32 protein-coding genes and 1 pseudogene are annotated in these 44730 nt (G+C 35.4%); 12 read left to right on the plus strand and 21 right to left on the minus strand.

Features of this window, described 5'->3' with window-relative positions; all coding sequences use genetic code 11:
• Positions 1–120 precede the first annotated feature (120 nt).
• Genes JF259_RS14845 through JF259_RS14855 form a run of 3 tightly spaced genes read left to right on the plus strand, consistent with a single transcriptional unit; the run spans position 121 to position 4326 of the window.
• Positions 121–1455, plus strand: coding sequence for a T9SS type B sorting domain-containing protein (locus JF259_RS14845; RefSeq protein ID WP_449618958.1), 1335 nt, complete (start codon positions 121–123; stop codon positions 1453–1455).
• Positions 1456–1467: 12 nt separating this feature from the next.
• Entirely contained in the window at positions 1468–2394 is a 927-nt protein-coding gene (locus JF259_RS14850; RefSeq protein WP_199116414.1) for a PorP/SprF family type IX secretion system membrane protein, read from the plus strand.
• Between the two features lie 15 nt (positions 2395–2409).
• The gene (locus tag JF259_RS14855; protein ID WP_233164319.1) at positions 2410–4326 is read left to right on the plus strand and encodes an OmpA family protein; all 1917 of its coding nucleotides are present in this window, start codon (positions 2410–2412) and stop codon (positions 4324–4326) included.
• A gap of 300 nt (positions 4327–4626) precedes the next feature.
• Here the strand turns inward: JF259_RS14855 and JF259_RS14860 are convergent, their stop codons facing one another.
• Positions 4627–6963 carry an ATP-dependent helicase gene (locus JF259_RS14860; RefSeq protein ID WP_199116416.1) on the minus strand — a complete coding sequence of 779 codons (2337 nt, stop codon included), beginning with the start codon at positions 6961–6963 and terminating at the stop codon, positions 4627–4629.
• A 147-nt stretch (positions 6964–7110) separates the two neighbouring features.
• Here JF259_RS14860 and JF259_RS14865 point away from each other — a divergent pair, with 147 nt between their 5' ends.
• The 3 genes from JF259_RS14865 (at position 7111) to JF259_RS14875 (ending at position 10872) form a co-directional block, all read left to right on the plus strand.
• On the plus strand, positions 7111–8469 hold the full coding sequence (locus JF259_RS14865; protein ID WP_199116418.1) for a LuxR C-terminal-related transcriptional regulator: 1359 nt from the start codon (positions 7111–7113) through the stop codon (positions 8467–8469).
• A 297-nt stretch (positions 8470–8766) separates the two neighbouring features.
• Positions 8767–10338 carry an FMN-binding glutamate synthase family protein gene (locus tag JF259_RS14870; RefSeq protein WP_199116420.1) on the plus strand — a complete coding sequence of 524 codons (1572 nt, stop codon included), beginning with the start codon at positions 8767–8769 and terminating at the stop codon, positions 10336–10338.
• A 12-nt stretch (positions 10339–10350) separates the two neighbouring features.
• Positions 10351–10872, plus strand: coding sequence for a DUF7935 family protein (locus JF259_RS14875; protein WP_199116422.1), 522 nt, complete (start codon positions 10351–10353; stop codon positions 10870–10872).
• Positions 10873–10875: 3 nt separating this feature from the next.
• Here the strand turns inward: JF259_RS14875 and JF259_RS14880 are convergent, their stop codons facing one another.
• The 4 genes from JF259_RS14880 to JF259_RS14895 form a co-directional block, all read right to left on the minus strand.
• Complete coding sequence (locus JF259_RS14880; RefSeq protein WP_199116424.1) at positions 10876–11787, minus strand: patatin-like phospholipase family protein; 912 nt, start codon at positions 11785–11787, stop codon at positions 10876–10878.
• Positions 11784–12692 carry a patatin-like phospholipase family protein gene (locus JF259_RS14885; RefSeq protein WP_199116426.1) on the minus strand — a complete coding sequence of 303 codons (909 nt, stop codon included), beginning with the start codon at positions 12690–12692 and terminating at the stop codon, positions 11784–11786. Before JF259_RS14885 ends, JF259_RS14880 begins: the two co-directional genes overlap by 4 nt.
• A 24-nt stretch (positions 12693–12716) precedes the next feature.
• Positions 12717–14690 (minus strand): M1 family metallopeptidase, encoded by a 1974-nt coding sequence (locus tag JF259_RS14890; RefSeq protein ID WP_199116427.1) that lies wholly within the window; start codon positions 14688–14690, stop codon positions 12717–12719.
• An 84-nt stretch (positions 14691–14774) separates the two neighbouring features.
• Complete coding sequence (locus tag JF259_RS14895) at positions 14775–15371, minus strand: Crp/Fnr family transcriptional regulator (RefSeq protein WP_199116429.1); 597 nt, start codon at positions 15369–15371, stop codon at positions 14775–14777.
• Positions 15372–15566: 195 nt separating this feature from the next.
• On the opposite strand from JF259_RS14895, the gene recG reads away from it, so the two are divergent.
• Positions 15567–17669 (plus strand): ATP-dependent DNA helicase RecG, encoded by a 2103-nt coding sequence (recG, locus tag JF259_RS14900; RefSeq protein ID WP_199116431.1) that lies wholly within the window; start codon positions 15567–15569, stop codon positions 17667–17669.
• A gap of 245 nt (positions 17670–17914) precedes the next feature.
• Here recG and JF259_RS14905 read toward each other — a convergent pair whose 3' ends face one another.
• Both JF259_RS14905 and JF259_RS14910 read right to left on the minus strand, forming a co-directional pair.
• Positions 17915–18481, minus strand: coding sequence for a hypothetical protein (locus tag JF259_RS14905; RefSeq protein ID WP_199116433.1), 567 nt, complete (start codon positions 18479–18481; stop codon positions 17915–17917).
• Between the two features lie 13 nt (positions 18482–18494).
• Positions 18495–18698 carry a hypothetical protein gene (locus tag JF259_RS14910; RefSeq protein WP_199116435.1) on the minus strand — a complete coding sequence of 68 codons (204 nt, stop codon included), beginning with the start codon at positions 18696–18698 and terminating at the stop codon, positions 18495–18497.
• Between the two features lie 108 nt (positions 18699–18806).
• Between JF259_RS14910 and pheT the strand changes: the two genes are divergently transcribed.
• Entirely contained in the window at positions 18807–21233 is a 2427-nt protein-coding gene (gene pheT, locus JF259_RS14915; RefSeq protein ID WP_199116436.1) for a phenylalanine--tRNA ligase subunit beta, read from the plus strand.
• Between the two features lie 99 nt (positions 21234–21332).
• A complete protein-coding gene (locus tag JF259_RS14920; protein WP_199116438.1) occupies positions 21333–21572 on the plus strand; it encodes a putative signal transducing protein in 240 nt (79 codons plus the stop codon).
• Between the two features lie 101 nt (positions 21573–21673).
• On the opposite strand, the gene JF259_RS14925 is transcribed toward JF259_RS14920, so the two are convergent.
• A complete protein-coding gene (locus JF259_RS14925) occupies positions 21674–23365 on the minus strand; it encodes a histidinol-phosphatase HisJ family protein (protein WP_199116440.1) in 1692 nt (563 codons plus the stop codon).
• 634 nt (positions 23366–23999) lie between these two features.
• On the opposite strand from JF259_RS14925, the gene JF259_RS14930 reads away from it, so the two are divergent.
• Positions 24000–25043 carry a Gfo/Idh/MocA family oxidoreductase gene (locus JF259_RS14930; protein WP_199116448.1) on the plus strand — a complete coding sequence of 348 codons (1044 nt, stop codon included), beginning with the start codon at positions 24000–24002 and terminating at the stop codon, positions 25041–25043.
• On the opposite strand, the gene JF259_RS14935 is transcribed toward JF259_RS14930, so the two are convergent.
• The 7 genes from JF259_RS14935 to JF259_RS14965 form a co-directional block, all read right to left on the minus strand.
• Positions 25038–26354: a voltage-gated chloride channel family protein gene (locus JF259_RS14935; RefSeq protein ID WP_199116450.1), complete on the minus strand. Its 1317-nt coding sequence runs from the start codon at positions 26352–26354 to the stop codon at positions 25038–25040. The genes JF259_RS14930 and JF259_RS14935 overlap by 6 nt on opposite strands.
• Positions 26355–26712: 358 nt before the next feature.
• Positions 26713–27141, minus strand: a complete 429-nt coding sequence (locus JF259_RS14940; protein WP_199116452.1) for an FKBP-type peptidyl-prolyl cis-trans isomerase — start codon at positions 27139–27141, stop codon at positions 26713–26715.
• Positions 27142–27547: 406 nt separating this feature from the next.
• Positions 27548–29086 carry a sulfatase-like hydrolase/transferase gene (locus JF259_RS14945; RefSeq protein ID WP_199116453.1) on the minus strand — a complete coding sequence of 513 codons (1539 nt, stop codon included), beginning with the start codon at positions 29084–29086 and terminating at the stop codon, positions 27548–27550.
• 31 nt (positions 29087–29117) lie between these two features.
• A complete protein-coding gene (locus JF259_RS14950; RefSeq protein WP_199116454.1) occupies positions 29118–32327 on the minus strand; it encodes a VCBS repeat-containing protein in 3210 nt (1069 codons plus the stop codon).
• A gap of 300 nt (positions 32328–32627) precedes the next feature.
• Positions 32628–34100, minus strand: a complete 1473-nt coding sequence (locus JF259_RS14955; RefSeq protein WP_199116455.1) for a RagB/SusD family nutrient uptake outer membrane protein — start codon at positions 34098–34100, stop codon at positions 32628–32630.
• Positions 34101–34113: 13 nt separating this feature from the next.
• A complete protein-coding gene (locus tag JF259_RS14960; protein WP_199116456.1) occupies positions 34114–37452 on the minus strand; it encodes a SusC/RagA family TonB-linked outer membrane protein in 3339 nt (1112 codons plus the stop codon).
• A gap of 160 nt (positions 37453–37612) precedes the next feature.
• Positions 37613–38773 (minus strand): FecR family protein, encoded by a 1161-nt coding sequence (locus tag JF259_RS14965; RefSeq protein ID WP_199116457.1) that lies wholly within the window; start codon positions 38771–38773, stop codon positions 37613–37615.
• Positions 38774–38911: 138 nt separating this feature from the next.
• Here JF259_RS14965 and JF259_RS14970 point away from each other — a divergent pair, with 138 nt between their 5' ends.
• Positions 38912–39502, plus strand: a complete 591-nt coding sequence (locus JF259_RS14970; protein WP_199116458.1) for an RNA polymerase sigma factor — start codon at positions 38912–38914, stop codon at positions 39500–39502.
• A 125-nt stretch (positions 39503–39627) separates the two neighbouring features.
• Here JF259_RS14970 and JF259_RS17650 read toward each other — a convergent pair.
• From JF259_RS17650 to bcp, 4 genes and pseudogenes are all read right to left on the minus strand, one after another.
• Positions 39628–40050 (minus strand): annotated as a pseudogene (locus JF259_RS17650) (integrase core domain-containing protein); the annotation flags it as partial.
• Positions 40041–41438: a tRNA uridine-5-carboxymethylaminomethyl(34) synthesis GTPase MnmE gene (gene mnmE, locus JF259_RS14985; RefSeq protein ID WP_199116462.1), complete on the minus strand. Its 1398-nt coding sequence runs from the start codon at positions 41436–41438 to the stop codon at positions 40041–40043. The gene mnmE and the pseudogene JF259_RS17650, both read right to left, overlap by 10 nt.
• A 64-nt stretch (positions 41439–41502) precedes the next feature.
• Positions 41503–42333, minus strand: a complete 831-nt coding sequence (locus JF259_RS14990; protein WP_199116464.1) for a CvfB family protein — start codon at positions 42331–42333, stop codon at positions 41503–41505.
• A gap of 117 nt (positions 42334–42450) precedes the next feature.
• Positions 42451–42903 (minus strand): thioredoxin-dependent thiol peroxidase, encoded by a 453-nt coding sequence (bcp, locus tag JF259_RS14995; protein ID WP_199116466.1) that lies wholly within the window; start codon positions 42901–42903, stop codon positions 42451–42453.
• A 35-nt stretch (positions 42904–42938) separates the two neighbouring features.
• Here bcp and JF259_RS15000 point away from each other — a divergent pair, with 35 nt between their 5' ends.
• Positions 42939–43598 carry an endonuclease III domain-containing protein gene (locus JF259_RS15000; protein WP_199116468.1) on the plus strand — a complete coding sequence of 220 codons (660 nt, stop codon included), beginning with the start codon at positions 42939–42941 and terminating at the stop codon, positions 43596–43598.
• Between the two features lie 23 nt (positions 43599–43621).
• Here the strand turns inward: JF259_RS15000 and JF259_RS15005 are convergent, their stop codons facing one another.
• The gene (locus JF259_RS15005) at positions 43622–43768 is read right to left on the minus strand and encodes a hypothetical protein (RefSeq protein WP_199116470.1); all 147 of its coding nucleotides are present in this window, start codon (positions 43766–43768) and stop codon (positions 43622–43624) included.
• 69 nt (positions 43769–43837) lie between these two features.
• A complete protein-coding gene (locus tag JF259_RS15010) occupies positions 43838–44422 on the minus strand; it encodes an RNA polymerase sigma factor (protein ID WP_199116472.1) in 585 nt (194 codons plus the stop codon).
• Between the last annotated feature and the right edge of the window lie 308 nt (positions 44423–44730).

Raw genomic sequence — 44730 nt, forward strand, 5'->3', positions numbered from 1 at the left:
TTGAGCCCGAAGCATTATAGAACATGCCATTACCAGACATGTACGCAACACCACAACAATGTCAGTAGTCAATTTCTGGTACATGCACATTAGCATGTACAGACCATTACCGTACAAGATATTACGAAGCCCGAGTTTACAGCTCCTGCCGATGTAACCATCAACTGTGAGGACGATGCCACCGATTTAACACTTACCGGTGATGTAACCGATGAGTCCGATAACTGTTCGTCTGGGTTGGATGCCACTTATACCGATGCCGTTGCCGCCGGTAACTGTGCCAATGAATCGGTTATCACGCGTACGTGGTCATTGACTGATGACTGTAACAACACCACAACGCATGTACAGACCATTACCGTACAAGATATTACGAAGCCCGAGTTTACAGCTCCTGCCGATGTAACCATCAACTGTGAGGACGATGCCACCGATTTAACACTTACCGGTGATGTAACCGACGAAATGGACAACTGTTCGTCTGGGCTGGATGCCACTTATACCGATGCCGTTGCCACCGGTAACTGTGCCAATGAATCGGTTATCACACGTACTTGGTCCTTGAATGATGGATGTGACAATATCACCTCCCATGTACAGATTATCACGATTGTTGATGATAAAGCTCCTGAATTGGTAACTAACTTTTCAACAGAAGTAACTGCAAGTTGTGCGGATATACCAGATGCACCAGAACCAAGCTTTATTGATAATTGTTCAACAAATGTTACCGTTAACTTTACTGAAACAACCTCATATACCACAAACACATCTGAGGATTATGAAATCATTAGAAAATGGGAAGTAAAAGATGCATGTGAAAATGTTGCTGTTTTCGAACAGGTAGTAACAGTTACTGTTGATGAATTTGTAACCCAAGCTTCTGATGAAAGGTGTTATGATGATGGTATTATTGATCTAAACGATTATGTAGATAACACCAATGAAGGTTCAAATTGGACATTTGTTTCAGGTGTTACTACCCCTAATTTAGATGGCAGTAATTTTGACCCAAGTAATCTGGAAGATCAGTATGGCGACTATGTATTTAGCTATACCTATACAAGCGATACGGGTTGTTTAGAAACGACTGAAGTAACTATTAACATTAATGATGATTGTATTATCTATCCATGTACCTCTGGAGATGTTGTAATCTCCAAAGCGGTAACACCTAACGGTGATTCTTACAATGAAAGCTTTGACATTACAGGAATAACAGCTGACTGTAACTTCACTATTGGTGTTAAAATCTTTAATAGATGGGGAGCGCTTATTTTTGAAGACAGTAGCTATACAGTTGGAGAAAACAAGGGAGAATGGAGAGGTCAAGCCCACAAATCAGCTATAGGTAGTGCCAGCACGGTACCAAACGGGACATATTATTACATCATAACATTAAAAGATAGTGGATTGGCTCCATTTACTGGACCAGTTTACGTAGGAACCAAATAAAAACTTTAACCTATGAAACTTATTAAACATTATATAATCGCAATTGCGTTGTTTAGTTGTACAGTGGGCGTTGCGCAACAGTTACCGCAATTTACACAGTACATGTACAATACCATTTCTGTGAACCCTGCCTATGCAGGAAGTCGTGAAGCACTTAGTATTGTTGGATTGCACCGAAGCCAATGGGTTGGCTTCGATGGTGGCCCAATAACACAAACATTGTCCATTCACACACCGCTTAGAAATGACCGTATTGGTTTGGGTTTATCGTTTATACAAGACGATTTGGGACCTGAGAACTTCTCCTATCTATATGGTGATTTTTCATACTCCATCCCTACCGGTACTACTGGAAAATTAGCATTTGGTTTAAAAGCCGGTTTTACGCAATACAGTTTGGACTCTGACTTTCGTATGGATCCTGCTATTGTCAACGATGATCTTATCTATGGCATTGAAGACAGGTGGACACCTAATATTGGGTTGGGTATGTTTTGGCACACCGACAAATGGTATCTTGGCTTATCTGCGCCACGCGTTTTAAATACAAACCGTAGTACAGATGATGAATTTGAAGCCTTAGAACGCTTGAGCTATTACTTTACTGGTGGTTATGTATTTAACCTAAGTAAGATGGTTAAATTTAAACCAGCCTATTTAATTAAGGCCACCAACGGCGCCCCCATATCGTATGATATTACAGCTAATTTCTTATTTAATGAAAAGATCTGGTTGGGCGCTTCTTATAGAATAAACGAATCTACCGGAGCTTTTGGCGGTATTGTCGATTTTCAAGTATCACGACAGTTACGTGTTGGCTATGCATACGAAAAGCCACTATCAGACATAAACAACTATACCAACGGCACACACGAAGTGTTATTGATGTACGAGTTTAAGTTTATAAGCAATAAATTAAAATCACCTAGATATTTCTAATAAAAAAAGTCACCCATGAAAATAAAAAATTACATATTAGTTTGTATCGTATTGATGGTGAGTTTTACTGCCTCTGCGCAATACGGAAAACAGAAAAAAGCAGATACCTTATTCAACAAGTTTTCTTTTGTAAAAGCTGCCGAGGTATATAAAGAGCTTATTGAGAATAAGTATAACGAAGATTACGCTGTAAGACGTTTAGCCGATTGTTATGCCTTATTAAGAGACGTGAAAAATGCTGCTAAGTATTATAAAAAAGCGGTAAAGCAAGACAATGTACCTATTGAGTATTATTATAACTATGCGCAAGCATTACGAGGTGTAGAAGATTATAAAGGCTCTAGGGAATGGATGCGCCGTTATAAGGATTCCGGAGGAGTTACCTCTACCAAAAATTTTGGTAAGGACGGCAACTTTATCACCAGTATCTTTAATGCCAAACAGCAATATTTTCTATCTAAAGTGAACTTCAACTCCAAGCTAAGTGATTTTGGAGCTTACGAACACAATGGCAAAGTCTATTTTGCCTCTACACGGGACGAAGGCGTTTCCGTAAAACGTCTTTATGGCTGGAACGAACAACCATTTTTGGATGTATACGTCACCGAAAAAGGCAGTAAAGACCCCGTAGACCATAAAGCCAAATTAAAAGGCGATGTAAATTCTATTTATCACGACGGCCCTGTTGCCATTACCAAAGATGGCACAACCATGTACTTTACAAGAAACGACTTCTTTAAAAACGTACAAGAAAAAGATAAAAAAGGCATCAATAACATTAAAATTTACCGAGCCACTTTAAAGGACAGCGTTTGGACAGATGTTGAGGATTTACCGATTAACAATTCGGAATACACAACGCAGCACCCCGCATTAAGTAGTGATGGTAAAAAACTTTATTTTGCATCAGACAGACCTGGTGGTTTTGGAGGTTCCGATATTTACGCAGTAGACATCAATGAAGATGGTAGTTTAGGAACACCTGAGAACTTGGGTGACGTAATTAACACACCTGGGGCCGAGGGCATGCCTTTTATAAACAATGAAGGCACCCTGTTCTTCTCTTCCGATGGACACGTTGGACTTGGTATGTTGGATATTTTTGCGACCGTTGCCGATAAAGACAATAAGATTATTGATGTTATTAATTTAGGAGTTCCCGTAAACTCCAGCAAAGACGATTTCTCTTTCTTTATGGGAGAGGATGGGCTTACTGGATACATTGCCTCTAACCGTAGTGGTGGTATGGGAGACGACGATATATATGCCTATAACAGAGTACCGCTTTTAAATGTTGAAGGTGTTGTTACCGATGCTATTAACAAAAAGCCTATTGCCAATGCTATTATCACCTTGTTAGATGGTAACAACAGGCAAATAGCTTATATGGAGACCGATGAAGAAGGTTACTACGAAATCAATATTGACAGGGATGTAGATTATAATATCACTGCCAGTCAGAAAAAGTATGAAGACGACTCTGAATCGTTCACTACTAAAAACATTGAAACTAAAGTAACAACAATTACTAAAAACTTAGAACTAAACCCTGTTCAAGATGTTGTAATATTAGCTGAATTAAATACGATTTACTTTGATTTCGACAAGCACAACATCCGTCCCGATGCTGCATTGGAACTTGATAAGATTGTTAACTTAATGCTTAATGAATACCCTGGAATGGTTATTAGAATTGAGTCGCATACCGATTCGAGAGGTGATTTAACGTACAATGACAAATTATCAATTGATCGTGCAAACTCAACTTACGAGTACTTAATTTCTAAAGGTATCGATCCTGCAAGAATCACAGAACACCAAGGCTTTGGTGAACGCCGATTAACCAATGGATGTGACGGTAGCGTAAATTGCGAAGAAAGCAATCACCAATTAAACAGACGTACCGAATTTATAGTCATAAAAATGAAGTAGTTTATAAATCATATAAGCATAAAAAAGGCGATCGAAAATATTCCGATCGCCTTTTTTATTATCTGTTTAATTAATAAAATTAATAGTTACACCCTGCACAAATTAATATTCCAACTCCTAGCTTCTAATTTACAATTGATTATTGTCTATTGATTATTAATAATATCCATCATATCAAAAACAACTTCACCAAAATCCACTACCTAAGACCTAAGACCCAAGAAAAAAGATGCTAAAATCTTCTAACTTTTCACCTTCAACTTTAAACTTTTCACTTTCAACTTTAAACTTTAAACAAACCTACCCTATCACCTCCAGTTTAGCGAATCGTAATAGTAGCTTTTTTACACCGCCATGCTGAAAATCGATCTCAGCTTTAACATCTGCGCCAGTGCCTTCTATTTTTAAAACTTCTCCTGTTCCAAAACGAATATGCTTTACTTTATTACCAACTGCCAAATTTCCATCAAATGAACTAACGGAACTGTTTCCTGACTTAGATACTGGTTTTAAGTTTTTAGGTGTTGTAACCTGAAATTTTGTCGCTTCCTGCTTTGCTGGCCCTTTCTTTTTCACTACCGCCTGCTTTGCAGGCTTATATCGTATTTTAGTAGGCGGAACGTCTCCAAAAATATCGGCATCCAACATGGGGTTTCTTCTAAGCTCTTCCTTAGGTGTTAAAACTTCCAAATACTGCTCGTCAATTTCCTCAATAAATCGACTCGGATCAGAATCAACTAATTTACCCCATCGATAACGGGACAGTGCATAGGTTAAATACGCTTGCTTTTCTGCCCTTGTCAATGCTACATAAAACAACCGTCGCTCCTCTTCTAACTCACTTCGCATATTCATACTCATAGCACTAGGGAACAAGTCTTCCTCTAAGCCTACTATATATACATAAGGAAACTCCAAACCTTTAGCCAAGTGTATGGTCATCAAAGCCACATGGTCGGCATCTCCTTTATCTGCATCCAAATCGGTAGCCAAGGCAACATCTTCCAAAAATTCTGCAAGAGACCCTGTGGAATCGGCTAGCTCTTTTTGTCCTTCCACAAAATCCTTCATACCGTTTAAGAGTTCCTCAATATTTTCCATTCGGGTAACGCCCTCTGGTGTTGTATCCTTATTAAACTCTTTTATTAAACCACTGGATTTCGTAACATGCTCGGCCAATTCAAAAACGTCGGCTGTTTGATTTAAAACCTGAAAGCTTTCAATCATAGTCGCAAAATCCTGCAATTTTGTTTTTGTTCCTGAATTTACCTTAACATTAGCTTTATCTATATTCTTAATAACTTCAAAAATACTACGCTTATAGCTATTAGCAGCTACGGTAAGCTTATCCATAGTGGTTTGACCAATACCGCGAGGCGGAAAGTTAATAACACGTTTTAAAGCCTCCTCGTCTGCCGGGTTAATAATAAGCCTTAAATACGATAACACATCTTTTATTTCCTTACGCTGATAAAACGACAAACCGCCATAGATTCTATAAGGTATTTCGCGTTTTCGTAAGGCATCCTCTATTGCTCTAGATTGAGCATTGGTTCTATATAAAATAGCAAAATCGCTGTTAGGCAACTGATTTTGCATTTTGGTTTCAAAAATGGTACTGGCTACATAGCGTCCCTCATCGGCATCGGTTAGAGAACGATGGACAATTATCTTTTCGCCCTCGTCGTTCGCTGTCCAAACGATCTTGTCCAGCTTCGTTTGGTTCTTATCTATAATCGAATTGGCTGCATTTACTATATTCTTCGTAGAACGGTAATTTTGCTCTAAACGATATACATTAACCCCTTCGTAATCCTTTTGGAAGTTTAAAATATTATTAATATTTGCCCCACGAAACGCATAGATACTTTGCGCATCGTCACCCACAACACAAATATTTTGAAACTTATCGGATAAAGCCCTAACAATCAAGTATTGAGAATGGTTTGTATCTTGGTACTCATCTACTAAAATATACTTAAAGCGGTTTTGATATTTCATTAAAACTTCAGGGAATCGCGTTAGCAATTCATTTGTTTTCAATAACAGGTCATCAAAATCCATTGCTCCTGCTTTAAAACAACGGTCCACATAAGCCTTATAAATATCTCCCATTCGTGGACGCCTTGCCATGGTATCGGCCTCAATAAGTTCGGGGTTCTTAAAATAAGCATGAACAGTTATTAAACTATTTTTATACGATGAAATTCTGGATTGTACCTGCTTATATTTGTAAATATCCTTGTCAAGATTCATCTCTTTAATGATTGAAGCGATAAGCCTCCCTGAATCCTGAGTGTCATATATTGTAAAATTGCTTGGGAAGCCCAATTTATCGGCTTCTACACGTAATATCTTGGCAAATACAGAGTGAAAAGTCCCCATCCATAAATTCTTCGCTTCACTACTACCAACAATAGTTGCAATACGTTCCTTCATTTCACGTGCTGCCTTGTTAGTAAATGTTAATGACAATATATTAAATGGGTCGACTCCTTGATGCATTAAATAAGCAATACGATAGGTTAGCACACGTGTTTTCCCCGATCCTGCTCCTGCAATGATTATCATTGGACCATCTTTTTGTAAAGTAGGCGCCAACTGTGCTTCGTTTAACTGACTTAAATATTTTTCCAAACTACATTATTTTACGGTGTGAAATTAACTATTGTTGTGCTTTTAATTAAAAGGATTTATGAATAATTATAAACAATTATAAGCTTTTAAAGTTTATCATTTTTTAAGTATATTTATCCCTAAGCTATTAACCATCCCTCAATTACAATGTTTCTAAAACTACTTAACAAGTATTTTTGTTTAGGCTTCTTATTTATTTCCCTAAGCGGAATCTCTCAAGATGTTTTTATACACCATGATCTTAACAAAATCCATACGTATAAAACCATTACAGCTACAACATTTACTCCACTAACTTCAACCATAAATGATGGTTTTAACAATGGCTTATATTGGTTAAAGATCAACAACTTAAAACATAACGACTACACCGTCCAAATTCCCAATTCGCACATTACAAAAGTTAAAGCTTACCAAGAAGATTCTTTATTAAAGATATCCGATCATGAAAAGTTTATAACATTTAGAACACAAAACACCTCGCCTGTTTATGTTAGAATTGATACAGATAAAGAAGCCTATATACCATTAAATATAAAACCTACCACCCTATTTAATTTCGAAGAAAAGAAGACAGATATCTTTAACGGTATTTATTATGGCTTTGCCTTGGTTATTGCCATAACAAATTTATTTTACTTTCTAAATTTTAAAGATACTACTTTTTTATTCTACGCCCTATTTCATGTGGCCATAACCATATCGTTTGTTTATAGTGACGGCATCTTTAAATTACTAGGGATGTCTAGAGAGGTTTCAGATATTTTATTAGCTGTAGATCATACCTTGGCCGCAATTTTTGGAGCGCTCTTTGCGACTAACTACTTGCAAATTAAAAATTACAAATCCAAGTTGGCAATCTTCACTTTTGGCTATACCATGCTCCTTATTGCCATATTACTATCTTATATAGGTACTTCCAATTTTTATTTATTTATTGTTTTAGAAACCATGGCATTCTCGTTGGTTTCTATCTATTGGATAAAAGGCGTGTTATTATTTAAAAAAAATATGTTTATCAAGCTTTTTGTAATAGCCTACGTTTTTATTTTGCTTTTGGGAATAGACTTTTATCTTTTAAAATTATATGGTATTTCCTTTATAAATATTAACGCATCCCATGTAAAAATTGCTGGGTACTTAGAAATGTTACTATTATCCTATGCCGTAATTTACAGAATGAAAATATTACGCCATGAAAACGAAGCCATGCGGAATTCCCTAAACGGCTACATCCAAGAATTAGAATTACTTTCCCAAGAACTCAAACAGGAGAAAAGTGAAAACAAAAATCATTTTGAAGATCCATTGCTGAGTTTTCGTGAAAATGAAATCCTACAATTAATAGGTGAAGGAAAGAGTAATAAGGAAATTGCAGAAACCTTACACATTTCAATTAATACTGTTAAGTTTCATATTAAAAATCTATATGAAAAGCTGGGTATTAATAGCAGAAAGGAAGTTTTAACAATTGCCACTCCTCTCAAAAAACAGTTAATCAATTAAAAAGCAACCAATTGACTCGCTTGTTTTTATTTTCAAACTACCTATAAACTACCCCTGATAAACTAGTCACATCCTAATATTTAACTTAGTTTTATCATGCTATTAATCAATTATGATTTGAAGGCCGACGATGGTAAAACTGAGTTGGCCTTCTTTTTGTTTTAAACTGTTTCTAAATCTATTTGATCGCGCATAATTTTTTACAACATTCCTTTTTTATGTCGTTAACAAATAAGCAATCCAAGATCAATCAAATAGTATATATTGCTTATTTTTGATAAAACCGAATTTACATTTATGGATACCGTTTTAAACATTCTTTCCAGTATTCCTTGGTGGGGCTGGGTATTAATCGTTCTATTTATAATTGCAATACGCGATATATTTTTTCAAAAACAACACACGATTAGTCACAATTACCCTATTGTAGGACACTTGCGGTATATGCTAGAAAAAATTGGCCCGGAATTAAGACAATATTTAGTGGCCAATAACAGGGAAGAGTTACCGTTTAACAGGATAGAACGGGGATGGATATATGCCTCGGCAAAAAAAGAAAATAATTATGAAGGTTTTGGCACCGACAGGGATATCTATGCACATCAGCATATATTTATAAACAACGCCATGATACCTTATAAAATTGAAGAGGATCATCCCAATGCCATAGATAATTCTTTTATACCTTGTGCTAAGGTTATGGGAGCATTTAATAAAAGAGAAAAGCCTTATAGACCTGCATCCGTTATCAATGTTTCTGCCATGAGTTTTGGTTCCTTATCGGCCAAGGCTATAGAATCTCTTAACAAAGGGGTGAAAATAGCAAATGCTTATCATAATACTGGTGAAGGAGGATTATCACCATACCATCGTTACGGTGGTGATGTTGTCTTTCACTTTGGAACCGGATATTTTGGTGTACGCAATGATGATGGCAGCTTTTCTATGGAAAAACTAGTAAAACTTGTTGAAACCAATCCGTTTATTCGGGCTATTGAAATTAAGCTATCCCAAGGTGCCAAACCTGGCAAAGGAGGCGTACTTCCTGGGGCAAAAATAACAAAGGAAATTGCTAATATTCGTGGTGTTGAAGTTGGTAAGGATGTATTGTCACCACCAAACCACAGTGCTTTTTCCAACGTTACAGAAATGGTAGATTTTATTGAAGCGATAGCTGAAGCAACAGGGCTACCCGTAGGTATTAAAGCTGCTATTGGGAAACTAGAGCAATGGGAGGAACTTGCGAACATTATGAAAAGCACTAATAAAGGTCCCGATTTTATTACTGTTGACGGAGGTGAAGGCGGAACTGGAGCCGCTCCGCCAAGCTTTGCCGATCACGTATCCCTTCCGTGGGTATATGGATTTAGCGACCTTTACAAGCTCTTTAAAAACAAAGACCTAACAGAACGCATCGTATTTATTGGCAGCGGCAAACTTGGATTTCCTGCCAAAGCAGCAATGGCTTTTGCCATGGGGGCCGACTGTATTAATGTGGCTAGGGAAGCCATGATGAGCATTGGCTGTATACAAGCACAGATATGCCACACCAATCGCTGCCCTAGTGGGGTTGCAACGCAAAGTAAGTGGCTTCAAAATGGTATTGATCCCACATTGAAATCTGTACGCTTAGCACAGTATTTTAAAACTTTTAGGAAAGAGTTAATAGAAATCACCCATTCTGCCGGTTATGAACATCCGTGCCAGTTTAAGATGCGGGATATTGAGATAAATGTTGATGACCATAACCTATCCAAAGCGTTAGCCAGAACCTATATGTACAATAAAACCCCTGTTCCATTTACAAGTATGCAGGATTTAAAAGAATGTGTATATTTGGGCGGACATTACAACAAACTTAACCGTTAAACAGTTAAACTTATGGATTCCGAACGCGTTATTGATCTATTTTTATTTGCAATTCCAGCATTGATAACTGGACTTATTGCCTATTACTTTTTTAGGGAACATACCAAAAATGAAGATGGACGTAGACGGTTTCTTTTAAAAAAAGATTTACAAGTTAGCGCCCTTCCACTTCGATTGCAAGCTTATGAACGGATGGCCTTATTTTTAGAACGTATAAAGCCAAGTCAATTACTTACCAGAGTAGCTCCAATATCTTCGGACAAAGACAGCTACGAATCCTTGCTCATTCAGAATATAGAACAAGAATTCGAACACAATCTGTCACAGCAAATATACATAAGCGACAAATGCTGGAGCATCATTAATGCTGCAAAAAATGCAACTATTCAACTCATTAGAAAAGCAAGTTTACTTGAAAAAACGGACACTGCAAACAAACTCCGCGAAGTTGTTTTGACTGAAATGATGGAACGCCGTTCTCCCAGCGATGCCGCACTATCTTATATTAAAGAAGAAGTTAGCGAATTGTGGTAGAAATCACCCTACTTTTAATTTGTTGGATTTTGATTTAGCAAATCTGGACTTTGCATAATTAAAGCCTTGCTCCCACCAGGACACCATTAGCTTTCTACTAAAAATCAAAGAGTTCTCGGTAAGCTTTGAGGGCGTATAATACAGATTAAGTGTAACCCCTTTATTTTTAGCTGCCAACTTACCAATAGTGATATCACTGCGCTCTACTTGATCCAATAAATGCCCAAATAAATTAAGCATTAAGGAGAACGGATTCTTACCTAACACCTTATTGTATTCCATATTCTCCGATTCCAAGATAATGGCATCTATTTCGGTAGCCCCCCGAAGTATGGCTTCTCGAATGGGAACCACACAAGTAAACGCACCATCGGCATACTCAAATCCATCAATCTTGGCCAATGACATAAAAGGAATATAGTTACAGGATATCCATATCCAATTACAAAATTCTTCATATGAACAATCCTTAATAGACTTATACTCTACCCTGTTTTTTGACAAATTCGAAACCGTTACCACAACATCCTCTTTAGTTGCCTTAATTTTATTGTATTCATCCTCGGTGAAATGACGTTTTAAATAACGCTTTAAAGCTTTGCTTTCTCCAAAAGTGCGTTTCATTTTAATAAACTGCCATAAAGAATTGATAAAATTAATAGATACATACTCCCTGTCCCCCTTTTTTCTCTGTACAAAAGGGTTAACACTAAATATGTTGCTTTGTTTTACATTAGTGAAAACTTTATAAATTTTATCAATGTCCCCTATGGCCAAATGAGGTACCAACAAGCTTCCGGTTGATGTCCCCAAAAACATATCGTACTGCCTACCTTCTTCTTGAATTAAATACTGGGCTACACCTCCGGCATAGGCTCCTTTACTACCGCCTCCTGATATTACTAGTGCTTTCATTGTTTTTCTTCTAAAGGACTTACTTTTGTGTTTTTATGTTTAGCATAATCAAACCCGCTTTGCCACCACTTGGTCATTTTCTCTTTATTAAAAATCAACGCGTTTGTTGTTAAGACCGTTGGAGTGTAATAAAAATCAATAATGGCATTTTGATTGGATGCCACGAACTTTCCAATTCTAATGTTTTGTCCTTCTATTCTATCTAACATAAAGGAAAACATATTGGTTAATAACGAAAAGGCATTAAGAGAAGGCATCCTGTTAAATTGGGATACTTCTGTTTGCAAAATGATAACATCAATACCGGTTGCTCCTCTTTTTATTGCTTCCTCAATAGGCACCATAGACCCCAAACCACCATCGGCATACTCACAACCATTTTTTTTAACCAATGTCATAAAGGGCGTATAATTACATGAAACCCAAATCCATTCACAAAATTCCTCATAATTAAAATCTTTAATTGACTTGTATTCGACTTGATTTAGCGACAAATTAGCAACCGTAACAACAACGTCCTTTCCGGTCTCTTTTAAAATATCAAACTCCTTTTCTGTTAGTGTTTGCTTGATAAGCTCTTTTAAATGGTAACTTTCTCCAAAGGTTTTACTACCTCTTAAAATATTCCTTAGTACATTAAAGTGATTTATTTTTATAGTTACTATACCCTTTTTTCTTTTAATTAAAAACGGACAACTACTAAAAATAGAATCTTGTGTAACATTGGTATATACCGCCTTTATTTTACTTACTTTTTTTAATGCTAAATGAGACACTAATAAACTACCGGTTGAAGTTCCAATAAAAATATCGTAATCACGTTTTTTATTTTCAATAAGGTATTGAGCCACACCACCTGCAAATGCGCCTTTACTACCGCCACCAGAAATCACCAATGCTTTCATTCTTAACTGTATATAACACAAACTTTAACGATCCTCTTTCAACAAGTGCTTTGCAAACTTTGAAAAATGCCACACATGATGTGTCATTGCCTGATTTAGATTTTTATGGCACCTATCATCACAAGCATTAATCCATTTTAAATATTGAAAGGCATGCTTTCGTATTTCAAAACTATATTCCGGACTAGTATAATCGATTAAAGTATTGTAATAATCCTGTTTCCTTTCCATTTGGTAATCTTCTGTAAGCAAGGCTAACGTTAACCACAAAATTCTAATATTATAATCGTTAAAACCTAAAACATTCTTAGTTATATTCAAATAACGACGTCTCTCCTTTGGAAAATTAGTCCACAAATTAATTAAAGCTACCTCTATAGTAATATACGAATTATCTTCCAAAAAAGATTCGTAATCCGCCTTAAATTCTAAGGGAATTTCACTTACTGATTGTGCAATGGCTTGACGCACTTTTAGTCCGTTATTAAAATCTTCTTTTTTAATTATAATAGGGTGTTGCAATATAATTTTAGCTTTTGCTTCATCGGAAACATCAGAAGTTAAATAATCATAACATTTAGAAGTTAACACTTCGCAATCAACCATTAAGTACTCTTGGATAAAATGTGATTTCTTGAGGCTTTCCATTGCATCGTTGTAAGGAAAGGCTAAAGACTCAAGCCATATGGACACAAATTCACTTAAATCATTCCCACTAACCGCCTCTACTTCTTCTATAAAATCACTGGTTTCTACATTTTTAAACTTATGGGTTTTCAAATAATTGCTCACGGCCAATTTAAACGCTTTGACTCCTATTTGTTCACACAACATATGTAATACCCAAGCTCCTTTTTTGTAAAACGTCGTACTGCTTGATTTAGGATCTAACAACGATGTGTTTTGTCCACTATTATCTTGTTGTAATAGTTCTTGTGCATACTCGTATAAACGCCAATAGTAATAATCATCACCAAAGATACTACGCTCAGCCAATAAGGCATAATAAGTTGCAAAACCTTCTTGCAACCAATGGTGGGTTCCAGAAACTTCAGTTACCAAATTCCCAAACCATTGATGGGCTAATTCATGAGCATTTACATTAACATAGTTCTTATCTATAAAACCAATGGAATCTACCACAAAGGCATCTGAAAAAATGGTAAGACTGGTATTTTCCATACCAGCATACAAAAAATCTTTTACCGGTACTTGTTTATAATTTTGCCAGGGATATGGAACCCCTATCTCAGCCTCCAAAAAATCAAATATGTCCTTGGTATAGCGATAAGTAGGCTCCATTTTCAAAGAATCTTCCGGATAATAATACATTTCTAATGGAACGCCACTTTTAGAAACGGCCGAATATTTATCGTACTTACCTATTGCCAATGCCAGAAGATAACTGGACATGTGCTCTTGCATATCATAATGCCAAGTAGTCGTAGAGTCGTTAATTTGTTGGTTTATTAAATTTCCATTGGCAATAACCTCATAATTTTTATCAAAAGTGATCGATAAATCGAACTCAACCTTTTCATTCATGTCATCAAAACTAGGCAACCAATTACTGGTATACTTGCCTTGACCCTGGGTCCAAACTTGTTTCTTAACTATATGGGAAGCAACATCCGCATCGGAGTTCCATCCAATAAAATACATGGCCTTTTTAGGAACTGCTTTATAATTGAAAGAGACATGATATGTTGAATCTTTTTTTAATGCTTGCTTTAACCATAACTTTTTGCCATCATTATAAAATTGAAGTTTCGATTTCCCCAGTAAAACCTGTTCAAATTGCATATCAATGGCATCAATATAAACAGAGTCCGCGTCCCTAAGCATTACAAAATCATACGCCACGAAACCATTTACCGTTCTGGTTTCTGGCAAAACACTAACTTTTACAGTTGCCTTCTTAAAATCAACAGTACTGGTCTGTTGAGCTACAGATAGTTGACAAATTATAATATATAAAATATAAAAATGATATCTCATGAATAGACTAACACCAATTCAACTTTAAATTTAAACACATAAAATACGGCTTTTTGCTCTATACGGCACCACAAATCCCAAAACTTAATGAGGATTAAAGTTTTCCTTTGCCAGTGCTTTACGGACACGACTTAAACTTTCTGGTGTAATGCCAAGGTACGAAGCTATCATCCACTGTGGTACACGTAGCATAATATCTGGATACATTTTTATAAAATCCAAATAGCGTACCCTTGCCGATGCCCCCAACAACAAACTTATACGCTTATATAGATGACGAATATGGTTTTGTAATAAGCGTTCATTGCGCTGCCTAAAGTCAAGACTTATTTTAGAAACCTCGCTAATAAACGCTTCATCCATAAGTACCACAACGGTATCCTCAAACGCATCAATATAGTAAGTTGAAGGTTCTTTAAAATAAACACTGCCGCGATCACTTACAATCCAATGCTCTGTAGCAAACTGCAAAATATTTTCTTTCCCTTCTTCATTTAAGGCATAAAATCGCAACAAGCCTTCCTCTACAAAAAAAGAATGTGCACACACACTACCTTGCTTTAGCAAAAATTCTCCTTTGGCCACTTGCCTCACCTTAATATGCGGTTCAACTTGCATATAAGCTTCAACTGTAAGACCCGTTTTTTCAATTAAATGCTTTTTAAAATTAGGTAAATCCATGCGTATTTTTAAATATGAAATTTACGATATATTATGAATAAAAATAAACGGTTTACGATATAAAACCATTTCAATTTAAAATTTGCACATTATAGAATGAACTCATCTTGACTTTTTCCAATTGGTTAAAAAATTGGTATAATTTGCAAGCTATTACTGTTTTTCTGTTTAAACGAAAACACTTAAATTCGCTTTATGAGTATTAACCTGCAAACTCCTATAGATTATTTAAAAGGCGTAGGCTCCAATCGCGCCGACTTACTACGTAAGGAGTTAGGCATACATACGTATCAAGATTTAATTAATTTATTCCCCAATCGTTATATAGACCGTACACAGTATTACAAAATCAACCAACTACAGCGTAACAATGCGGAAGTCCAAATAATTGGTAAACTTACCAGTTTTAAAGAGATTTCGCAAAAACGCGGCAAACGCCTCGTTGCCAATTTTATGGACGAAACTGGCGCTATGGAATTGGTCTGGTTTAGAGGTCAGAAATGGATCAAGGAAAGCCTAAAATTAAACAAACCTTATGTTATTTTTGGTAAAACAAATTGGTTTAATGGCAAGTTTAGTATGCCCCACCCCGAAGTAGAAGCTTTGGAGGCACATGAAAAAAATCTCCGTTCGGCCATGCAACCTGTATATCCATCGACCGAAAAACTATCGAACAAAGGCATTTCTAATCGAGTAATTAGTAAAATCGTACAACAACTTTTTATTGAATCTAACGGTAAATTCACAGAAACGCTATCCAATAATTTAATTGACGAACTAAACTTAATAAGTAAACGGGAGGCACTTTTCAATATTCATTTTCCCAAAAGTCAAGCGCTATTAGCACGTGCACAGTTTAGATTAAAATTTGAGGAATTGTTCTATATACAACTACAATTAATTATAAAAAACCAAGTTCACAAATCTAAAATTAAAGGGTTTCCTTTTGAAAAGGTAGGCCATTATTTCAACACCTTTTTTAAAGAGCATTTACCTTTTGAATTAACGCATGCACAAAAGAGAGTACTAAAGGAAATACGTGCAGATTTAGGGAGTAACGCCCAAATGAATCGCTTACTGCAGGGTGATGTTGGCTCAGGTAAGACCATAGTAGCCTTTATGTCAATGTTAATCGCAATTGACAACGGTTTTCAGGCCTGTTTAATGGCTCCGACTGAAATTTTGTCAGTTCAGCATTACAACGGATTAAATTTACTATGTAAACCACTTAATATCAGCATAAAAATACTAACTGGTTCAACTAAAACTTCAACTAGAAAAAAAATTCACGAATCTTTAGAAAACGGTGAGCTACATATTCTAATTGGCACACATGCACTACTTGAAGACAAGGTGAAATTTAAAAATTTAGGACTTGCTATTATTGACGAACAACATCGTTTTGGTGTTGAGCAGAGAAGTAAATTATGGAGAAAAAACACCTCACCTCCCCATGTTTTGGTCATGACAGCGACTCCAATCCCAAGAACTTTGGCCATGTCGGTTTACGGCGATTTAGATGTGTCCGTCATTGACGAATTACCCCCAGGAAGAAAAGCTATAAAGACAGTACATCGCTACGATAAAAACCGCTTAAATGTTTTTAAGTTCATTCGGGACGAAATTGCAAAAGGGAGACAAGTTTACATCGTCTATCCATTAATTCAAGAAAGCGAAAGCATGGATTATAAAGATTTAATGGATGGCTACGAAAGCATTGTTAGGGATTTCCCCCCTCCAGACTACCAAATATCCATAGTTCATGGTAAAATGAAACCAGCCGACAAAGAATACGAAATGCAACGCTTTATAAAAGGCGAAACCCAAATTATGGTAGCAACCACGGTTATTGAAGTAGGCGTTAATGTACCCAATGCATCCGTAATGATTATTGAAAGTGCCGAACGCTTTGGACTCTCCCAATTACACCAGTTGAGAGGACGCGTAGGACGAGGTGCCGAACAAAGCTACTGTATTCTAATGACCAGTCATAAGCTAAGTAATGACAGTAAAACACGTTTAGAAACTATGGTTAAAAGCAATGACGGTTTTGAAATTGCCGAAGTTGACTTACGTTTACGCGGCCCTGGAGACCTTATGGGCACACAACAAAGCGGCGTTTTAAACCTCAAAATTGCAGACATCATTAAAGATAACGATATTTTACATAGCGCCAGATATTATGCAAAAAAAACACTTCAAAACGACCCTAAACTTTTACTTACAGAAAACCAAGCTATCATAAACACTTACAAGGAATTAGTGAGATATAAGAATATTTGGAATTATATTAGCTAACCTATAATAGCACTATTTTTTAGCGTACAATCCAAGTTAAAAGCCCGACCAAACAGGACGAGCTCATAAGAACTGAATGTAATTTGATTGATGGTTTGTCACACTTAATCAGCCCTAAGATATATACTTATAGCTATCGCTCCTGTTATGGTTTTGTTAAATAACACATGCAGATTGTTAATTAACATACTATAAACAAAAATATTTCCTTTTTAAAACATTATTACAAAAGGTCATTCAAACACTTATTCCTCATTGTATATTTTCAGAAGTTTTTCCTTCTCTTCCTTAATACGCTCCTTACCTCTTTTAATGGCTCCTTCCAAATCATTTAATTCTTTTTCCGCCCTTTCAATAACGTCCCGCTTTTCTCTCTCCTGATCTTCTGTTAGGACTCCAGACTCCTTTTCTTTATCGACACGTTTTCTAGCTTCTTCAATACGCTCTTTTCCTTTTCTAACATCCCGTTCCCTTTGCTCCAAAACCGCAAACTCATCATCCAACTTCTTCTTTGCCTCTGCTGCTCGTGCCTGACCAAAAGCTCTACCTTTTAATTCCCCCTTATGCTTCCCGTATGCATTACCTTGCCCTTTATTGCCCTTATCTTTAGAAGCCTTATCCTTTTTTTCCGATTTAAGACGATCACCAATCCGGTAATTATCTTCTTCCAAGCCCTTTAGCACTTTCTTTTCCTTGTGCTCTTTCTTGTTCTTTTCTTTAATTTCCTTGCTCTTCCCTTGTGCAATAAGCGTTGACCCACTCAACAGGACCATTACAAAAGCCATAACTACTATATACCTAAATACTTTCATACCATTATTGTTTTTAAATACTATCCAATTCTTTTAATGCACTTTCCATTTCATTAGCTTGTGTATCTACTTCTTCTGAAATGTCATTTACTTGAGATTCAATATTTTCAATTTTACTCAAGGCTGCTTTGGTTTCTTCTTCCTCCTTTTTGGCATCTCTACAAGCAATAAATGCTAGTAACAAAAACACTAGTAATACCCTAGTTATTAAATTCATAAAACCTTAGATTTAAGTTAATAAAGAGATTAATTTACAAATTATATTGCATTGTTTGAATGCTTGCTCCAATATTTTATCTTTGCACACTTAAATAGCAGATCATTTATGAAGATTTCATACAATTGGTTAAAACAATTTATTAAAACAGATTGGAAACCTGAAGCAACTGGTGAACTACTTACAGATTTAGGTCTTGAAGTAGAGGGTATTGAACCCTACCAGTCTGTAAAAGGAGGACTCGAAGGCGTTATTGTTGGAGAAGTACTAAGTTGTACAAAGCACCCCAACGCAGATAAGCTTAAAGTAACAACCGTTAATATTGGCGGTGAATCCCCAATTCAAATAGTTTGTGGAGCTCCCAACGTTGCAGCAGGGCAAAAAGTACCTGTTGCCACCATTGGAACAACACTGTATAGCGAAACAGGAGAAGCTTGGGTTATTAAAAAAGGAAAGATTCGAGGCGAAGAAAGTTATGGAATGATTTGTGCCGAAGATGAACTGGGTTTAGGGAAATCTCATGATGGCATTATGGTTCTGGAAGACAGCGTTAAAGTTGGAACGCCTGCTGCCGATATTTTTGAAATTGAAAATGACCATGTTTTTGAAATTGGCCTGACACCAAACAGAGCTGATGCCATGAGTCATTATGGAACTGCTCGTGACTTAAAAGCAGGCTTTGCACAAAAAGAAATAAATTTAGAACTCATAACGCCATCGGTTAGTGCCTTTCATGTTGACAATCGCACATTAAAAATTGACATTGATGTTAAAAACAAAGACCTGGCTCCGCGGTATTGCGGACTCACTATTTCGGGAATAAAAGTCCAGACCTCTCCCACCTGGTTACAACACCGGTTAAAAGCTATTGGATTAAGCCCTATTAATAACATTGTCGATGTTACCAATTATGTACTTCACGAACTAGGCCAGCCCCTACATGCATTTGATGCTACTAAAATTGCAGGAAACAAAATTGAGGTAAAAACTCTCGATGCCGGAACCAAGTTTGAAACCTTAGATGGTGTTACACGAGAGCTTCATGAAGACGATTTGATGATTTGCGACGCCGAAAAACCTATGTGCATTGCCGGTGTTTTTGGAGGTATGCACTCTGGGGTAACCGAAACAACTACAAGTATCTTCTTGGAAAGCGCTTACTTTAACCCAGTAAGCATTCGTAAATCGGCTAAACGCCATGGCTTAAATACAGATGCCTCTTTTAGATTTGAACGTGGTATCGATCCTAATATTACCGAATATGCCCTAAAACGTGCTGCCTTACTAATTCAAGAAATTGCTGGAGGAGAAATTACAAGCGACATTATTGACTTTTACCCCAAGAAAATTGAAGACTTTCAGGTTCGTTTAAGTTTTGAAAATGCTAAAAAATTAATTGGTGAAGAGATTCCGAAGGAAACTATTAAACGCATTCTTACTTCTTTAGATATTAAAGTTAATAATGTTACCGAAACCGGTCTAGGCTTAACAGTTCCTGCCTATAGAAATGATGTACAGAGAGAAGCCGATGTTATTGAAGAAATCCTACGTGTTTACGGTTATAACAATATTAAAACTACCGAAAAACTAAACGCTTCTATTTCTAGTACTTCACGTTTTGACGATCATAGAATCCAAAACGTAGCTGGCAATCAATTGGCGTCTCAAGGCTATTTTGAGATCATGGCCAACTCGCTAACAACACCTAACTATATTGCACTTAGTGAACAACTGAAGGAAGAACACAACATAACCATGCTCAACCCGTTAAGTAATGATTTATCTGTTTTAAGACAATCATTACTGTTTTCTGGATTGGAAGCGGTATCCTATAACATTAATAGAAAAAGGCAAGATCTTAAATTTTTTGAATTTGGTAAAACGTACCATCAATTTAACGAACAGAGAGAGGAACACAAGCACCTAACACTGATCACAACTGGAAATAGCACACCCGAACACTGGCATGGCGTTAGTGCTAAAAGCGATTTCTTTTTTATGAAAGGAAGCATCACTGCCGTTTTGGAACGTTTGGGAATTACACGATATAATGAAAAACCTGTCCAAAATGATGTTTTTAGCGAAGGACTTTCATTAAACTTTGGGAAAACTAACATTGTAGAGTTCGGCATATTGAAAAAAAGCATTCTTAAACATTTCGATATTTCTCAAGAGGTGTTCTTTGCAGATTTTAAATGGGAGGCTATACTCGATTTGGTAAAGCATAATAAAATTATTTACAAAGACATACCTAAGTACCCCGAAGTACGTCGTGACTTTGCATTACTTTTAGATGAGGCCGTTACATTTGAATCGATACATAAAATTGCTAAACAAACTGAAAAGCAGTTGCTTAAAAAAGTGAATTTGTTTGATGTATACCAAGGCAAAAACCTTCCAAAAGGAAAAAAAAGCTACGCCATTAGCTTTACCCTTCAAGACGACAACAAAACACTTACCGATAAGCAAATAGACAAAATTATGAACAAGCTACAATCGAACTTCGAAAAACAATTGGGTGCCGAATTAAGGTAAGCTTATAAAACATAATATTTTGTAATAAAAGTCAGCTTAAAGCTGACTTTTTTATTTAAAAAATTGTATATTTAATAGAAACTCAAAACTTACTAAGAGATGAAAGACTCCAATTATATAAAAATATATACTGGCGACTTTATAATTGTCCAGCGTATTGTTACAGAGCTTGAAGCTATTGACATTAACCCTATTGTTAAAGACCAAACGGAATCGGCTCGATTAGCTGGTTTTGGAGGTGGTATTGTTCCTGGCTTTCAGGAAATATTTGTCAATAAAGACGAGCTTGATACAGCCGTCTCTGTTGTACAGAGTATCACTTCTGAACTAGGCAGTTAATGCCTTTAGGGATATCTAACAAAAATTCCTTTAAATCAATTACCGCTTTGGGGTTGCTGATTTAAAGGAATTTTCTGATTGGTCAGTAACGACCAATACAATTACATACTGTGAAACTCAATTAAATTGGCCTCATAATATTGTTCTCCTAATTTAGACAACAAGTCTTTAATTACATTACTATCACCATCTATAGCTACAGCCGAATATCCTATATTGTTCAACCTTCCTAACCTAAGATCAATAATATTAATATGTTTTGAAGCCAAAGCAGACAATAATATTAGTAAAACTCCAGGTGCATTATGGTGTTTGGTAAGAATGACTTTATCGCTCAATACCAAATTTAAATCCACACCATCCATTTCCAATAAATAGACGCCTTCTCTATGGTAATTAGGCAACTCTGCATTTTCCTTGTAAATTAATTTACTAAAAAGCCCGCCATCTGTACCATTAGCAAAGTCTATGGCACTTTTTACTTTTTCTTTATCCCCCCCTTCAATAGATATAAATGCTACAGCTGTTCCATCATTATTTGACTTTAACCGTGCTGTTTCAACATTTATTCCCTCGGAAGCCAAAGTATTGAATAGTGATGATATTACACCTGGCTTATCTAAATGTTCTGAAAATAATCCATTTACTTTATCCCCAGAGTTCTTGGGAATCTCATTGGTAACTGTAATTGACTTTCCCCATTTTCTAATTCGGATGGCATTGTAATCCCCCATACCCGTAGCATTCCTGTATATGTCTACAAACTCTGAAAAGGATCCTCCAAAAGAAAAATCGGGAATAATTCTTCTTTGGTCATTGTCCAATCGCTGATTTAACAACTCAATACCTTTATTTAAAACGGTGTATTTAACCTTTAGCTCATGATCATCGAAAATAGTACGGTTTTCTGGGATTAATTTTGAATAGCTCACATAACTTTCATAACCAGCCTCCTGAATGTATTCCAGACTTTCTTTAAAATTAAGCCCATAATACCTTACATGGTGCGTGTCCGTCCCAACACACACCGGGATTTGAAGTTCATTGGCCCTTCTTAAAATATTTTGTGTAGGATAAACTCCAACACCTTTAAACTTACCGGCCATGTTAACATCCAATGATAGATTACGATCGGCTATAAGCTCTAAAAGTGTTCTAAATTTATTGGCTAAGGGGTGCGAACTGGTTTCAAAATTCACCAAAGCCTCTGGCATATCAACATTTAATTTAGGCAAATCTATATGTCCGATTATTTGAATCATATCTCCAAAACACTCAATCATCTGGATCATTTCATTAAAATAACCATCCCAATAAGCTTCTAGACTACCTCTCATTTTTAACAATTCAAGAGCTTCTTCCTTACTACCATCATATGGCAATCCTTCGGGAGCAAAATGAACCGAACCAATAACATAATCGGCTTCTTCTGCTTGAAATATTTTTGATCGACTCCATTGCAATCCCAAATCTGGCCCCATCCATTCCAACTCTACACCATACTTAATATTGATGCGGCCTTCATATTTTTCACGTAAGTTCGCTATACGCTTAGGGTAATTTAAATAGGATCTGTTACCTCGAATAAATTTTACATTGGTATCTCTTTCTGCCACATAGCGAAAACTCGTTAAACGGGGCGAATGAATTATAAAGGCAATACTTGGATGGTTTGCCTCAATAGCTTTATCTATAATATCCTCTAGCTTATCAATACCGTGTTTTACATGATCTTGTTCTGTCCCTGCATGAATACCATGGGTTTCCCAAATAAATTCGTTAAGCTTTCTCATCAATCTATGTGCTTTAAATTATGCTTTTAGTACTTCAAATTTAACCATTGCTATATAATTATCGAGGGTAATTTTGTTTGTTTTCAATATATTTCAAAAAGCTCCATTTATTACTTTATAAAATCCCCTAAATAAGTACAAATATTATCAATTCAATAAATTTAAAAGGAAAACTTATTAAACATCCTGCCCAGAAATTAAACTCATCTTAACTTTTCTGATTGAAGTGAAAATTAGCTATTTTGAACTTAATGGAAAGCATTTTTAAGTTGCATAGCAGGGCTACGGAATGAGAAAATGACGAAAAGCAGGCTCAAAAGAGCAATTTTTTAACCAATTGGAAAAAGTCAAGATGAGTTCATTATATATTCTTATTTAAAATGCAAATGCATAACCAGTCTCTTTGAAAACCTTAATTTAGTTCATGCTAATAGGCACAAACCTTCCTTATTACATTCTTTAAATAGAAACACTTCTAATAGTCGACAAATTTTCACAAGAGGTCAGTCTATTCAATTATCTCACTCTCTTACATCACCTACCAAGGGCTTTTAGGTTTGTTATTAAAACAAAACCATATTAAACTTTAAATTGAAAATCTAATTATATTTATAGAAAAATAGAACGGAACTTTATGCGACCAATCAATACAGCCTTATGCTCTTATGGCATGAGCGGAAAGGTGTTTCATGCACCATTTATTTCGGTAAATCCCAATTTTAATTTGTATGGTGTTTTTGAGAGAACAAAAAACTTGGCACAAGAACGCTATCCAAACGTAAAAACATTCCGCTCTTTAGAAGAGATATTAGCCGATGAAGCCATTGAACTTGTCGTAGTTAACACACCTAATATTACACATTATGAGTTTTCTAAAATGGTTATTAACGCAGGGAAGCACCTAATCGTTGAAAAACCATTTACAACAACCGTTGCAGAAGCTGAAGAATTAATACGATTATCTAAAGACAAAAATGTTATTATCTCTATATACCATAATAGACGTTATGACAGTGATTTTAAAACAGTGCAAAAAATATTAAATGAAGGCTCCTTAGGAGATATTGTTGAAGCCGAGTTTCATTACGATCGATATAACCCAGGACTTAGCTACAAAACGCATAAAGAAGTTTCAACTGCTGGTGTTGGGAGCTTATACGATTTAGGATCACATTTAATTGATCAGGCCATACAGTTTTTTGGGTTACCTAAAGCCGTGCAAGCAGATTTAGACGCTCACAGACCGAATTCAAAAGTTAGTGATTATTTCGATTTAAAACTATTTTATCCATCGCATCGAGTTATATTGAAATCAAGTTATTACGTAAGAGAACCGCTCCCCGGAAATATTTTACACGGAAAAAAAGGCTCTTTTATAAAATCTAAAGCAGACATCCAGGAAACGGAGCTCATTGCGGGAAAAATGCCTGGAACAGCAAGTTGGGGCATTGTACCGGATGAAGAGAAAGGGCTACTGCACACCGAAAAGGACGGAAAGGTTATTAAAGAGCATATTACAACTTCTAGAGGTGACTATATGGCCTATTATGATGCCATGTATGAATCTATAAGAAACAACAAGCCTGTTCCCGTAACAGCTACAGAAGGCATGTTGGTTATAAAAGTTATTGAAGCAGCCCTAAAAAGCAACAATGAAAAAAGGTTGGTTAATTTATAACCGCTCTCCTTTATTGTTACGCTTGTTTTTAATATCAGAAAGCGACATCCCTTTTTCGCGCATATAAATAGTGTGCTTTGGACTTCCTATAATTTGGGAGGAATACACACCCGAATGCCCCGAAAACAGATACGCCGTACTACAAGCTAAAGCTATAAAAACCCCAGATTCGATACCAAAAAGTTCAATCCCCATAATAGTACAGGCAATGGGTGTATTGGTAGCTCCTGCAAAAACAGCCACAAACCCCATACCTGCTAACAGGCCCATTGGCAAAGGAATAAACCAGATTAACACATTCCCTAAAGTCGCTCCAATAAAAAACAAAGGTGTTACTTCTCCCCCCTTAAAACCGGCTCCCAAGGTAAATGATGTAAATAAAATTTTTAAAATAAAATCATAAGAATTCAACTGCTCATTAAAAGCATCTAAAATAGTTGGAATTCCCAATCCTATATACTTTGTTGTTCCCATGAGATAAATAACAATAGCCAATACCCCTCCCCCAATAACCGGTCGAAGTGGAGGGTAGTTAATCCGCGTATTAAATAAGTTGCTCCAAAAATGAGTTGACTTAGAGAACAACATGGCTACAAGCCCAAAAATAATTCCAGCCAACACTGCCCACAAAAGATTTATCGGTGTCATTTTGGCTACAGATGCGATATGGTAATGTGTATGCCCTACATCCCAAACACCACAAAAATAGTCTGCCAATACAGCCGCTAAAAAACTCGGAACAACAGCCTCCAACCTTATGCGACCTAAAACCATTACCTCAAGTGCAAAAATACCCCCCGCTAAAGGTGTACCAAAAACAGAAGCAAAACCTGCACTTATACCAGCAATTAATATAACCCTTCTGTCACGTTTTGAAAGATTAAAAAGCTTTGTAAACCTATCTGCAATAGCACCTCCTACCTGAACGGCAGTCCCCTCACGTCCTGCAGAGCCTCCAAAAAAATGTGTTAAAATCGTTCCAAAAAGCACTAAGGGCGCCATTCGAAATGGAATAATTTTTTTGGGTGAATGAAATTCCTCAAGCAATAAATTATTTCCTTTAACAACACTATTACCGTATAAATAATAAGATAACCCAATGATCCCGCCCCCTACTGGCAGTAATGCAATAATCCATAAATGAGATTCTCTCCAATTAGTGACCCATTCTAAACTTAAGAGAAAAAAAGCAGATACACTACCAATAATCGCTCCTAAAAGTAAACAAATAAAAATCCATTTTACAAGGTAAAACAAAGAAGGAATCTGTTCTAATGACAATAAGTAGTTTTTAATTTTAGTTAAATCCATAATGCCCCAAAGCTATTGCTTTACTCTCAAATAAATAGAAGCTTCATTCCATGTCTTATTTATACAAGTCAAGCAAATTTAAGTTAAAAACTTTAAAAACGCAGGTTTACTCCTTATTTCTAAAAAGACACACTTTTAAAACCAGAAATATTACCTGCAAAAGCCAACATATTTAAAACACGTTAAGAACATACCTCTAAAGACCTTTAATCAACAAGATTACAATTTCTTAACATCCCAAAAAACAGCTATACCACCAAAAACCAATCTAAGCACATTATCAAAAGTTATTGATTGTTAACAAAAAAAGCCTGACCACAGGATCAGACTTCTTTATTGGCTATTCTAAAATAGCTTTCTATTTTATTTCAATCAATTCAAGATCAAAAATTAAATCTTGGCCTGCCAACGGATGGTTCGCATCAACTATAATATGGTTTTCATGAACCTCGGCAACACGAAACTGTACTTCGGTGCCATCTGGATTTTTAGAAGCCAAGCCCATTCCCACTTCAGGAGTCATCTCTTGTGGTAGCTGTTCCTTTTTCACTTCATAAAATAACTCTTGACGTACTTCACCATAAGCTTCTGCTACAGGAATATTAACGGTCTTCTTCTCATTAACCTTCATATCAATAACACCTTTTTCAAATCCCGGAATAAGCATCCCTTGGCCTAAAGTAAATTCCAAAGGCTCTCTTTCTAAAGAACTATCAAAAACTTGACCATTGGTTAACTTTCCTGTGTAATGAACGCGTACGGTATCATTCTCTTTTACTTGACTCATAACTAATTCTATTTTCTAGTTTTTATAATACTTGCAAAACTATCATTTAAAAAAGGGACTACCGCTTTTTAAACTATAAATTGTAAATATTAAGATAGAATTAACTAAAAGCAGAATTTTTATTATTCATTATTTACGCCATATTAGGAAAACAACTTTATTCACACGTTTAAATTTTAGTAATTAATTTATTTTATTGTAATTATAAAATTAAGAACGTGTGCAATCGCTACGCTCTCACATTAAAAATTTTAAACATTCACTATTGTGAAAAAATGCTTAAATTTTATTAATGTTCGTTTCATATAAACATATTTTCAAAATATTGTATTCATGAATCTTCGATTTCACGGGAATGACAATTTCAACGGGAACCCCAACGCAGAGCGTCGAGGAATTCTTTAGATTAAGGTATAATCAATTCTAATTTTTGTCGTTCTTTCTCAGGATAAAGTGCTTTTTTGTTCTTCATTTCACCCGCTAGTACATTCATCATTATTTTTAGCTGTTCTGGATTTTTATCAGACACATCATTAGCTTCAAACGGATCTTCTTTTAAATTAAATAGTTGATAGTTTGGGAGACTATCTACTTGATAATGATATATAATTTTCCAATCTGATTTAACTAGACTTGTAAAATAGCTAGAACGGTGACTATGAGGAAAATGATTGAGAAATAATTCATCACGTTTTAGGTTCTCTTTCCCCTTAAACTGATCTTGCAATAAGAATCCATCTAAAATAAATTCTTCGGTATTATTTACATTTGCTACACGAGACAGGGTTGGAAAAATATCTAAGATTGACCCAAGTTGCGGCTGAATAGTATTATGTTTAATCGGTGTTTTTATCTGACAAGTAGCTTTATCATTTGGAGAAATCCATGAGGCTATAAATGGAATCCGCATACCTCCTTCGTAGTGACTCCCTTTTTTCCCTTTAATTGGCGAGGAACTACTGTAATTATCTATAATAGGCAAGGGAGCATCTGAACCATTATCTCCAAGAAACAGAATTAAAGTATTTTCGCCCAGTCCTAAATCCTTCACATGTTCAATTATATCTCCTAATGACTTATCTATCCCTTCAATTAGAGTTGCATAGGTCTGTGCCTTTTGAGATTTGCCTGAAGTGTTATAATGATTGATAAAACGAGAATCTACTTGAAATGGTGTGTGAACCGCATAGTGTGCCATATTGAGAAAAAATGGCTTTCCCTCTTCCTTAGCCTTTGATATTGCCAAATTAGCCTCCAATGTTAGTGCCTCTGTTAAAAATATATTCTTTCCATGATATTTTTCTAGACCATCTACAGCTCTTGACTTATTGCCTCCTAAATGTCCAAACCCATCAGTTCCAAAATAACTACCGGGTTGACCTATAGAACTACCGGCAATATTAATATCGAAACCTAAATTAAGAGGATCTTCTCCTTCACTGTTATAAGGCCCAAAATGAGCTTTACCCACATGAATTGTTCTATAGCCTTCTTGCTGTAATATTCTTGGAAGTGTTACCGATTCTTTAGTAAGCCCTTTCCAGTTCCAATCTTTTGGACCAAACTTAGTCCTGTTATTTTCTTCAGATTTAATCCAATTGGTAACTTTATGACGTGCTGAATTCTGACCCGTAAGAATAGAGGTCCGCGTTGGAGAGCAAACTGAATGGGCATAAAAGTTTGTAAACCGGATGCCTTGCTTCGCCAACATTTCCATATTAGGTGTTTTATAATAGTCATTTAACGGATGTTTTACTGGATTCCCATTTGTGTCTGTTAAAAACGGGACTGAAGTATCCATTAGTCCCATGTCGTCTACTAAAAAGACTATAATGTTTGGAAGCAGCGTACTTTCTTTTGATACATCATCACACGAAGTCGCACACATTGCTGACAGGAATATAAAAACTAAAAAATTTAATTTTAATCTAATTTTACTTTTCATAATTTTCTTTATAGTTTGATTATATTTCTAGTTATTGTTTAAAAGAATAAAATTTTAACTCGTCATTGTTTCTCACAAAAACCAACTTATCATTTCCGTTAGCACCTTTTAGCATGTTCACTTGCTTCACTTCACCATCAACCAACAAACCACTCTGAAAAGCTGGCAATGCTTCAAAAGCAGGGCTTCCTCCTTTGAGATACATTCCGTAGCTGGCATCATTCCTGGGAGTTTCTACTTCTGATCCATATAAATTTCCAGCTACTATAATATCCAAGTATCCGTCTTTATTAAAATCGAAATTTAAGATGCTATTAATTGACGATACCTGGGATTTTTTGTCTAACGGCACTCCCCTCATTTTTTGCTTATCTCCTCTATTCTCAAAATACATACTCGAAAAATTTGAAGCTTTATAATTTAAAGCATTATTCAAATTACCAGAGCCATAAACCTGCACTAAAGTAGCCTTACCGAAGGCATCGTATGACTTGAATTTATCCTTAATAAAAGGCATTTCATTAGAAGAGCACTGCCTACCCCTTAAAGGATACAAATCTCCCCCGTTATAATACCCCAGAACTATATCTAAATCACCAGAATCATCAAAATCTTTAGTATAGACGTCAAAAGTTTCTTCTTTAGAAGCTTTGTATTTATAATTCAACCCTAGATTACCACATACCAAGTCTACATCGCCATCATTATCGAAATCTGCTGCCGAAACACTGTTCCACCAGCCTACTTCTTCATTCAAACCGTAAACATCTGATTGATCAGAAAAGTATCCCTCTTCGTTGATGAAAACTTTTATAGGCATCCATTCTCCAACCACAACCAAATCTATCAATTGATCATCATTTATATGGGTCCAAACGGCATCTGTAACCATTCCCAAACGCTCAAGATCAGGCAATACTTCTTTTGAGACATCAACAAAGCTAATGCTTTTACCTACTGTTCTGTTCTCCAATAAATAACTATCTGCCGGATACGGATACTTTTTTGGAATTTGGCGTCCTCCAACAAACAAATCTAAATCGCCATCATTGTCATAATCGTACGCCCGAACACATGATCCACTTGTAAAAAACTTTGGAATGGCTAAAGGTGTTTTTACAAATGTTCCATTGTCATTTTCATAAAGTCTATCTTGGTAATACTTTGAATTTTCCTTACGTTCATTTCCCCCGCTAACTACATATAGATCCAAATCTCCATCGTTATCGGCATCAAACAATGTAGCTCCAACATCTTCAAAAGTCCTATCATTGTAAAAATCTACATTATTTCTGGCTTCTTTAAAAGAACCATCATTCTTTTGAATGAATATTTTCCCTGAGTAGCCAAGAGCACCGCCTATATAAAAATCATCCATGCCATCTGCATTTAAGTCTCCCACCGCAAAAGCAGGTCCTTGTTCAGACATTTTATGTGGCAATAAGCTTTCCTTTTCAAAATCATTATAACTGTTTTCTTCATGTTTATATTGAATCAAATCAGCTGATATTACCTTAAATAGTTTGCTTTTATCAATCGTTTTTATATTATTAATAACTTGTGCTTCATTATAATATATTTTAAGTGTTTGATTGGCTTTTATGTTTTTCAATACCTGTTCCTTCCCATCATTCCAAACTACTCTAAGCTCCTCAACCATATCAGCTTCATCCAATCCAAAATGCAAATAATTCCCAACCGAAGATTGAAAACCTCTAGTATTATAGTGCTCCTTCATTTGCTGATTGCTGCCACTTTTCACATATACTTTTGCTCCAATCCCCATTGTATTACCATTCGGACCGTTTAACTTTAATTTTAAAAAACTTCTATTGCTTTTCTCGGATTGATTGTTTTTATAGATATGAGCAAAATCATCCATATTATTAGCAACAATATCTACATCACCATCATTATCAAAATCAGCATAGGCTGCGCCATTGGAAGCTGTAAGCAAGCTGTCTATTTTTTGAATACCACTTACTTTAGAAAAAGTAAGATCTCCTTGGTTCATAAAAAAGTAATTACTTTTCTTTCTGGTTGGCATTTTAGTCATTATATGAGAGATATAAGCTTCTTTATTAATGGTCTTATTCTTTGAAAGCTCTTCTCTTACTTTCTTATGATATTTTACAAAATCATTATTTCTAAAATCTCTTTTTATGCCATTGGAAATAAAAATGTCCTGCCAGCCATCATTATTCATATCAAAAAACAAAGGCGCCCAACTCCAATCTGTATTAGAAATGTTAGCCAGGTGTGCTGTTTCAGAAAAAAAAGGAGTTTCGCTACCTAAACCAGTTCCATTGTTTGTTTGAAGTGTATTGAACATGTATTGATAGTGCAAGCCTAAATCAACATGATTATAAAATCGTTCTACATCCATACCACTCATACTGGTTTTTATACCATAGTTATCTTCAGAAACCATATCCACACTCATAATATCCAGCCAACCATCATTGTTGTAATCAGCGGCATCATTGCCCATGGAGAAAAAGGAAATATGATTGGTAGCTTCTTTAATTTTTTCCGAAAAGGTACCGTTACGATTGTTAAGATATAAATGGTCTTCTCCTGAAAAATCATGACTAACATATACATCCGACCAATTATCATTGTTAAAATCACCAATAGCCAATCCTAACCCGTATCCCAATCGGTTATTTATAATACCTGTTTCTTCTGTTGCATCAATAAACTTACCTTTATCGTTTATATATAGACGCTCTCCACTAAGTTCTCCTTGTGCCTTAAGGTAATGTTCTAATTGAGCATCTCCATATATTTCTACGTCATGGTTAATTAGAAACATATCCAGATCACCATCTTTGTCAAAATCAAAAAAAGCAGCTTGTGTTGAAAACTCTTCTATATCCAGATAGTATTCTTTTGCCATTTCTTTAAAAACTGGCATACCGTTTTTATCTATCCCTTGATTTACAAAAAGCTCATTACGCCTTTTATCGGGATCTTTAAATTGACCTGAAGCACATACATAAATATCTAAAAGCCCGTCGGAATTAATATCTACTGTTGTAACTCCTGTTGGAAAAACAGCTTTTCCCTGAACCCCTGCAATGTCAGTTATATCTTCAAACTTAAGATCTCCTTTATTAATATAGAGTTTATTAGATTCTAAGTTTGATACAAAATAAATATCAGGAAGGTCATCATTATTAAAATCACCAACGGCAACACCCGCCCCATTATAATAGTACTCATAAAAGAGCCCATTCATATACAAGGTTTCTTTTAGGTTATTTTTAAAAAAGATATTAGTTTGCTCAGGACTGCAAAAGGAAAATAAAGGTACATTAATATCTTGTTTGACTTCCTCTTTTTTTTCACAAGAGAAAAGTATAATTATTATTAAACATAAACTATTAAAAAAATACCTTTTCAAATTCATTGAGTAAAATTTTTATTATTAAGAATGGTGTATAACGGTCATCAGCCATTTTAAATAATTAGATGAAAGACCAGAAGCATTTTAGCCAATGGTCTTTCAAACTAAAAAAACTAATTTAAAAACTATAATTTAATACCCAGGATTCTGTTCAATACTTCCTTCTGAAATTTCTACTTCTCTAGCAGGTACTGGCATTAAAACGTGGTGCGGTTGTATATTTGCTGCAGGTTCTGCTAACCATGGTTCTTGTGCATTTTGAATAGTCTCTACAAAAACACCCCATCTCAATAGATCAAATTTTCTAATGCCTTCAAAACCTAGTTCTGTAGCACGTTCTTTTCTTAATGCTGTTCTAAATTCATCTTTTGTTAAACCAGAAAGTGGTGGCAAGCTGGCACGCTCTCTTACTTTATTTATAAATTGATAGGCATTTGTTGGGCCATTCAATTCATTCTCTGCTTCTGCCCTCATTAAAAGAACATCCGAATAGCGAATAACATAGGTATTCTGGCTTCCATTATTTCCTCTTGGTGAGTCACCATCAATATTTAAATATTTTCCGGTAATTGGACCTGCTCCAGGTGTTCTTGGAGATTCTAATACGTTCCCATTTATCTCGGTTACATAGCTTATATCTTTTCTGTTGTCACCTGGTTCGAACATAGCCAAATAGTCACTGGTAGGAAGCATATTTTCCCATCCTCCGCCTATAGCATTTACTCCTCCTACTTCGGTATCCCTTGAACCTACCCAACTTTGTTTAAAGTCATTCCTCTCATCTTGTTGAAACTGAATATCAAATACATTTTCATTAACATTTCCGCCATCTAATCCCGGCATTAACACATACTCAGCACTTTGAGACCATAAAGCATTATAGTCAGCTACTAATCCATACTGTCCAGAAGCAATAACCTCTTCTGCTCTGGTATTGGCTTCAGCCCACTCATTTTGTGTTAAATGCACACGTGCCAACATAGCTGTTGCAGCTCCTTTAGTAGCTCTACCTCCATCCGTACTTCCATAGCTTAAAGGTAACACGGCAATAGCATCTGTTAAATCTTGTTCTATTAAATTATAAACTTCTGCCACTGTGCTACGGGTAATCCCGACCAAATCATCAGGTTGCGCAACGGCAGTTAATATGGGAACGCCACCATAAACTCTTACCAGCTCGAAATAATAAAATGCTCTTAAAAATTTTGCCTCACCTATTAATCTCGCTTTCAAGTTTTCATCCATATTCACTGCCGGTACAAATTCTATCACACTATTGGCCAAAGCCACTCCTTGATAATTTCGTTGCCACATAACAGTGGCATCTCCATTATTGGCATTTAAATCAATAAACCACGATACGGGTCTTTTATTATGCTGACCTTGAAAGGCAATATCACTAGGTGTAAATCCGTAATAGAACGAAAGAATATGACTATGTAATCTGGTATAAGCAGCCGTAGTTGCTGCGATAGCATCAGATTCACTTTCAGGAAAACTACCAGGTACCAAAAAATCGATTGGTTCTTCTGTAATTATATCTTCGCATGATACCAGTGCTATACTGGTCATTAGAAATACTATATATAATTTAATTCTTTTCATCTTAATATTTTTTTTAGAATGTTAAATTCAAACCAACTGTCCATGTTTTAGCTGAAGGATCTTGAGCTTGATCATACCCTCTTCTAACATTACTGTTCCCCCTATTAATTTCTGGATCATATCCACTGTAGTTATCAAACAGCAATAAATTCGTTCCTGAGATATACAACCTTGCCTTACTAAAGGGTAACTTGGAAAACTTTTCCACTGGAAAATTATAGCCCAAACTTATATTTCTAAGTCTTAAAAAAGAACCATCTTCCAAGACACCTGTTTCAGAAACTATCTCACTTCTAAAAATCCCTCTTACTGAAGGGACATTGGTATCTGTGTTTGTGGGAGTCCAACGGTTGGCAAATTTTTTAAATACGTTATTATCAAACGCAGTATTAATTCTGGAATCGGTTTCATTAAAAATATCGTTCCCTACTGTAAAGGCCCAGTACATAGAGAAGTCAAAGTTTTTATAACGAATTGTATTATTAAGACCTCCATAAAAATTAGGATTTGGGTCTCCTATAATGCGCTGATCTAAATCATCAATAACACCATCTGGAACACCATCCGGCCCACTAATATCCTCAAAACGTTTTCCTCCAGGGAACACACCTCTTCCTTCCAATCCGGCTGCATCAATCTCCGCTTGGGTATTCCAGATCCCATCACGAACAAAACCATAGAAAGCACCAAGAGGTTGCCCCACTTCTATAACTGCTGAAGGTACATTTACAACACCTCCAAATCTATTAATAAGCACTTGACCATCTTCATCGGGTATTGATAACACTTTATTTTTATTGGTAGAAATATTAAAAGTTGTTTCCCATGTAAAATCCTTAGTATCGACATTAACTGAATTGATAAGTAGTTCAATTCCCTGATTCTCTACAGTACCAAAATTTGTGGGTATCGATGAATTTGGCACACCTGCTAACCATAGAATATCTTGGGATGTAAACAGGTCACGGGTTTTCTTTTTATAATAATCTAAGGTCACTTGAAGTCTATTATTAAAGAACCCCATATCTACTCCAATATCTAATTGGTCTGTAGACTCAAACTTCAGCCTATCATTACCTAAACGGTTAAGTCCGATACCATTAGAAATATCACCACTATTACCAAACAGATAGGTAAACCCTGCGCCCAAACGCGCTAATGACGTTCCTCCAGCTGCGGGGTTACCCAGTGTTCCAAAACTTGCTCTGAACTTTAAGTCATTAAACACATTTAAATCTTCTATAAACTTTTCTTTAGAAGCTGTCCAAGCCAGTGCTACCGAAGGGAAAAAACCATATTTTTCACTGGCAGCAAAAGCAGTCGCACCATCTCGTCTACCACTTACTGTTAGTCTATATTTACTGTCAAAACTATAATTTAGCCTAAATAAAAATGACTCAATGCCAGATTCGGATGCATTAGACTCAGACCTAAATCTATCTGTACCAGCATCAATATTATTAAATGTAAAAAAATCGGTAGTAAATCCTCTCACACCTACAAGACTACCTGAATTGAAAAAACGTTGCCTTGTATACCCTAAAAGAGCATCTATATTGTGCTTTCCAATGCTTGTATTATAGTTAAGGGTTTGCTCAACTAAAGTACTTAAGTCCTCTGAATTGCTAATAGTTGCGGTTCCTCCAATATTTTGCTGGCCGAATAATGTTGACGGTGAATAATTTTCACTTTTTGAAAGCGATAAATCGGTTCCATAACTTAACTTATACTTTAAATTTTTAAAGGGTTCAAATTCGGCATAGACCGTTCCATAAATACGAGACCTGGTGTTTTCATTAATGGTTTTAGTAGGCCCTCCTATTGGATTTTCAGCACTCAACTCACTGGTTATTGTTTGTATCGTAAATCCACCATTCTCATCTCGTACTGGTAGTGTAGGCAGGTACCCCCCAATATTTATAATATTACTACTTCCCGGAAGCGTATTATTTCTGGTAATCACAATTGAATTTCCAATCTTTAATTTCTCTCCTAATTTAAAATCACCATTCAACCGTATTTGATATCTTTTTAAATTGCCTTCAAAATAAATACCATCTTGGTCAAAATGGTTAGCTGATAGATAGTATTGGGCATTATCATTTCCGCCAGAAATTGATAAAGTATTGCTGAATGTAAGTGCATTATTACGATAAACTTCTTCTTGCCAATTAGTCCCTTCTCCTAATGATTCTGGGTTTGGATAAGCATCGGTATTCTGTACCTCATTTTGAAAGGCGCCATATTCTGCCGCATTCAAAAAAGGTATTAATCGATAAGGGGATGAAGTAGATACAAAAGAATCATACTTCAATGTCATTTTTCCTTTTTTACCTCGCTTCGTGGTAATTAAAACCACCCCGGCAGATGCTCTAGAACCATAAAGTGCTGTTGCTGATGCATCTTTTAATATTTCAACAGATTCTATATCTTGAATATTTAAATCTGAGGTGTTTCCGGTACCTATAAGACCATCTATAACAAATAACGGATTACTATTACCTGAAATGGAATTGGTTCCCCTAATTCGTATTGAAGCAGCTGCCCCTGGTTGTGAGGAAGTTGGAATAACCTGCACACCAGCCGCTCTTCCTCGTAAAGCGTCATCTAATCTAACTGAAGGTGTTTCGGTAATATCCTCTGATTTTATTGAGGTCACTGAACCTGTTAAATCAGATTTTTTTACCGTACCATAGGCCACTACTACCACCTCTTCTAACTTTGCCGCATCTTCTTGCATAGTAATAGCAATATCTGTTTTACCGTCGATTGCGATCTCCTGAGTTAAAAACCCAATGTACGATATCACTAAAACAGCATTTTCATTACCTATATTTAAGGAAAACTTTCCATCAAAATCAGTTTGCGTTCCATTAGTAGTTCCTTTTTCTAGAACACTTGCTCCAGGTAAAGGTTGGCCATTTTGGTCTGCAATCACTCCCGAAATTTCAATCTGTTGTAACTTCTCAAGGTTATTGACCGTTGATTTTTCCTTTATTAATATAGCATTATTATCTGTTACTATAATTTCAAGATTTTCTTTCGATAAACTTCGTTTGAGTAGTTTATTTACATTTACAGTTCCTTTTTTTATTTGAACCTTTGGAAAATCATCAAAAATTCCTTTTTCGTAAATGAACCTGTAATCTGTTTGATTCATAATTAACTTAAAGACTTCATCAACGGTTAATGTTGTATCCTCATCTACCTTAATCTTAGCATTCTGAGATATTATATGATTTGGTGTTAATGAAAAAACAATTGTACAACATAAGAAAATGAATGTCTTCATAATAATCATTAGAAACCGTTTTCCAAAAGGAAAAGTGGCATTAGTAAATTTAATTTCCATAAATTTGTGTGTTATTAGTTAGTTAAACATTTTAATTAATTAGTAAAAAATCTCTGGGGATATGGTTTTTACTTTGACGGGTTAAACCTTATCCTCTTTTATTGTCTTTTTTATTCCATAGGCCTATTGTTTGTTTTTGATTTGATTAGTTATTACAATTTTATCTTAAAGTTATGGTTTTCTTATTTATATTATAATCATTTATTGAGGTAGATTTAATAATGGATAAGATTTCATCTATACTTATTTTTTTGTCCAACACTCCAATAAACTCTATCGATTCCAACGTTTTGTTTTCAAAGACTACATCTACATCATACCACCTGGATACCACTTTCATAATATCCTTTAACGGCACATCAATAAAACTAAACACTCCATCTTTCCAGGATGTCACAGTTTTAACATCCACTTCTGCTACTGAGAAATTATTTGTGTTTGGATTTAATATGTACTGTTGATTAGGTGTTAAGTTGTGTTTCAAATTGCCATTATCGACTACTACACTACCCTCCACCAGTGTCGTATAAATATTGGACTCATCTTTATAGGCTTTGATGTTAAACTCAGTCCCTAAAACTTCTACCTCTTGGGACTGGTTGATTACCTTAAATTTTGCGCCCTTGTGCAAAGCACTTGGAGAAACATCAAAATAAGCTTCACCATAGACCAGCTCCACTTCACGTTTATTACCTTCAATAAAATCTATTGGATATTTTAATTGGGATTCCGAATTCAGCCAAACTTCAGTACCATCAGACAACACAATATGAAACTGCCCGCCTCTAGGAATTGTTAAATAATTATATACCAGCTCTTTTACTTTTCCTTTACCATCTTTATAAATAATTTCCTCGCCATTACTATTGGCGTTTTGTGTTTGAAATGAATTTCCTTTTTCCAACGCTACTACTGTACCGTCTTCTAATGTTAAAGTAGCCTTATCTGTTCCTGGTTCTATTGGAGTGTTTACCACAGTAGGGTCTACCTTATTTGGTTTACTTTCGTTCCTATTTAAAAATATGGTAAGTGATACCAAAAGTAATATTGAAGCTGCAACAGCATATTTATAAATAGGTTGATTTACAATTCTATATCTTGAAGATTCCTCCTTTTTAATATCCTTTAAAAATTGTTCAATAACCTTCTTGGTTTCAGGGTCGTTCATATTATAATTAATTGCCACATGGGTTTCGACAAATTCTTTAAATAGCATTTTATTTTTCGGGTCTTCTACCCATTTTGACAGCACATCCAATTCTGTTGCCGTAGCTGAATTGGTTAAATACTTTACGATTAACTTTTCTATATTTTGGATCATGTTTTTAAAACGTACATTTACACTAATAGCAAAGCCAAAATGAAATACCCTTGCTTTTTTAATATTTTTTTTTACTTTTCTTCAAAAATTAAAATAGGGTTTCCCATATCAACTTACTTTTTTAGTTAATTTCAGTGTATGACTTTAAAATTTAAGAACCTTCATGTTTTAATGTCCCAACTTAAAAAAGGGGATGAAAGTGCTTATGTGTACCTTATTAATACACACCACAAGATGTTGGTTAATTATGCCGCAAGTTTTACCAACGACCTTGATATGGCCAAAGACATCGTTCAAGAGGTATTTTTGGATGTCTGGAAAGGAAGGCAAAATTTACCACACATGCATTCCCTTAAAAACTACCTACTTAAAATAACCTATCATAAATTTATTAATCAATATCACAAGCACCGCGCTTTATCTACACTTGAATGTGCTTACATGGAAGTTCTTAACCAAACCTTTGAAGAAAATAACTCTGAATTATTGGAACGTAAAATTGCCTTAGTTGCTGAAGGTATTGACAATCTCCCAAAAAAATGCAAAGAAGCTTTTATTTTGAGTAAAAAAGAAGGGCTTACCAATTTAGAAATAGCTGAATACATGAATATTTCTATTAAAACTGTTGAGGGCCATTTAACCAAGGCGTATAATTTACTTCGAGAGCGTGTTGGAAGTCAACTGAAAAGTATTTTATTTTTGATTTTTGGTTCCCAAAAAAAAGTTTAAATGATTATTGCTCCATTCCTATACAACTTTTAGTTTAAGATTCTAGAAATTACTTTTGCTTCTCCATTAAAGCAAAAAACAATTTAATGGACTTGCAATAAAAAAGAGGACATTAATTGCGAGATTTAAGCCGCTACATTTTGGTCATACATTTCTAATTCAATTTCGTTAATAGTTTTATACCCTAAAGTTGAATGGATTCTCTTTTTATTGTACCAAGTTTCAATCCAACTAAAGATTGATAATTCAACTTGAGACCTATAATTATATTTATGTTTATAAACCCATTCGGTTTTTAAGCTCTTAAAAAATGATTCTGCTACGGCATTGTCCCAACAATTACCCTTTCGGCTCATGCTTTATTTTACAAGACCATCATAATTTTTAATAATATCTGTAAAAGTATAACTAGCATATTGAGAACCTCTGTCAGAATGAAAGATAAGCTCTTCTGTAATGACATTAGATTTAACAACCATATGCCATACAGAAATAATAGTATCTTCTGTTGTTAAATTATCATTCATAGCCCAACCATCTATTTCCCGATACAAAAATTTGCAAATATATTCCCCAAGAGATCATCGTTTGTAATTTCTCCAGTAATCTCACCAAAGTGATACAGGGCCTGACGAATATCAATAGCAAGCAAGTCTCCAGAAAGTTGTATTTCCAAACCTTCTTTTACTTTCTGAATCTCTTCAAAGGCTTTTAATAGCGAATCGTAATGACGGGCATTCGTAACTATGGTTTCGTTATTACGCAACGCTCCGGTATTAACAAAATTGGTCAATATTAACTTAAGATGCTCTACGCCCTTTCCTGTTTTTGCAGAAAGTAATTCTATATCTGGAATGGCTTGTTTAAGTTGTTGCTGTTCTTGGTTGCTTACCTGATCTACTTTGTTGGCAATCACCACCAACGATTTTTGTGGGTATTTGTTTTTAATTTTCTCCAGTTCAATTTTAATGCTTTCCAAGGATGATTTTCTCACAAATACCGATTCGGCATCAAATAGGTAAATCACCACTTGGGCCTGCTCTATTTTCTCAAAAGTTTTCTTTATACCGATACTCTCAACAATATCCTTAGTATCCCGAATGCCTGCGGTATCTATAAAACGGAAACCAACACCTCCAATCGTTATCTCATCTTCAATTGTATCTCTTGTTGTTCCAGCTATTTCCGAAACAATGGCACGTTCTTCGTTAAGAAGTGCATTTAAAAGTGTTGACTTTCCTACGTTAGGCTCCCCTACAATTGCTACTGGAATACCATTTTTAATGACATTACCAACGGCAAAGGAATCTATCAAACGCTTTAAAACAAAAATAATACGATCGATAAGTGCTTTAAATTGGGTACGATCTGCAAACTCCACATCTTCTTCAGCAAAATCGAGTTCCAACTCAATTAAAGAAGCAAAATTTAAAAGCTCTTCACGTAACTTAGCTATTTCTGACGAAAACCCACCGCGCATTTGTTGCATCGCTATTTGATGTGATGCTTCATTGTCACTCGAAATTAAATCGGCCACGGCTTCTGCCTGACTTAAATCCAACTTACCATTTAAAAAAGCGCGTAGTGTAAACTCTCCCGCACTGGCCATACGGCAGCCATTCCTTAAAAACAATTGAATGATTTCCTGCTGAATATAATTAGAGCCATGACACGATACCTCAACCACATCTTCTCCTGTATAGGAATTGGGATTTTTAAAAACGGATACCAACACCTCATCAAGTACCCTGTTCCCATCCATTATATGTCCTAAATGAATGGTATGCGTAGCCTGCCTACTTAACAGCTTTCCAGAAACAGACCGAAACTGTTTCTCTGCAATGGTAATAGCATCTTTTCCCGATAAACGAATAACGGCTATAGCCCCTGCCCCTGATGGCGTTGCTAATGCTACAATGGTATCTTGATGTATCATAAAACAAAAATACTAAAAAGAAAAGTGAACACCACTTACAATTAGGGCATTCAAAACAATAGAGCTAGACTAAATAAATTCCGTCTGATTTAATAGTTATAAAGCGTTTTTTATACAAAGTCCCAACCGCCTTTTTAAAATTCTTTTTACTCATTTGAAGTTGTGCTTTAATAGCTTCAGGATCCGATTTGTCCGTAAGGTTTAAATAACCGCTATTATCTTCTAATTCCTTCATTATTCTATCGGCATTGGGTTCAATACTGCGATAACCTATCTGCCCTAATACAATATCCAACTTATTTCCGGGGCGTATTTTTTTAACAATCCCCTTTAACCTATCACCAATACTAATATCCGTAAAAATTTGATCTTTATAGATAAGTCCTAGGTGTTTCTTATTTACTATTACATTCATACCAATATCTGATGGATGCGACACGATCAAATCTACCTCTTCAAAAGGCTCAACAGTAAGTTCTTTATTATTTAAAAACTGATTTGTTTTACTCGAAGCTACCAAACGATCCGTTTTCTCGTCTAAATAACAATACACCAAATACCAACCTCCTGGTTTCATTTTAAAAGCTTGCTCCTTAAACGGGCAAAACAACTCCTTAACAAGTCCCCAATCCAAAAACGCTCCATACTCAGTCACCTGATTACAACGTAATAAAGCGAATTCATCACGCTGTACATAAGGTACATCGGTAGTAGCAACAGGGCGCTCTTCATTGTCTAAATACACAAAAACGTCTAACTTATCCCAAATCTTAAAACTTTCTGGAACATAACGATTAGGCAATAAAACCTCGTTATCCGTTTCATCTATTAAATACAATCCGTGATCTGTTTCACGAAGTATTTCTAATGTATTGACTTGACCTAAATGTATCATATGGCAAAGGTAATCATATTAAAAATTGGGAAAGGTAATTAACAACTATATTACTTAAAAATAAAAGATAGATCCTTAATAATCTATCCTTTATGCTTCTCAAAAAATCATGAGCTTTTACTCTAATATCTGTGCTGCGTGATCCTTGGTTTTAACTTTATCAATCACACGCTCAACAATACCATTTTCATCAATAATGAAAGTCATACGATGAATTCCATCGTACTCGCGTCCCATAAACTTTTTAGGTCCCCAAACACCAAAGGTGTTAATTACCGTCTTATCTTCATCGACCAATAACGAAAAGGGGAAATCATATTTATTTTTAAAGTTTTGTTGGCGTCTGGCAGAATCGGCACTTACCCCTAATAAAGCATAGCCTTTTTCTTGTAATATCTCGTAATTATCCCTTAAGTTACAAGCCTCAACAGTACATCCCGGTGTACTTGCTTTTGGGTAAAAGAAAACAACTAGCTTTTTACCACTATAGTTTGACAATTTTATTGTATTTCCTTGCTCGTCCAAGGCTTCAAAATTTGGGACAATATCGCCTTGTTTTAATGTATTCATAGTATTAACTTTGGTTTTTGCAAAAATACAATGGAATGACCAAACAAGAAAGTGTTAATTATATTATTAATACCTTATACAAACTATACCCCGAAATACCAGTACCATTAGATCATAAAGATCCTTACACGCTATTAATAGCCGTATTGTTATCTGCCCAAAGCACAGATGTAAGAGTAAATAAAATAACGCCATTGCTTTTTGAACAGGCCGATAACCCATACGATATGGTAAAACTTACTGTAGAAGATATTAGGGAAATTATAAAACCGGTAGGGCTCTCCCCTATGAAAAGCAAGGGTATTCACGGCTTGTCCAAAATCCTTATTGAAGAACATAATGGTGAAGTGCCAAAAACGTTTGAAGCACTTGAAGCCTTACCTGCAGTTGGGCATAAAACTGCCGGAGTGGTATTATCACAAGCATTTGGTATTCCGGCCTTTCCTGTAGACACACATATTCATCGCCTAATGTATCGATGGAATTTAAGCAACGGTAAAAATGTCACACAAACCGAAAAAGATGCTAAGCGTTTGTTCCCTAAAGAATTGTGGAACGATCTTCACCTCCAGATTATATGGTATGGTCGTGACTACTCACCTGCTAGGGGTTGGGATCTCGATAAAGATATTATTACCAAAACAATAGGTAGAAAATCAGTAATAAAGGAATATTACAAACAAAAAAAGTCCTAATTGGAATTATTAGGACTTTTAATTTAATTCAGAAGTGCTTCAAACTTCAATTTATTACAATTTATAACACGTAAAGCCTTTGAATAATCTAGAAGAAAATTAACCGTTTCTTCACTCGGTTGGAGTTCTTGGGGTTTTTCAATAGAATTTTCGGAGTAATGTTTTGCCATTTCAATTTGTTAAAGTGTTCATATAAACTATTAACGCGGCTAAACTTACTTTATTGTACCCTACAAAATTTAGTTGGTCAAAACAATATTATGCTTATCTATTATCTTTCTTAAATTAATTAATGCATAGCGCATCCTTCCTAGAGCTGTATTAATACTTACCCCCGTTCTTTCCGATATTTCCTTAAAACTCATATCATCGTACATACGCATAATAAGCACCTCTTTTTGGTCTTGTGGTAATTCATCCACCAAACGCCTAACATCGTTTTCTACCTGTTCTTTAATAATTGTTTTTTCTGCATTCAAAGCAGTATCACTTAACACTGAAAAAATACTAAAATCGCCACTGTTATCAAACTTAGGCATCCGCGTATTTTTTCTAAAAAAATCGATTACCAAATTGTGGGATATACGCATTACCCATGGTAAAAACTTCCCTTCTTCATTATAAGCACCACGTTTAAGAGTACGAATAACTTTCATAAATGTATCCTGAAAAATATCCTCTGCGATATCTCTGTCGTACACCTTTGAATAAATAAAACTATAAATCTTTTGTTTGTGTCTTGTGATAAGGAATTCTAATGCATTTTCATCTCCCTGAATATAATTGTTCACTAAGGTAGCATCTGGAATAAGTTCGTATTGCATAATCATTACTTTTAGTACAAAGAAATAAGTTTCTTTGCTTGGGGTTAAACTTTTAAAAGTAATTATATGCTATAGGCGTAGTGTTATTTGAGAGTTTGATTAATATCCCAAATATAACAACAATCACTCTTAAAAAGCAAAAAATAATCGCTTTTTTTTAATAATTCATGGAATTTCAATACCAAAAACCACAACTATCCGAAAGTTTAAGTTTTAAGAAAGCCTGAGAATCCCGTATTTTAGATTTGTCATAAAAAAATACGATTTATGGGACTCTTCAGGCGAAGCAAAAATACAAAACGCCCCTT

This window comes from Snuella sedimenti (assembly GCF_016428595.1).
Classification (GTDB): Bacteria; Bacteroidota; Bacteroidia; order Flavobacteriales; family Flavobacteriaceae; genus Snuella; species Snuella sedimenti.

What these genes read in the sequence shown, in the direction of transcription:
- JF259_RS14945 (WP_199116453.1), bottom strand. Translation starts at nt 29,086, where the DNA reads ATGAAAAGTAAAATTAGATTAAAATTAAATTTTTTAGTTTTTATATTC.
- JF259_RS14885 (WP_199116426.1), bottom strand. Translation starts at nt 12,692, where the DNA reads ATGAAAGCATTGGTGATTTCTGGTGGCGGTAGTAAAGGCGCATTTGCA.
- JF259_RS14895 (WP_199116429.1), bottom strand. Translation starts at nt 15,371, where the DNA reads ATGGATTTACCTAATTTTAAAAAGCATTTAATTGAAAAAACGGGTCTT.
- JF259_RS14940 (WP_199116452.1), bottom strand. Translation starts at nt 27,141, where the DNA reads ATGAGTCAAGTAAAAGAGAATGATACCGTACGCGTTCATTACACAGGA.
- JF259_RS14870 (WP_199116420.1), top strand. Translation starts at nt 8,767, where the DNA reads ATGGATACCGTTTTAAACATTCTTTCCAGTATTCCTTGGTGGGGCTGG.
- JF259_RS14960 (WP_199116456.1), bottom strand. Translation starts at nt 37,452, where the DNA reads ATGGAAATTAAATTTACTAATGCCACTTTTCCTTTTGGAAAACGGTTT.
- JF259_RS14910 (WP_199116435.1), bottom strand. Translation starts at nt 18,698, where the DNA reads ATGAATTTAATAACTAGGGTATTACTAGTGTTTTTGTTACTAGCATTT.
- JF259_RS14935 (WP_199116450.1), bottom strand. Translation starts at nt 26,354, where the DNA reads ATGGATTTAACTAAAATTAAAAACTACTTATTGTCATTAGAACAGATT.
- pheT (WP_199116436.1), top strand. Translation starts at nt 18,807, where the DNA reads ATGAAGATTTCATACAATTGGTTAAAACAATTTATTAAAACAGATTGG.
- JF259_RS14905 (WP_199116433.1), bottom strand. Translation starts at nt 18,481, where the DNA reads ATGAAAGTATTTAGGTATATAGTAGTTATGGCTTTTGTAATGGTCCTG.
- JF259_RS14965 (WP_199116457.1), bottom strand. Translation starts at nt 38,773, where the DNA reads ATGATCCAAAATATAGAAAAGTTAATCGTAAAGTATTTAACCAATTCA.
- JF259_RS15005 (WP_199116470.1), bottom strand. Translation starts at nt 43,768, where the DNA reads ATGGCAAAACATTACTCCGAAAATTCTATTGAAAAACCCCAAGAACTC.
- JF259_RS14970 (WP_199116458.1), top strand. Translation starts at nt 38,912, where the DNA reads ATGACTTTAAAATTTAAGAACCTTCATGTTTTAATGTCCCAACTTAAA.
- JF259_RS14920 (WP_199116438.1), top strand. Translation starts at nt 21,333, where the DNA reads ATGAAAGACTCCAATTATATAAAAATATATACTGGCGACTTTATAATT.
- JF259_RS14865 (WP_199116418.1), top strand. Translation starts at nt 7,111, where the DNA reads ATGTTTCTAAAACTACTTAACAAGTATTTTTGTTTAGGCTTCTTATTT.
- JF259_RS14880 (WP_199116424.1), bottom strand. Translation starts at nt 11,787, where the DNA reads ATGAAAGCACTAGTAATATCAGGAGGCGGTAGTAAAGGAGCCTATGCC.
- JF259_RS14855 (WP_233164319.1), top strand. Translation starts at nt 2,410, where the DNA reads ATGAAAATAAAAAATTACATATTAGTTTGTATCGTATTGATGGTGAGT.
- JF259_RS14875 (WP_199116422.1), top strand. Translation starts at nt 10,351, where the DNA reads ATGGATTCCGAACGCGTTATTGATCTATTTTTATTTGCAATTCCAGCA.
- bcp (WP_199116466.1), bottom strand. Translation starts at nt 42,903, where the DNA reads ATGAATACATTAAAACAAGGCGATATTGTCCCAAATTTTGAAGCCTTG.
- JF259_RS14925 (WP_199116440.1), bottom strand. Translation starts at nt 23,365, where the DNA reads ATGAGAAAGCTTAACGAATTTATTTGGGAAACCCATGGTATTCATGCA.
- JF259_RS14955 (WP_199116455.1), bottom strand. Translation starts at nt 34,100, where the DNA reads ATGAAAAGAATTAAATTATATATAGTATTTCTAATGACCAGTATAGCA.
- JF259_RS14930 (WP_199116448.1), top strand. Translation starts at nt 24,000, where the DNA reads ATGCGACCAATCAATACAGCCTTATGCTCTTATGGCATGAGCGGAAAG.
- JF259_RS14850 (WP_199116414.1), top strand. Translation starts at nt 1,468, where the DNA reads ATGAAACTTATTAAACATTATATAATCGCAATTGCGTTGTTTAGTTGT.
- JF259_RS15010 (WP_199116472.1), bottom strand. Translation starts at nt 44,422, where the DNA reads ATGCAATACGAACTTATTCCAGATGCTACCTTAGTGAACAATTATATT.
- JF259_RS14950 (WP_199116454.1), bottom strand. Translation starts at nt 32,327, where the DNA reads ATGAATGGGCTCTTTTATGAGTACTATTATAATGGGGCGGGTGTTGCC.
- JF259_RS14890 (WP_199116427.1), bottom strand. Translation starts at nt 14,690, where the DNA reads ATGAGATATCATTTTTATATTTTATATATTATAATTTGTCAACTATCT.
- JF259_RS14990 (WP_199116464.1), bottom strand. Translation starts at nt 42,333, where the DNA reads ATGATACATTTAGGTCAAGTCAATACATTAGAAATACTTCGTGAAACA.
- mnmE (WP_199116462.1), bottom strand. Translation starts at nt 41,438, where the DNA reads ATGATACATCAAGATACCATTGTAGCATTAGCAACGCCATCAGGGGCA.
- recG (WP_199116431.1), top strand. Translation starts at nt 15,567, where the DNA reads ATGAGTATTAACCTGCAAACTCCTATAGATTATTTAAAAGGCGTAGGC.
- JF259_RS15000 (WP_199116468.1), top strand. Translation starts at nt 42,939, where the DNA reads ATGACCAAACAAGAAAGTGTTAATTATATTATTAATACCTTATACAAA.